The organism is Gramella sp. AN32 (assembly GCF_023718305.1).
GTDB classification, from domain to species: domain Bacteria; phylum Bacteroidota; class Bacteroidia; order Flavobacteriales; family Flavobacteriaceae; genus Christiangramia; species Christiangramia antarctica.
On record NZ_QEYO01000004.1, the window covers coordinates 57672 to 115342 of the forward strand.

General features: G+C 38.8%; 49 protein-coding genes (2 of these 49 cut by a window edge). 26 read left to right on the forward strand and 23 right to left on the reverse strand.

The window, feature by feature from the left end; all coding sequences use genetic code 11:
• The 4 genes from DHD80_RS06310 to DHD80_RS06325 form a co-directional block, all read left to right on the forward strand.
• Window positions 1-86, forward strand: partial view of a RagB/SusD family nutrient uptake outer membrane protein gene (locus tag DHD80_RS06310; protein WP_251740308.1) — the end only. Its footprint begins 1513 nt before the window's first position; 86 of the gene's 1599 nt are visible here — the last part of the coding sequence; its start codon lies beyond the left edge, outside the window; the stop codon is at window positions 84-86.
• A 17-nt stretch (window positions 87-103) separates the two neighbouring features.
• Window positions 104-1192, forward strand: a complete 1089-nt coding sequence (locus DHD80_RS06315; RefSeq protein ID WP_251740309.1) for a SusE domain-containing protein — start codon at window positions 104-106, stop codon at window positions 1190-1192.
• Window positions 1193-1255: 63 nt separating this feature from the next.
• Entirely contained in the window at window positions 1256-2695 is a 1440-nt protein-coding gene (locus DHD80_RS06320) for an alpha-amylase (RefSeq protein ID WP_251740310.1), read from the forward strand.
• Between the two features lie 315 nt (window positions 2696-3010).
• Entirely contained in the window at window positions 3011-5566 is a 2556-nt protein-coding gene (locus DHD80_RS06325) for an adenosylcobalamin-dependent ribonucleoside-diphosphate reductase (RefSeq protein WP_251740311.1), read from the forward strand.
• Window positions 5567-6112: 546 nt separating this feature from the next.
• Here DHD80_RS06325 and DHD80_RS06330 read toward each other — a convergent pair.
• The 3 genes from DHD80_RS06330 to DHD80_RS06340 form a co-directional block, all read right to left on the reverse strand.
• A complete protein-coding gene (locus DHD80_RS06330) occupies window positions 6113-8701 on the reverse strand; it encodes a hypothetical protein (protein WP_251740312.1) in 2589 nt (862 codons plus the stop codon).
• Window positions 8702-8715: 14 nt separating this feature from the next.
• The gene (locus tag DHD80_RS06335) at window positions 8716-9606 is read right to left on the reverse strand and encodes a TIM barrel protein (protein WP_251740313.1); all 891 of its coding nucleotides are present in this window, start codon (window positions 9604-9606) and stop codon (window positions 8716-8718) included.
• An 82-nt stretch (window positions 9607-9688) separates the two neighbouring features.
• On the reverse strand, window positions 9689-10393 hold the full coding sequence (locus tag DHD80_RS06340) for an NUDIX domain-containing protein (RefSeq protein ID WP_251740314.1): 705 nt from the start codon (window positions 10391-10393) through the stop codon (window positions 9689-9691).
• Between the two features lie 107 nt (window positions 10394-10500).
• Between DHD80_RS06340 and galK the strand changes: the two genes are divergently transcribed.
• Genes galK through DHD80_RS06355 form a run of 3 tightly spaced genes read left to right on the forward strand, consistent with a single transcriptional unit; the run spans window position 10501 to window position 13732 of the window.
• The gene (galK, locus tag DHD80_RS06345; protein WP_251740315.1) at window positions 10501-11664 is read left to right on the forward strand and encodes a galactokinase; all 1164 of its coding nucleotides are present in this window, start codon (window positions 10501-10503) and stop codon (window positions 11662-11664) included.
• A 4-nt stretch (window positions 11665-11668) separates the two neighbouring features.
• Window positions 11669-12709, forward strand: a complete 1041-nt coding sequence (locus DHD80_RS06350) for a UDP-glucose--hexose-1-phosphate uridylyltransferase (protein ID WP_251740316.1) — start codon at window positions 11669-11671, stop codon at window positions 12707-12709.
• 9 nt (window positions 12710-12718) lie between these two features.
• Window positions 12719-13732 carry a LacI family DNA-binding transcriptional regulator gene (locus tag DHD80_RS06355; RefSeq protein ID WP_251740317.1) on the forward strand — a complete coding sequence of 338 codons (1014 nt, stop codon included), beginning with the start codon at window positions 12719-12721 and terminating at the stop codon, window positions 13730-13732.
• Window positions 13733-13809: 77 nt separating this feature from the next.
• Here the strand turns inward: DHD80_RS06355 and DHD80_RS06360 are convergent, their stop codons facing one another.
• From DHD80_RS06360 to DHD80_RS06390, 7 genes are all read right to left on the reverse strand, one after another.
• Window positions 13810-15402, reverse strand: coding sequence for a solute:sodium symporter family transporter (locus tag DHD80_RS06360; protein WP_251740318.1), 1593 nt, complete (start codon window positions 15400-15402; stop codon window positions 13810-13812).
• 73 nt (window positions 15403-15475) lie between these two features.
• Entirely contained in the window at window positions 15476-16474 is a 999-nt protein-coding gene (locus DHD80_RS06365) for an aldose epimerase family protein (RefSeq protein ID WP_251740319.1), read from the reverse strand.
• A 1-nt stretch (window position 16475) separates the two neighbouring features.
• Complete coding sequence (locus DHD80_RS06370; protein WP_251740320.1) at window positions 16476-18293, reverse strand: DUF885 domain-containing protein; 1818 nt, start codon at window positions 18291-18293, stop codon at window positions 16476-16478.
• A gap of 2 nt (window positions 18294-18295) precedes the next feature.
• Window positions 18296-20149, reverse strand: a complete 1854-nt coding sequence (locus tag DHD80_RS06375) for a CocE/NonD family hydrolase (protein ID WP_251740321.1) — start codon at window positions 20147-20149, stop codon at window positions 18296-18298.
• 90 nt (window positions 20150-20239) lie between these two features.
• Window positions 20240-21550, reverse strand: a complete 1311-nt coding sequence (gene tilS, locus DHD80_RS06380; protein ID WP_251740322.1) for a tRNA lysidine(34) synthetase TilS — start codon at window positions 21548-21550, stop codon at window positions 20240-20242.
• Between the two features lie 209 nt (window positions 21551-21759).
• Entirely contained in the window at window positions 21760-23055 is a 1296-nt protein-coding gene (pabB, locus tag DHD80_RS06385; RefSeq protein ID WP_251740489.1) for an aminodeoxychorismate synthase component I, read from the reverse strand.
• Window positions 23052-23588: an NADPH-dependent FMN reductase gene (locus tag DHD80_RS06390; RefSeq protein ID WP_251740323.1), complete on the reverse strand. Its 537-nt coding sequence runs from the start codon at window positions 23586-23588 to the stop codon at window positions 23052-23054. Before DHD80_RS06390 ends, pabB begins: the two co-directional genes overlap by 4 nt.
• A 100-nt stretch (window positions 23589-23688) precedes the next feature.
• Here DHD80_RS06390 and DHD80_RS06395 point away from each other — a divergent pair, with 100 nt between their 5' ends.
• Both DHD80_RS06395 and DHD80_RS06400 read left to right on the forward strand, forming a co-directional pair.
• Window positions 23689-24567 carry an aldose 1-epimerase family protein gene (locus DHD80_RS06395; protein WP_251740324.1) on the forward strand — a complete coding sequence of 293 codons (879 nt, stop codon included), beginning with the start codon at window positions 23689-23691 and terminating at the stop codon, window positions 24565-24567.
• A gap of 64 nt (window positions 24568-24631) precedes the next feature.
• The gene (locus DHD80_RS06400; RefSeq protein ID WP_251740325.1) at window positions 24632-25969 is read left to right on the forward strand and encodes a DEAD/DEAH box helicase; all 1338 of its coding nucleotides are present in this window, start codon (window positions 24632-24634) and stop codon (window positions 25967-25969) included.
• Between the two features lie 330 nt (window positions 25970-26299).
• Here the strand turns inward: DHD80_RS06400 and DHD80_RS06405 are convergent, their stop codons facing one another.
• Window positions 26300-26743: a MotA/TolQ/ExbB proton channel family protein gene (locus tag DHD80_RS06405; protein ID WP_251740326.1), complete on the reverse strand. Its 444-nt coding sequence runs from the start codon at window positions 26741-26743 to the stop codon at window positions 26300-26302.
• A 198-nt stretch (window positions 26744-26941) separates the two neighbouring features.
• On the opposite strand from DHD80_RS06405, the gene DHD80_RS06410 reads away from it, so the two are divergent.
• Window positions 26942-28018 carry a histidine kinase gene (locus tag DHD80_RS06410; RefSeq protein ID WP_251740327.1) on the forward strand — a complete coding sequence of 359 codons (1077 nt, stop codon included), beginning with the start codon at window positions 26942-26944 and terminating at the stop codon, window positions 28016-28018.
• Entirely contained in the window at window positions 28011-28724 is a 714-nt protein-coding gene (locus DHD80_RS06415; protein WP_251740328.1) for a LytTR family DNA-binding domain-containing protein, read from the forward strand. Before DHD80_RS06410 ends, DHD80_RS06415 begins: the two co-directional genes overlap by 8 nt.
• 66 nt (window positions 28725-28790) lie before the next feature.
• On the opposite strand, the gene lpdA is transcribed toward DHD80_RS06415, so the two are convergent.
• From lpdA to DHD80_RS06460, 9 genes are all read right to left on the reverse strand, one after another.
• Window positions 28791-30194 carry a dihydrolipoyl dehydrogenase gene (gene lpdA / locus DHD80_RS06420; RefSeq protein ID WP_251740329.1) on the reverse strand — a complete coding sequence of 468 codons (1404 nt, stop codon included), beginning with the start codon at window positions 30192-30194 and terminating at the stop codon, window positions 28791-28793.
• A 343-nt stretch (window positions 30195-30537) separates the two neighbouring features.
• Window positions 30538-31902, reverse strand: coding sequence for an NAD-dependent succinate-semialdehyde dehydrogenase (locus tag DHD80_RS06425; RefSeq protein WP_251740330.1), 1365 nt, complete (start codon window positions 31900-31902; stop codon window positions 30538-30540).
• A gap of 218 nt (window positions 31903-32120) precedes the next feature.
• On the reverse strand, window positions 32121-33380 hold the full coding sequence (locus DHD80_RS06430) for a C45 family peptidase (RefSeq protein ID WP_251740331.1): 1260 nt from the start codon (window positions 33378-33380) through the stop codon (window positions 32121-32123).
• Window positions 33381-33484: 104 nt separating this feature from the next.
• The gene (locus tag DHD80_RS06435) at window positions 33485-35191 is read right to left on the reverse strand and encodes a biotin carboxylase (protein WP_251740332.1); all 1707 of its coding nucleotides are present in this window, start codon (window positions 35189-35191) and stop codon (window positions 33485-33487) included.
• Between the two features lie 10 nt (window positions 35192-35201).
• Window positions 35202-37949 (reverse strand): aminotransferase class I/II-fold pyridoxal phosphate-dependent enzyme, encoded by a 2748-nt coding sequence (locus tag DHD80_RS06440; protein ID WP_251740333.1) that lies wholly within the window; start codon window positions 37947-37949, stop codon window positions 35202-35204.
• A gap of 8 nt (window positions 37950-37957) precedes the next feature.
• Window positions 37958-38362: a VOC family protein gene (locus tag DHD80_RS06445; protein ID WP_251740334.1), complete on the reverse strand. Its 405-nt coding sequence runs from the start codon at window positions 38360-38362 to the stop codon at window positions 37958-37960.
• Window positions 38363-38376: 14 nt separating this feature from the next.
• The gene (locus DHD80_RS06450; protein WP_251740335.1) at window positions 38377-39312 is read right to left on the reverse strand and encodes a carbon-nitrogen hydrolase family protein; all 936 of its coding nucleotides are present in this window, start codon (window positions 39310-39312) and stop codon (window positions 38377-38379) included.
• A gap of 114 nt (window positions 39313-39426) precedes the next feature.
• Window positions 39427-40734: a 4-aminobutyrate--2-oxoglutarate transaminase gene (gabT, locus tag DHD80_RS06455; RefSeq protein ID WP_251740336.1), complete on the reverse strand. Its 1308-nt coding sequence runs from the start codon at window positions 40732-40734 to the stop codon at window positions 39427-39429.
• Window positions 40735-41072: 338 nt separating this feature from the next.
• Window positions 41073-41543, reverse strand: coding sequence for an Lrp/AsnC family transcriptional regulator (locus DHD80_RS06460; protein WP_251740337.1), 471 nt, complete (start codon window positions 41541-41543; stop codon window positions 41073-41075).
• Between the two features lie 159 nt (window positions 41544-41702).
• On the opposite strand from DHD80_RS06460, the gene DHD80_RS06465 reads away from it, so the two are divergent.
• The 12 genes from DHD80_RS06465 (at window position 41703) to ribB (ending at window position 53689) form a co-directional block, all read left to right on the forward strand.
• Window positions 41703-42917 (forward strand): aminotransferase class I/II-fold pyridoxal phosphate-dependent enzyme, encoded by a 1215-nt coding sequence (locus DHD80_RS06465; RefSeq protein ID WP_251740338.1) that lies wholly within the window; start codon window positions 41703-41705, stop codon window positions 42915-42917.
• A gap of 125 nt (window positions 42918-43042) precedes the next feature.
• Entirely contained in the window at window positions 43043-44506 is a 1464-nt protein-coding gene (gene nhaC, locus DHD80_RS06470) for a Na+/H+ antiporter NhaC (protein ID WP_251740339.1), read from the forward strand.
• 196 nt (window positions 44507-44702) lie between these two features.
• Complete coding sequence (locus DHD80_RS06475) at window positions 44703-45341, forward strand: peroxiredoxin (RefSeq protein WP_251740340.1); 639 nt, start codon at window positions 44703-44705, stop codon at window positions 45339-45341.
• A gap of 13 nt (window positions 45342-45354) precedes the next feature.
• Window positions 45355-45669, forward strand: a complete 315-nt coding sequence (locus DHD80_RS06480) for a thioredoxin family protein (RefSeq protein WP_251740341.1) — start codon at window positions 45355-45357, stop codon at window positions 45667-45669.
• On the forward strand, window positions 45650-45898 hold the full coding sequence (locus tag DHD80_RS06485; protein ID WP_251740342.1) for a hypothetical protein: 249 nt from the start codon (window positions 45650-45652) through the stop codon (window positions 45896-45898). Before DHD80_RS06480 ends, DHD80_RS06485 begins: the two co-directional genes overlap by 20 nt.
• A 127-nt stretch (window positions 45899-46025) precedes the next feature.
• Window positions 46026-46526, forward strand: coding sequence for a thiol peroxidase (gene tpx / locus DHD80_RS06490; protein ID WP_251740343.1), 501 nt, complete (start codon window positions 46026-46028; stop codon window positions 46524-46526).
• Window positions 46526-46897, forward strand: coding sequence for a diacylglycerol kinase family protein (locus DHD80_RS06495; RefSeq protein WP_251740344.1), 372 nt, complete (start codon window positions 46526-46528; stop codon window positions 46895-46897). Before tpx ends, DHD80_RS06495 begins: the two co-directional genes overlap by 1 nt.
• Before the next feature lie 27 nt (window positions 46898-46924).
• A complete protein-coding gene (locus tag DHD80_RS06500) occupies window positions 46925-47917 on the forward strand; it encodes an alpha/beta hydrolase (RefSeq protein ID WP_251740345.1) in 993 nt (330 codons plus the stop codon).
• A 114-nt stretch (window positions 47918-48031) separates the two neighbouring features.
• The gene (locus tag DHD80_RS06505) at window positions 48032-50413 is read left to right on the forward strand and encodes a DNA translocase FtsK (RefSeq protein WP_251740346.1); all 2382 of its coding nucleotides are present in this window, start codon (window positions 48032-48034) and stop codon (window positions 50411-50413) included.
• A gap of 9 nt (window positions 50414-50422) precedes the next feature.
• On the forward strand, window positions 50423-51064 hold the full coding sequence (locus DHD80_RS06510; RefSeq protein WP_251740347.1) for an outer membrane lipoprotein carrier protein LolA: 642 nt from the start codon (window positions 50423-50425) through the stop codon (window positions 51062-51064).
• A 1-nt stretch (window position 51065) separates the two neighbouring features.
• The gene (locus DHD80_RS06515) at window positions 51066-52514 is read left to right on the forward strand and encodes an LptF/LptG family permease (RefSeq protein ID WP_251740348.1); all 1449 of its coding nucleotides are present in this window, start codon (window positions 51066-51068) and stop codon (window positions 52512-52514) included.
• A 26-nt stretch (window positions 52515-52540) separates the two neighbouring features.
• Entirely contained in the window at window positions 52541-53689 is a 1149-nt protein-coding gene (gene ribB / locus DHD80_RS06520) for a 3,4-dihydroxy-2-butanone-4-phosphate synthase (protein ID WP_251740349.1), read from the forward strand.
• Here the strand turns inward: ribB and DHD80_RS06525 are convergent.
• Window positions 53686-54318: an NAD(P)H-dependent oxidoreductase gene (locus DHD80_RS06525; RefSeq protein ID WP_251740350.1), complete on the reverse strand. Its 633-nt coding sequence runs from the start codon at window positions 54316-54318 to the stop codon at window positions 53686-53688. The two genes, ribB and DHD80_RS06525, sit on opposite strands and share 4 nt — an antisense overlap.
• 119 nt (window positions 54319-54437) lie before the next feature.
• Between DHD80_RS06525 and DHD80_RS06530 the strand changes: the two genes are divergently transcribed.
• From DHD80_RS06530 to DHD80_RS06540, 3 genes are all read left to right on the forward strand, one after another.
• Window positions 54438-55070, forward strand: a complete 633-nt coding sequence (locus DHD80_RS06530; protein WP_251740351.1) for an ElyC/SanA/YdcF family protein — start codon at window positions 54438-54440, stop codon at window positions 55068-55070.
• A 64-nt stretch (window positions 55071-55134) separates the two neighbouring features.
• Window positions 55135-55494: a phage holin family protein gene (locus tag DHD80_RS06535; protein ID WP_251740352.1), complete on the forward strand. Its 360-nt coding sequence runs from the start codon at window positions 55135-55137 to the stop codon at window positions 55492-55494.
• An 82-nt stretch (window positions 55495-55576) separates the two neighbouring features.
• On the forward strand, window positions 55577-56383 hold the full coding sequence (locus tag DHD80_RS06540; RefSeq protein WP_251740353.1) for an HAD family hydrolase: 807 nt from the start codon (window positions 55577-55579) through the stop codon (window positions 56381-56383).
• On the opposite strand, the gene DHD80_RS06545 is transcribed toward DHD80_RS06540, so the two are convergent.
• Together DHD80_RS06545 and DHD80_RS06550 are read right to left on the reverse strand one after the other, a co-directional pair.
• A complete protein-coding gene (locus DHD80_RS06545; RefSeq protein WP_251740354.1) occupies window positions 56373-57134 on the reverse strand; it encodes a hypothetical protein in 762 nt (253 codons plus the stop codon). The genes DHD80_RS06540 and DHD80_RS06545 overlap by 11 nt on opposite strands.
• Window positions 57135-57172: 38 nt before the next feature.
• A protein-coding gene (locus DHD80_RS06550) for a L,D-transpeptidase (protein WP_251740355.1) crosses the window boundary here: on the reverse strand, window positions 57173-57671 show its 3' portion. 419 nt of this gene lie beyond the right edge of the window; 499 of the gene's 918 nt are visible here — the last part of the coding sequence; the start codon falls outside the window, past its right edge; its stop codon occupies window positions 57173-57175.

The following is a 57671-nucleotide window of genomic DNA, read 5'->3' on the forward strand; positions in this document are numbered from 1 at the left end:
CCACTCCATCGTTTAGGGATCTTTTCCCCATTCCTTCAAATTCACTTGCAGGAAATCCAAATCTTACACAAAATCCAGGTTACTAAAAATAATATATACAAGCATGAAAAATTTTAAAAGTTTACTAGTACTATTCATTGCGAGTTTTGCAATTTCCTGTTCTACAGATGATGTACAGGACAGGCCGGTGATAGAACCAACCGGTTCACCCGTATTACTGGCCCCAGATGAAGGAAATATATACAATCTATCATTTGAGCAAAACTCAGACCTGGTGGAAAGGTTCGTATGGTCTGAAGCTGATTTTGGCGGAGACGTGGAGATTACTTATAATATCCAGATTGATAATGCCGGAAATGAGTTTGCCAATGCGGAATCCTTAGGAAGCATTATTGGTACAACACAATTGGGGGTAACTACAGAAACTCTAAACAACACTGTTTTAGCTTTAGGTGCTGTTCCTTTTGAAGCAGCCCCTTACGAAGTAAGGGTAATGTCCTTAGTGGGAGGAATGGAAATGTACAGTGAGACCAAAACGATCACGGTTTCTCCATTCACTACAGAAGCTCCAAAAATTTACGTTGTTGGAGGTTTTCAGGGTGCGAGCGGTTATGGAAATGACTGGACCCCGGCAGATGCTGTTCCTTTAGCTGCTTCAGGATTTGGAGAAACTGAATTTGAAGGTTTTGTATATTTTGCTGCGGAAGATTCGCAATTTAAGTTTCTTCCCACCAATACTGGTTATGATGGTGATTATGGTGATGCCGGTGAGGCTGATGGCGATTATACCGGAGTGATTGAACAGGAAGGTGAAGTGAATGCCGGTCTTCCGGAAAGCGGAGCTGGTTATTATCAGGTTGTGGTAGATACAGAAGCACTTACTTACACTTTAACCCGAACAGAATGGGCCATCATAGGAGATGCAACACCTAAAGGCTGGGATGAAGATACAGATATGACTTATGATGCAGAGGCAAAAGTTTGGAAAATTACCCTCGAATTAACTGGAGGTAAGCTTATCAAATTTAGAGCAAATGATGCCTGGGATCTAAACCTGGGTGGTGATAGCGATGGTGACGGGTTTATGGAATATGGAGGCCCGGATATTCAGGTGGGTGCAGATGGTAATTACACGGTCACTCTGGATCTAAGCAATCCCAGAATGTACACCTACTCTTTAACAATGAACTAAAAATTGGAAGGGCTATGAAAATAGCCCTTTTTTGATCTTATATTTTTAAATACGAAACGGCTTATGAAATGTGTGAATTTTAAACTTTTGCTATTACTTTTTCTGGCAATAACTTCCTGTTCAAAAGATGGGGACCCGGTAGATCCTACAGATGACACAGGTGGCACGCCCAATCCTCCACCCACTACACCAACCGCAATAGACCTTAACGCTTATGCCAATGGAAGCGGGGTGATGATGCAGGCATTCTACTGGGATGTGGAACCACGTTTTGGATGGTGGGACCTTTTATCAGAAAAAGTGGAAGGTTGGGCAGATGCTGGTGTAGACAGGATTTGGTTACCCGTAGCAAGTAAAGGCAATTCCGGAGGTTATTCTATGGGTTACGATCCTTCAGATTATTTTGATTTTGGAGAATACAACCAGCATGGCACAGTGGAGACCAGATTTGGTTCCCGCGAAGAACTGGAGAATTTAATTGCCAAAGCTCATGAAAATGACCTGGAAGTGATTGCAGATATCGTCCTTAATCATAATTCAGGTGGAGGCCTTGAATACAATCCCTATCGTGAAAAGGAAACTTATACCCTATTTAATGAAGAAAATGGAAATGCTTCTGGCATGTTCAATAGAAATTATGAAGATTTTCATCCTAACAGTACCAGCCAGAGCGATGCTGGGAATTTATTCTTTGCAGAACAAGATGTAGATCATGATGTGCCTTATGTTCAGGATTGGTTATGGAAAAAAGAAAATTCCGTAGCAAAATATTATAAAAATGTAATGGGTTTCGACGGATGGAGATTTGATTATGTAAAAGGTTTTGCACCCTGGGTGGTAAAAGCCTGGAATGACGAAGTTGGCGGATTCTCTGTAGGTGAAAATTACGATGGGAATGCCGCTGTTCTGGAAAAATGGGTGGAAGAATCAGGTTCAGCAGCGTTCGATTTTGCCGCATTCTACAAGATGGAAGAGGCTTTTGACAGATTTCAGGATTTAACTTATTTGGAAAGGGATATGCTGAGAAAAACCTACCCCGAAAAAGCCGTGACTTTCGTGGCCAACCATGATACTGAAAAAGATGAAAATCAGGATAATCGTATTAGCCGCGTACATAAGCTACAATCTTATGCTTATATCATGACGCATGATGGTTATCCAACTGTATTTTATCTGGATTATGAAGATGAACAGTTTAAGGCAAAGATTCAGCAGCTTATCAAAATTCATAATAGTATCGCTACGGGAGATGTAGAGGTACTTTATGTAGATAATGATGAATACATTATGAAAAGAAAGGGTGACGTTTCAAATCCAGGATTAATTCTATATATTAGCAATTCCAACGGAAAAAAAACCAGAGCGGTTACATCTAACTGGACTAATGTTACCCTAATGGATTATAGTGGCAACTCAACATATTACCCTACCTCCGATGGAAATGGAGAGGTGACTATTGAAGCTCCGGCTAACGGATTTTCAATTTGGTCTATCACGAAATAAAAACTTTATTTTGAATTTTCATAGGTGTTAATTCAGTCAGGGCCGGTCTTCTAGACCGGCCTTTTTTTTATGTACTGTTTTAAAATTTCGCAGCTTTTCCAGGATTTTAATAGCTGTAAAGAAATTCCAAGCTTTTATTTACATATTTTCAAAATTTGTTAACTTTTCATTGTTAGTAAATTTTTATATAACTGATTATTAGTCTATTAACAATATTTTCTTGATAACTTTTTCAAAATGATTTGTTAAGGGTTTGAAATCTTTGATTAGATTTATACCACTCCAAATGGAAAATAATCTAATAATCTCAATTCTATGCCTGTACAAGAAAAAGCCGCCGCTTCTAAAAGTTTCTCTCAACAGGAGGCCTTCGAAGCTTCTGTAAAATATTTTAACGGAGACGACCTCGCCGCGAGGGTCTGGGTGAATAAATATGCCCTCAAAGATTCTGATGGGAATATTTATGAAGAAACTCCTAACGATATGCACCATCGTATCGCCAAAGAAATTGCCCGAGTGGAAAAGAAATATGAAAACCCTATGAGTGAGGAAGAGGTTTTCGATCTTATCAAAAATTTTAAATATATCGTACCCCAGGGAAGTCCTATGGCAGGTATTGGGAACCCTTACCAGGTTGGATCGCTTTCCAACTGTTTTGTAATAGGGAATGATGGTAATTCAGATTCTTACGGTGGAATTATGAAGATCGATCAGGAACAGGTACAGCTAATGAAACGTCGTGGCGGTGTTGGGCATGATCTTTCTCATATAAGGCCAAAAGGTTCTGCTGTAAAGAACTCTGCGCTTACCTCAACGGGGATCGTTCCGTTTATGGAACGTTATTCCAATTCTACAAGAGAAGTTGCCCAGGATGGTAGACGCGGCGCTCTAATGTTATCAGTATCCATCAATCATCCCGATGTGGAAGATTTTATCGATGCTAAAATGGAACAGGGCAAGGTTACAGGTGCGAATGTTTCGGTTAGGATCGATGATGAATTTATGAAAGCGGTAAGAAACAATACGAACTATACGCAGAAATATCCGGTTTTCAGTAATAACCCAAAATTCTCCAAAGATATTCAGGCAGATAAACTCTGGAAGAAGATTGTACATAATGCATGGAAATCAGCTGAACCAGGAATCCTTTTCTGGGATACCGTAATCAATGAGTCAGTGCCAGATTGTTATGCAGATCTCGGTTATAAAACAGTTTCCACGAATCCATGTGGCGAGATTCCCCTTTGCCCTTATGATTCCTGCCGTTTATTGGCGATCAATTTATACTCGTATGTAGACAAACCCTTTACAGAAAATGCAAGTTTCAATTTTGATCTTTTTAAAAATCATGTAGGGAAAGCTCAAAGGATCATGGATGATATTATTGATCTGGAATTGGAAAAGATCGATAATATTCTGGCAAAAATAGATGCAGATCCTGAAGATGAGGTGGTAAAAAGAGTTGAAAAAGAACTTTGGTTAAATATTCGCACAAAGGCGTATGAAGGAAGAAGAACCGGAATTGGCATCACTGCGGAAGGTGATATGCTTGCGGGTCTTGGCATTAAATATGGAAGTGAGCAAGGCATAGATTTTTCTACCGATATTCATAAAAAACTGGCGCTTGCCGCCTATAGATCTTCTGTAGATACTGCGAAGGAAAGGGGCGCTTTCTCTATTTTTGATTCTGAAAGGGAAAAAAACAATCCGTTTATTCTTAGACTGAAGGATGCTGATGAGAAGCTATATTATGATATGCTGGAATACGGCAGAAGGAATATCGCTTTATTGACCATTGCCCCTACGGGAACTACCAGTTTAATGACCCAAACTACCTCCGGGATAGAACCAGTTTTTTTACCGGTTTATAAAAGAAGAAGAAAAGTAAATCCAAATGATAAAGATGCCCGAATCGATTTTGTAGATGAAGTTGGCGATAGCTGGGAAGAATATGTGGTATTTCACCATCGCTTTAAAGAATGGATGCGGGCGAATGGTCATGATACCGATAAGAACTATTCCCAGGAAGAGATCGATAAACTGGTAAAAAAATCTCCTTATTACCAGGCCACCTCTAATGATGTAGATTGGATGAGCAAGGTGAAAATGCAGGGAGCGGTCCAAAAATGGGTAGATCATTCCATAAGTGTTACGATCAATTTGCCGAATAATGTAGATGAAGAACTGGTGGGAAGATTGTACCTGGAAGCCTGGGAAGCCGGCTGTAAAGGGGTAACGGTATATCGCGATGGCTCCCGATCTGGAGTGTTGATCTCTAACGAAGAGAAAAAAGAAGATAAAGCAGACCAAAAAGCAGGTTCATTCCCTTTAAAAAGACCACAAACACTATTGGCTGATGTGGTTCGTTTTCAGAATAATAAAGATAAATGGATCGCATTTATTGGGCTGGTAGATGATAAACCTTATGAAATCTTTACCGGATTTGCTGATGATGAAGAAGGAATTATGATTCCGCGTTGGGTAAATGAAGGTTATATTATCAAGAATAGGGATGAAAATGGTCAATCCCGATATGATTTTCAATATGAAAACAAACGCGGATATAAAACTACCATTGAAGGACTTTCCCATAAGTTCAATCCGGAATTCTGGAATTATGCGAAACTTATTTCAAGTACCTTAAGACATGGAATGTCTATAGACAAGGTGGTAGATCTAATTAATAGTCTACAGCTGGACAACGAGTCCATCAATACCTGGAAAAATGGTGTGGTGAGGGCGCTTAAACGTTTTATTGCTGATGGCACTGTGGCCAGCAAGGAAAAATGCAGCAATTGCAATAGCACAAGTTTGATCTATCAGGAAGGTTGTTTAACCTGTAAGGATTGTGGTTCTTCCAAGTGTGGTTAATTTTCTATAAGATTTAATAAAAAGGCTCTCCAAAATGAGAGCCTTTTTTTATTCGTTATTGAGAGGGAACAAAGTGACTGAAGCAATCTCAATTAAAAAACAAATCATTAAGGAGATCGCCACGCTGCGCTCGCGATGACAACTTACCTAAATATAGCTTTAAAGTCATTCCAACCGAAGGGAGAAATCTCATAATCAATTAGCAAGAATCAATTAAAGAAAATCCTGCCACCACATTTCGACTACGCGCAATGTGACAAAGCATTCGTCATTGTGAGGGAACGAAGTGACCGAAGCAATCCCATATAAAGAATAAATCATTAAGGAGATCGCCACGCTGCGCTCGCGACGACAACCCACCTAAATATAGCTTTAAAAGTCATTTCGACCAAAGGGAGAAATCTCATAGGAATGAGCAACTAACAGGAATCCTGTTTCCACATTTCGACTATCTTCATGTGACAACTTTTTCACCCTATAACCTGTTCAAATTTTCAACTTAGTACATTTTTTTACTTTCCAACATTCCAACTTTTAACATACCAACTATTGTAAATAAACCTTCTCAATTCCAATTTCATGCGCTTTTTGAAGATTTTTATCCCCTATCCCGGGACCAATAGAAAATTGAATATTTTCAATCCTCTCAATCTCGAAATCTCCTGAATGGTGATGATCAAAATAATAAGGCAAAAAGCTGGGATAGGGTCTCGGTAAAGTGACCGTTTTTGTGGGTTGTAATTCATAGAGCGGAATTATAATTTCCTGCATTTCAGGTTTTAAGGTAATTATTTTTCCAAAGGCAGCTCCATTGTCCATCACCAGGCTTATCTCCATCTTTTCTTCGGAAGCACTTAAAGATCTGGCATTGATTATAAGTGCATCTTTAGTGGTCAAATTCCCTTTTCTACCTTTTAGGTTTTTCAGAAAATTATATTTAAAAGCATAATTATAGAGAGGCTGCTCATCCATATTTTCCGCATCTTTCTGAAATAAACTATCTATTTTTACCTGGTGTTCAGCTTTTCCCAAACCAATAGGAATTAATTGATTTTTAGGCGACCATGGAATGACCAGTTGATCTGAATCTGTAACTGCTTCAAAAAGAGTAATTGGCGTATCCGCTTTTACGATCGCTGTTTCGAAATAATCTTCTCCGTAAAAATCCCAGTCCGATGGACTACCCGCAACTCCGCCGGGAAATGTAAATTTCCCCTCATTGGTTGAAACGATAATTCTATATTTTAGAAATCCTTCTTGCAAAACTTCTTGCGGGATCTTTGCCGAAAAATCATAAAAATTTTCTGCTGAAAGCTCTACAGATTCATAAGTATTCCCATTCTGAAACCAGGCTTCCACATTTTGAATTTCAGCATTAGAAATTACAGTTGCTTCGATTTTGGTTTCTATATTTTCAGAAGTTATTTCCAATGGTTCATGTAGGAGATAGGTTTTGTCCACAGAAGTTTCTGTAGCTACAAATTCTTCCAGGGAGAAATTCCTCTTAAAATTGAACTTCTTCTTTTTGTTATCCTTTTCGGAATTCTGAATAAGATACGTGCCGGGAGCAATCGTAAATGTGCCATTCTCAGCTTTCCCTGTAAAAGAATTTTCCACATTAATGCCCGATATTTTAAAGTCTGCCCCAAGATCTGGAAGCTCAATTTTCATAGTATTCTCGGCCCAATTAATTATTGCGATCGTTTTATCCAGACTATTTTTTCCGAAGGGGTTTTTGATCATAAAAGGATCGGGCATAACCTCCAGGCGCCAAGCGCCATTTTCCAATTTATCCAGAAAATAAGCTCCTTTTCCATCATATTTTATAATCCCGGAATTCCCATGTCCTGCGATTTCATTTAGGTTTTTTAGATCTTTTGGTTGCAGCGTATTAGAATTGGTATATATAAATTTTTCTGCGGAATTGTAAGTAGCCACATCACCTTCATAACTAATCGTGAAATCCCCAAATTTCAGGTTTTCCGGATAGGTTCCCAAATCTTTGCCCATGGGCACCTCATGAAAAATTTCCGAAGCGATCATTAAACCCAGTGCTTTGTGCGGCACATAATTCAGGTTCATATAATGCGTGTTATATTCCGTATTAACATACGCCAAAAAAGTTGGGTCGTAAGCAAAATGTGTGGCAATTTGTATTCCCGCTTCTCTAAAACTACGTGCCATCGCCGGATACATATAAGATTTATTCACATCGGCCGCATCAAACTCATAAACCAATTTGGCGCCTTTATTTTTACTGATCACAGCATCAAAAGGAATAGAATATTCGTTCACATTGGGCAATAAATTGCCTTCCAGTTCCTCTCCAAACCCAAGACCTGTTGGGTACCATTGAAACGTCCCTCCCTGGATTCCGGAGGTAAAATAGGTTTCCGCTAACTGGATGCTATGGCTCACATTGTAGAAAGTTGGCTTTTTAGTGCCGGTGCTGCGCATAGATTCCAGCATTCCCTGGATGAAATCTTTCACTTCAGCAGGAGTACCGCGATGATGGGGCTCATTACTCACTTCAAAAGCAATGATATTGGGCTCGTTTTTATAAGCTATTCCGGTATATGGATTCACATGATTTAGAAATTGCGCCAGATAATTTTGCTGAGCCTTGATCGCTTCTGGATTGGTAAGACTTTTATCCTTGCCGAATTTATGTGAAAAACCAGGTGTTTCCTCATCAGGCTCCGGCCAGCCATTTCCCCAAAAAGCAATGGGGGTAATCACGAAGTTAAAACCTCGATCCTTCAGTTGCTTGATTAGATAGTCAAAATTTTCAAGATGTTCATTTTCGATTAGGTTTCCCTTTTCATCGCTAATTTCGGTGTCCCATACATGCACACGATACAGGTCAAAATTGAGCCGGGCAAAATGATACACATCCTTATCGATCTCCTTTTTGATATCCAAGCCTTTTTTCCCGGCTGAACGATAGGCGTGGGCAAAAGGCACGGTATAATTCACTCCAAAACCATGAACTTCCTTTTTGGTATCTCCCCAGCGCATGACCCCATTTTCATCTACAAATACATCTCCCTGGTGTTCCTGTCCTATAACCGCATAACTCCACATAAGGGCAAAGGTTATCAGGCTGAAAATTGATTTCAGTTTAAGGTTTTTCATACTTCAATTAAAAATTAAATATCGCAGATGCTGATACCTTCCTGCAAAGCCGCAAGTTTGTCTTCGTAAGTAGGAATAAATTCCTGGGCTAGGAATCCGTCAAAACCTGTATCATAAATAGCCTGTACAATTGCGGGATAATACAATTCCTGAGAATTATTGATCTCATTTCTACCCGGAACCCCGCCGGTATGATAATGATTAATGTATTCGTGATTTTCCCGAATGGTGCGAATTACATCACCTTCCATAATTTGCATATGGTAAATATCATATAAAAGCTTAAAGTTGGGTTTCCCCAGTTTTTTTGCCAAAGCGACACCCCAGGTGGTATGATCGCACATATAATCTTTATGGTTAACTTTACTGTTAAGCAATTCCATGACCAGGTTCACGTTTCTTTCCGCAGCAAAATCGAGTAAAGGCGTAAGCCCGGTAACACAATTATCAATTCCGGTTTGTTCATCCATCCCGTTTCGGTTACCGGAAAAACAAATCACATTTTTGATTTTATGATCTGATGCCTTATGGATCAAGCCTTTATATTTCTCCTGAAGTTCGGCGTGATTTCCGGGCTCATTGAAACCATCAGTAATACTGGCAAACTCATCGGTCGCCATCGAGCATACTAGGCCTTCTTTTTCCACGGTATCCCATTCCGAAGGTTTTAAAAGATCTATCGCCACGATCCCCATTTCTTTACATGCCTTGGCGAATTCATCCAAAGGGATTCCCGCATAACACCAGCGGCATACCGATAATTTTATTTTTGATGGATGATTGATCCTTTTAAAATGGTCCATATTCTCATTTCCAAATACATTGTGCATACCGGCAAGACTTAAAGCACCGGCTCCCAATCCAAGATTTCTTAGAGCCAGCCTGCGATTTATTTTATCAGACATAGAATTAAATTTATTAAAAATAAGAATAAACGTAAATATTACAATTATAAAACACAATTTTACTGTATTCTACCCAAATTTTTTAAGCAATCTCAAAATTATAACCAGATTTCAGAAGTTTTTGATAATTCCCGTTATTAAATTTATACAAAAAAGCGCCACGTTTACTTCCAGACTTATCTTTTTCATCCAGTTTAACCAGCACATTTAAAGCCATTAATTTTTTTCTGAAATTCCTTGAATCCAATTCCTTCTGATAGATCGCTTCATAGAGCATTTGAAGTTGTGGAATAGTGAATTTTTCAGGTAAAAGCTCAAAACCTATTGGTTGAAATCTTGCTTTCTGCCTTATGCGTTCCAAAGCATCCTGTACCATTTCCTGATGATCCAGGATAAGATGGGGCAATTTCATGATATCATGCCAGTGAGCGCCGTGCTCTTCCACCAGTTTTTCATCATGATCTTCCAAACGTATCAAAGCGAACTGTGCAACAGAAATACAACGATAACCGGGATCCCGATCTTTCTTGCCATAACTTTTTAACTGTTCCATATAAACATTTTCCAGTCCTGTGGTATTTTTCAACACCCGCTTTGCGGCTATATCGAGATCTTCGTCCAAACGCACAAAACTACCAATGAGTGACCACTCGCCCACCAAAGGTGCCAATTCCCGTTTAAAAAGTAAAAGCTTTAATCTCCCTGCATCAAATCCAAAGATGATACAATCAGTTGCAACATACATTTTTTCTTTTACCTGATATAGATCAGGAGGGGACTGGGACATGGACTAAAGTTTGGGTTAAAGATAAATAATTCAAAAATTTAATGAATAAAAAATGAACGTATTTTTTACATTTATTATATTTGAAGGATTTTATAAAACATTTAGCCTTGCAAAATTCAATAAAACCAGATAACTTTTTTAAAGATCCTAAAAATTTCAAAGCTGAAATTACGGTTGAATCTCCCGGAAGAATAAACTTAATTGGGGAACATACAGATTATAATGAAGGCTTTGTAATGCCCACTGCGATCGATAAAAAAATCTTTCTGAAATTCAAAAAAAATAATTCCGAAAATTTATGCAGAATCTATAGTGCTACCTTTAAAAATGGTTTTGACTTTAATCTGGATGAAGAATTTCAGAAAGGATCGAACTGGAAACATTATGTTTTAGGCGTTGTAAAGGAAATTCAGGATTTGGGCAAAAAGATTTCGGGATTTGATTGTTTGGTAGAAAGCAAATTACCTGTTGGAGCAGGAATTAGTTCTTCGGCCGCCCTGGAATGTGGCGTGGCTAGCGGAATAAACGCCCTGTTCGATCTCAATTTAACCAAACTTGAGATCGTTAAACTTTCCCAGCGTGCAGAAAATAATTTTGTGGGCAATAACTGCGGAATCATGGATCAGTATTCTTCGGTTTTAAGCAGAAAGGGCCACATCATTAAACTGGACTGCAGAAGCCTGGAAGCTGAATTTATTCCTGCCGATTTCAAAAACTGTAAATTACTTTTACTGAATACGAATGTTTCCCACAAGCTGGCAGAAAGTGAATACAATACGCGACGCCGCGAATGTGAAGATGCGGTAAGGATTATTCAGAAAAAATATCCTGAAGTCCAATCGGTTCGGGATCTCAACTTTACTATTTTAAAAGACGTTGAAGCGGAGCTTTCAGGAAAAATGTACAGGAGGTGCCTTTACGTGATCCATGAAAATCAACGTGTGCTGAATGCGGCTGATGCATTAAAGAAGTTTGATCTTAAGAAGTTTGGTGAATTAATGTATGCCTCACACGATGGATTACAACACGATTATGAGGTGAGTTGTGAAGAATTAGACTTTCTGGTTAATTATTCCAAAAACAAGGATTTTATTTACGGTTCAAGAATGATGGGCGGCGGCTTTGGCGGTTGCACCATCAACCTTATTGAAAATGATAAGATAGAAGATTATATAAAAGATGTTTCACTGGCTTACAAAAAACAATTCGATATTGAATTGGATGCCATTAGCGTATCGCCGGATAGCGGAACTCGAATAACCAAAAATTAAAAATATGGATCAGCAACTAAATAATGTTCCGCACAGGAGATATAATATTCTAACCGGGGAATGGATCCTGGTTTCACCACATCGTACCAACAGACCGTGGCAGGGAAAAACTGAAGATAAACACCTGGAAAAAAAAGCAACATACGATCCCGGTTGTTATTTGTGCCCGGGAAATACGCGTGCAAGCGGAGAAACAAATCCAGATTATAAGGAGCCTTATACGTTTATAAATGATTTTTCTTCTTTACTTCCAGAGACCAATGCTATTAGCCTAAATAAAGGATTATTACAGGCAGCTTCTGAAAAAGGTATTTGTAAAGTTGTATGTTTTTCACCAGATCATTCACTTACCCTTCCGTTGATGGATATTGAAGATATTACCAAAGTAGTGAAAATGTGGAAAAAAGAATATGCTGAATTGGGGGCCAAAGAAGACATAAATTATATCCAGATCTTTGAAAATAAAGGGTCGATCATGGGATGTAGCAATCCGCATCCTCACGGGCAAATATGGTCCCAGTCTTCGATCCCTACAGAAATCAATAAAAAATCCTTATATTTTAAACAATATTGGGATGAGAATAAATCCAGCTTACTGGGTGATTATCTTGATCAGGAATTAGAATTAAAGGAAAGGATACTGGAAGAAAATAAACATTTTGTAGCTCTAATCCCATATTGGGCAATTTGGCCATTCGAGGCGATGATCATCCCGAAACGCCACATTCAGCATATTGGTCAGCTAACATCTGAAGAGGATGTAGCTTATGCTGAAATTATCAAAAAACTAACCATTAAATACGATAACCTTTTTGAGACTTCATTTCCGTATTCTTCAGGAATTCACCAAAGCCCCACAGATGGGAAAAAGTATCCTGAATGGCATTTTCATATGAGCTTTTACCCACCTTTGCTCCGTTCAGCAACGGTGAAGAAATTTATGGTAGGCTATGAAATGTTTGCGGGACCTCAACGTGATATTACTGCAGAGCAGGCGGCAGAAAGGTTAAATGAGTTACCAGAAATTCATTACTTAAAACAGTAGGATATAATTATGCAAGGTAAAACCACACTCAAAACATTAGCTGAAATTTTGGAAATTTCACCAAGTACTGTTTCCAAAGCCTTGCATGACAGCCCTGAAATTAGCGAAAAATTAAAAGTAAAAATCAGGGAACTGGCTAAAAAGGAGCATTATATCCCGAATGCCATGGGAAGAAACCTCAAATCCAGAGAGACCAAAACTATTGGGGTCATAATTCCAGATATCCTGCCACATTTTTTTGCGAAAGCGCTTTATGGCATGGAGGCAATGGCAGGAGAAATGGGCTATCAAATTGTAATTTGTATTTCTAATGAATCCCTAAAAAAGGAAATTAAAAGTATCCATACGATGATTTCCAGTGGCGTAGACGGGGTCGTGATGTCTTTATCCCAGGAAACGCAGGCCAAAATGCAAATTGAACATTTACTGCAGTTAAAAAAATATGGGATAGAATTGGTACTTTTTGACCGCGTATTATCTATTATTAATTGTGATAAGGTTAGTATCAACGATGCTTTACAAGCAGAACAGGCCACAGTCGAATTGATCAAATCTGGCTGTAAAAAAGTTGGTTATTTAACTAATATTCTCAACACAAGTGTAGACGATCAGCGAAAGCAGGGATATCAGGATGCTATGAAAAGGTATAAACTCAGGAACCGGGTTATTGGATTTAATCCCAAAGATGAGTTTCCCGCTAAACAAATAAATACACTAATTGCTGAAGGTAAATTAGATGCTATTCTGGCAGCGAACGAGCTTTCAGCAATTATGACAATTAAAAGTGTTCTTGATTCTGGTTATGAAATTCCCAAAGATGTCTCAGTCATTGGCTTTACTAACGGAGTTATCTCAGCAAATTTCCGACCTTCCTTAAGCTCTATTGATCAGCATGAAGAAGAACAGGGAAGGCTGGCCATGGAAACGATTATCGAAAGGTTGCAGGGAAAACTTCCGAAAGAACCTCTGGATTATAAATTAAGGACCTCGATCATTCATCGCGAAACTACACGACACGAGTAATACATTTTTAAGCGAAGTAGATATACACACCAATTACAATTACCACAATGCCTGTTCATACCAACCTTTCTACCCCCCTAATACTGTGCGAAATAGATATATATCCCAATAACGAGAGCGCAAATGCCAAGTCCTATCGGTAAGACATACTTCCAGGGACTTATATCTACCTGTTTGGTATAATCTAAAACAAAATCTTCTTTTCTTGGTTTTACTTTACCAATAATAAACATAATGAGAATATTTAAAACAAAAAGGATGGCCATTACATGAAGGTAGTGTGGCAAATCGCCTTCGCCAACCACGAAGTATTTAAGGCCCAGATAAACCAAATACAATCCCACCCCGCTAAAAAGCGCAACTTTGGCCGCAATAGCCGGGATGGATTTGGAAAGGTACCCCACCACCACAATTGTTAAAATAGGAATACTATAAGCGCCGTTTACTTCCTGCAAATAGCCAAACAAGCCCTGCGGGGCATTGGCGATCAAGGGCGCGATGAACATGGAAGCGATCGCGATAAAAACCCCAAAGGTCTTACCTTTTTTTACCACTTCCTTTTCCGAAGCGTTAGGATTAAAATGGTGCTTATAAATATCTATTCCGAAGAGGGTAACCGAACTGTTTAAAGCGGAGTTAAACGAACTTAAGATAGCGCCAAACAATACGGCCGCGAAAAACCCGATAAGCACCGGCGGAAGGACTGCATTTACCAATGCGGGATACGCCTGATCTGCATTGTCCAGGTCGCCCTGAAACATGTGCCAGGCGATAATCCCCGGAAGCACCACGATAATAGGCCCCAATATCTTTATAAAAGCGGCCAACATCAAGCCTTTTTGCCCTTCCCGTAAGTTTTTTGCAGCCAGGGCGCGTTGAATGATCGCTTGGTTGGTGCCCCAATAGAAAAGCTGCACCAACATCATCCCGGTAAATATGGTGGAAAAAGGTACAGAAGCATCCGGCCCTCCTATGGAATCGAATTTTTTAGGATTGGAATCTACCAGCGTGGTCAATCCGGTCATCATATCACCGTCGCCAATGGCAATAAGCCCAAAAACGGGGATCATTAATCCGCCAATTAAAAGACCAATAGCGTTGATGGTATCTGATACGGCAACAGCCTTCAAGCCTCCAAAGATGGCATAAATAGAGCCAATTATCCCAATTCCCCATACGCAAATCCAAAGGGCGGTGGTACTACTTACCCCCAACATTTCCGGAACATCGAACATGGTACTTATCGCCAAACTACCTGAATACAACACAATTGGCAACAAAATGATCATATAGCCGGACAGGAACAATCCCGATACGATGGATTTCGTCGTCCTGTCAAATCGTTTTTCCAGGAATTGCGGAACCGTGGTGAGCCCACCTTTTAAATATCTGGGCAACAGGAAAAGCGCGGTGACCACAATAGCTATAGCGGCCAGGGTTTCCCAAGCCATGACCAAAATCCCTTCGGTATATGCCTGGCCATTTAAACCCACAATTTGTTCCGTAGAAAGATTGGTAAGTAAAACCGATCCTGCGATGACACCAGCAGTTAAACTCCTACCTCCTAAAAAATAACCATCACTGGTTGTTTCATCAGTTTTTCTGGTGGCCAGATAGGCTATTATGGCGACTAATGCGGTAAAGCCCACAAATGAAAGAATTCCAATCATAATTATTTCTTAATTTCGTTAAATATAAAATTATAATTTAATAAGTGTAAAATTTACGGGCATAAAATGGGATCTATTTTACAGAAAATATAAAATTGATGTTATTTTTATAGGTTTCGCCCGGTTCCAGGAGACTCGATGGAAAATTTCGAAAATTGGGAGCATCCGGAAAATTTTGAGCTTCTATAGCCATCGCGGGATAACTCTCATCAAGATCTAAGGTGTATTTAAAGGTTTTTGGTAAAGTTTCAGGAGAATAGATGACCAAAACCGGCTGATTGCTTTTTACCCGAAGTTTAATTCCGGTTAAAGGAGAAAATAATTGTGCCTGGATTTCATCTTCAGCAATATCAGTGATATAAACATCATCCAGGTCCCGATCCCCCACCAGCTTGCTTTCTTTATAATCTTTGGGATTATCCTTCAATTTGATAAGATTTCCTGTGGGAAGATTGTCTGGCCCCAATTCCAAAATCTTCGAGGCATTTACCTGCAAAAAGTGATCTCCTACCCCGCCTTCCCCGTTAAGATTAAAATAGGAATGATTGGTTAGGTTTACCACCGTGGTTTTATCTGTAGTTGCCGAATATCTGATCTTTATCATGTTATCTTCTGTTAACGTATATTTTGCCCGTACAGATAAATTCCCGGGATAACCTTCTTCCATATCTTTACTTAGATAGGATAATGTTACTGAAGGATTTTCACCTTCGCTCACTTCTTCAACCTGCCATAATTTATAGTGAAATCCATACTCTCCGCCGTGCAGGTGAACGCCTTCTTCAATTTCATTAAGAGCATACTCTTCATCTTCAATTTCAAATTTCCCTTTACTTATCCTTCCGGCAAACCTTCCAATTGTCCCTCCAAACCCCTTGTTGGCAGAATGATATTCAGGGGTGATGTAATCTTCAGGATTTTCAGGGCCTACAACAACCTGCTTTAATTCATTTTTATGATCAGGAATTTCAAAGCTGAAAAGGGTAGCTCCAAAATTTAAAATTTTGAGTCGGCTGTTTTTTGAATTCTTTAATTCGATTAACCGAAGGTCTGAAGGTTGGATTTCACTCAATTTAGTTTTGTTTTTCAGTTATATAATTTTCCACCTGTTGTTCTAATATATTTAAAGGTACCGCTCCATTGGTTAAAACCACATCATGGAATTCACGAATATCAAACTTTTCCCCAAGTTTTGCTTTCGCATTTTCACGTAACTCCAGGATTTTATTCATCCCAATCTTATATGCAGTCGCCTGGCCCGGCATCACAATATGCCTCTCCACCATTTTTACACAGGCACTTTCGGCGGCAGCTGTGTTTTGTTTATAATAATCTATTCCCTGTTGTCTGGTCCATTTCTTGGCATGAATGCCGGTATCTACCACCAGTCTGCAGGATCTCCAAAGTTCTGCGGAAAGTCTTCCGAAATCTGAATACGGATCTTTATAGAAACCTATTTCCTTAGGTAGTAATTCACTGTACAATCCCCAACCCTCGATATAGGCCGTAAAAAATATGAATTTTCTAAATTCAGGCACACTGTCTAATTCCTGAGCGATGGCGATTTGCATATGATGCCCGGGAATCCCTTCGTGATACGCAAGCGCTTCCAGCTCATACTTAGGCATTGCCGCCATATCATAAAGATTGGCATAATAGGTTCCCGGCCTGGAACCATCGATCGCAGGTTCGTTGTAAAAAGCTTTTCCGGCTGTTTTCTCACGGAATGGCTCTACGGCTTTTACCCTAATTTCAGCTTTTGGCAAGGTTTGGAACAATTCCGGCAACCTGCCCTTCATCGTGTTGATCACCTTTTTCGCTTCAGCTAAATAAGCCTCTTTACCGGCTTCAGTATTTGGATAATAAAACTGCTCATCACTTCTCATGAATGCGAAGAAATCCTGTAATGAACCTTCAAAACCCACTGTGTCTATAATTCTTTCCATTTCGCCGTGAATTCTGGCAACCTCACTAAGACCCAACTCATGAATTTCATTTGCGGTCATATTCGTAGTTGTCACCCGCTTTAGTGCATTGTTATAGAATTCTTCACCTTTCGCGAATTTCCAAACCCCATCATCTTCCGTGGCACGCTGCTGCTGATTTTCCAGGAAATCGATCAACCTAGCATAAGCTGGTTGCACGTGGTCTATCAAAGCAGTTTCCGCTTCACCAATCAATCCTGTTTTATGCGCTTCGGAAATTTCTAAAGCATCAATTTTAGATTTAAAATCTTCCAATAACGTACTCGCTTCCGCAGATTTTGTAAACGGTTTTCCTTTGATCACATTTCGGGAAGCATCCAGAGTTCTATCAAAGACAAATTTTGGCGGAATAATTCCATTCTTCTCACGAATTTGAAGGTTTTCAATAATATCGGTGATCGCCTTTTCCAAACCAACAAGCCTTGAAATATAGGCCTTCGCATCTGCTATGGAATCTATACTGTGCTGATTGATCAAAAATGCCGGCAATTCTACCTGATAACCATGCATCTGGTTGATGGGATAATCATAAAAACGATATTTATAATCATCAACTTCATTTTGATTGTCCTGATAATAAATTTCATAACTCAGCCTATCCTGTTCATCCAGGGCATTTTTATCAATCCCTTTTAGAAACTCAATCCTTTTTTTTGCTTTTTCCAGGTCTTCGGCATATTTCAAATTTGAAAAATCATCCCATTTACCATAATCTGTCCTCATTCCCATTTGGGTTTGAAGCATAGGAGATTCGTTGATATCCTTCTGAAATTCCCTCTCAAAAAAATCGTTTAGTTCTTTCGAAATTTCTGCTTTTTCCTCATCGGTATAATCCTTCTTTTCTGAATTTTTTCCGCAGGAAACCATAACTATCAATACAATTATGTATACATATTTAATGCTCATTCTTAGTCTTCTAAAATGGTAAATTTAATGGCCGAATCCCCGTAAACTGTATGCGTTTGTTTTTTGAAATCCTCTTCTTCAGCCTTAAAAATATTAGCTACGTAGGTCTGCGGATTTAAATCGATCAACGGGAACCAGGTGCTCTGGATTTGAATTTGAACCTTGTGACCTTTCTGAAAAGTATGGTTCACACCCTGCAAAGTTAAATTCACCTCGGTTTTTGTATTGGGTTCAAAAGGTTGCGGGTTGGTAAAACTATTTCTGAAACGACCACGCATGATCTCACTTCTTACCATCATATGATAATTGCCCATTTTAAGGTGCGGCATGGTTTCTTCATAATTTTCCGCATCGTTGGGATATACATCAACTACTTTCACCACCCAGTCGGCAGCAGTTCCGGTAGTGGCCACTATCAACATGGCTTCGATCTCGCCCACCATCTTTAGGTCGTTTTCCAAAACGTCAGTTTCAAAAACCAGTACATCAGGCCGTCTCGCGGCAAAACGCTGATCGCCACTCATATATTCCCGGGGTGTAAAAACCACTTTAATTTCATCATTATAAGGGACTGGTTTTTTAGGATCGCTGATAAATTCCTGTTTGGTATCACTGGCAGTTTCAGCCAATTTTTGATCATCTCCTAAATACCAGGTTTTTTCTACGGTAGTTTTTGGGGGCCATTGCGCATAATCGTTCCAGGAACGGGTTCCCGTGTCATAAACATGCGCTTCCGGCAACCTGATCATATCTTTAGTTTTCTTTTTTAGGAAATGGTTAAAAAATTCTGTTTCATAATCCTTCTGAAATGCCGTAGATAAACTATCCCCAAAATACACATTCCCTACAGAATGTCTTCCTGTCTCGCGAGCCCAGTCACCATGACTCCAGGGACCATACACCAGCATATTATAATTATCACTATTCTCTTCAATCTTTTTATAAATATTGAAAGGCCCGTAAAGATCTTCCGCATCAAAAAGCCCACCTACAATCATTACCGCAGGTTTGATATCTTTTAAATGCTGAATAATTCCGCGGGATTGCCAGAATTCATCATAGTTTGGATGATCTTTCAGCTGTTGCCAAAACTCATTGTCTTTTTTATAAAAAGTATCCAGTTTGGTCAAAGGTGTATTGTCTAAAAAGAACTGATACTGGTCTTCCGTTTTCAAATCTGGAAAAGAATACCAGGAACTATCGGTAGGTTTATCTTTTTGATATCCAAATACTGAAGTTGCCCTCCAGTAACTCAATAAATAAGCTCCGTTATGGTGAAAATCATCAAAAAAGAAATCGCTGATGCTCGCCTGTGGTGAAGCAGCTTTTAAAGCGGGATGGCCGCTTAACAAAGAATACGTAGCATAAAAACCGGGATAACTTATGCCCCATGTCCCCACGCGCTCATTGTTATTTTTAACGTTTTTAACCAGCCATTCAATAGTGTCATACGTATCACTGGCTTCATCGATCTGTTTTCCTTTTTTATTCGGGATAAATGCCCGCATATTGTCATATTTTCCTTCACTCATCCATCTACCCCGTACATCCTGGTACACGATAATATTTCCCTCTTTCATCATCGTTTCATTAGGGCCAATTTTAGAACGGAATTCCGTTTTACCATACGGTCTTGAACTGTATGGGGTTCTTTGCATCAAAATTGGATATTTTTGTGAGGTATCTTTTGGAGAATAAATAGTGGTGTGCAGTTTTACACCGTCCCGCATTTCAATATCCACTTCCATTTTATCATAATGGGCCTTTACGTCATATTCGGTTTCAGATTGGGAAAAAACCGGCATGGAAACAAATAAAAGCAGGATACAATACAGGCTAAATTGAAATATTTTCATCTATTGGGATTTTTTAAGCTCCTAAAGATAGAAATTCGGCTTGGAAAGCTAAAGAGATTTGAATGAATTCGGGTAGATAGAGAAATTTGTCTAGGTAACACATAATTTTAAAATGGCTGAATCTTCTTCTGAAACCGCAAAACGATTGTCCATTCTATGATTAATTACCCAGACGATTTCTTCGCCGGAAGCAAGGATCCAGGTATTTTCTTTCTCCGGAAGCGAGAATTTTTCATCTTTAAAGAAGCGGCTTAACTTCTTTTTTCCGCTCATTCCAAAAGGATAAAAGAAATCACCTTTTTGCCATTTCCGGATACAAATAGGGAATTGAAGTTTAGACTTGGGCACGAAAATGCAGTTTTTCGCCGGTGTGCCCAGTTTACTAACTTTAGAAATAGCCAGCGTTCCCATGGGCAAAATCACATAATTCTCATTTTTTTCTACGGAATAATGCTTTTGTTTATCTCCAGACTGATTGTGGGTTAAAAGCAACTGGTCCCGATCTTTTATAAGCCTGTGTGTTTCTGAAAAAACAACTTTCCCGGATTGTGCGTTGATCAGATTGTAAATATCATTCCATTCCGTAAAACCGAAAGATTTCAAAAGCTGATACAAAATTTCCTTTTGATTGGGTAATTTTTTCAGATATGTCAACTCAATAGCATATCCAAAATCCTTTTTCTGAATCAATTTTGGATACAGCAGGCTCATATAATCATCTACCAGATCAAGATTGGATCTTAGATAACGTTGGGTTTTGGCAAAGCTTTCCAACAACTGCGGATTGATCTCCTCCATTAAAGGCACCATAGAATGTCTAATTTTATTGCGCAGATATTTTTCTGAAGCATTGCTACTGTCTTCCCTCCACTTATATTTTTGCTTTCTGGCAAAACTTTCAATTTCCTTTCTGCTGAAATGCAGCAAAGGGCGAATCACGTTATTATTTTCAGCTTTTATTCCGGTAAGGCCTTCCGGACCGGTACCGCGAATAAGATTGATCAAAAAAGTTTCCAGATTGTCATTGGCATGGTGCGCCGTTAGAATGTAATCGTAATGCAAATTGCTAGCTAATTCCTTAAACCAGGTATAACGCAGTTCCCTGGCTGCCATTTGTATCGAAATCCCTTTATCTGAGGCAAATTTTTCGGTATCAAAATTCTCTGTAAAAATCTCCACATTTAGTGAATCGGCAAGATCTACTACAAAATTTTCATCTCCATCACTTTCCTCGTCCCTTAAATTAAAATTGCAATGCGCCATCGAAAAGTCCAGCTTAGACGAAGCGCATAAATGAGCCAGCACAACGCTATCCACCCCTCCGCTTATTGCCAGCAAAATTTTATTGGTGCAGAGATACGGAAACCTGGTTTTGATAAGATTTTTGAAGTCTTTTTCCATCTTTCTCAAAGATACCCTATTGGTTAGGAATGAAAGAATGATTGCTTTGAAAAAAGTTCAATGTTCAAAGTTCAAAGTTGATAAGATATCAGATTTCAAATTTTTATTTTGAGTCTTTAGTCTTTAGTCTTTAGTCCAAAATTATTTTCAAATTTTCAAATTGTTACATTCTCAAATTGATACATTGTTACATTAGCGCATTTTCACATCTATACATTTTCAAGCACTTCCCGCATCGCTTTTGCTTTTAGCAAACACTCTTCGTATTCCTTTTCCGGTTGGGATCTGGCTGTGATTGCCCCTCCTACGGAGAATGACAAATACTTATTTTTAGCATTGTAAAGAATACTGCGAATCACCACATTAAAATCGAAATCGCCTTCGGGAGTAAAATAACCCACCGCCCCGCTATAAAGTCCGCGTTTGGTTTCTTCCAGTTTTTCAATGATTTTCATTGCCGAAATTTTTGGCGCGCCGGTCATACTTCCCATAGGAAAGCTAATTCGCAAAGCTTCCACCGGCGGAATCCCCTCCTCGATTTTCGCGGTTACGGTTGAAACTAATTGATGCACCTGTTTAAAACTATACACCTTGCAAAGTTCTTCAACCTGCACACTCCCTTTTTTGGCAATTCTGGAAAGATCATTTCTCACCAGGTCAACAATCATCACGTTTTCTGAAGTTTCTTTTAGATCATTGGCCAAATCTTCTGCTATTTTTTGATCTGTTTGGGAATCCGGAGATCTCCTCGCCGTTCCTTTGATAGGCTGGGAAAAAAGATCATCGCCTTTCTTTTTTAAGTAACGTTCGGGAGAAGCCGAAATTAGATTAAACTCTTCCAGCTTCAAAAAAACGGCGAAAGGTGGAGTTGAAATTTGATTTAGTGACCGGTAAATATTTAAAGGTTCAATTTGCACATTTTCAGCATAAAATTCCTGACAAAAATTAGCTTCATAGATATCTCCCCGATGAATATGATCCATCATCACTTCCACCTTTTCCAAATATTCGGTTTTAGAGATCCTGGATTTTACATCAATTTTTTCTTTCTGCTGAAATTCCTGCAATTCAAGTTTCTGAATTTCTTCAAAATCAGCATCAACTTCATCATCGACCATTTTTAAATATTGAAATTCAACCGAATCACCTTTGATCATAATTAATTTCTGAGGCTGGAAAAAGTAGAGATCAGGAAAACCAAGTCCGTCAAAATTGGAAGAACTCAGGTGTTCCACATCATTTTTAAGGTCGTAGGTGAGGTAACCAAAAATCCAGTCTGCCGTTGTTTCCTGATATTCCTTCAGCTTGTCGAAAGCATTTCGATAATCGGTTTTTACAGCGGTAAAAGCTTCCACAGCGAGAATTGCTTCAAATTCACCTTTCGAAGATTCGTAACTATTGCTATCTAACCAGGTTACTTCAGCAAAATTTTTGCTCCACTGCAATAATAGCTGTTTAAACAGTCCTGTGTTTTTAAGCTTAAAACTTCTGGAAGTACGCACTATGCTTCAATTTGATGGGCAAAGGTAGTGACCACATCTTCAATTCCCATATCCAGCACTTCGTTAATCACTTTCCCATCCTGAAAATTATCGTTAAAAGAAGGAAAACTAAAGCTTTCCAAGACCTTTCCACCAAATCTTCCGAAGATATTCTGGGTATAATCCAGTGAAGATTTTGCACCCCTGGCTCCGGGGGAAGTGCTTATCAATAAAATTTCTTTTTCGCTTAAGAAATTACGGTCCAAACGGGAAAGCCAGTCAATCGTATTTTTAAAAAATGCAGAAGGTGCCCCATTATGTTCATTCACGGCAATAACCAGGGCATCGCTGACAGAAATTTTGTCAAGAAGTATTTTTAGGTGCATAGGAAAACCTTCGACCTTTTCTTTGTCCACACTATAAATTGGCAAAGGATAATCGGTAAGTTTAAGATGCTGAACTTCGTGACCGGCTAAACGTTCTGTAATATTATTCAGCAGTTGTTGGTTAATGGAAGTACTGCTATTCGAGCCTGCAAAAGCCAGGATTTTTTTCATGTTTATTTAATTTATGCTAAAATTACCTAAAATATTGCAAGTTGAATCATGAACCTGTACCGCACGTGAAGAAGATTTGTAACTTTAGAAAAAAACTGCTTTGAAAAAATATAGCATTGAGAATGAATCTTTGAAAGTAAGCGTTTTAAAGACAGGCGCAGAACTTTGCAGCATCTATAATAAAAGAAATGATAAAGAGTATTTGTGGCAGGGAAATCCAGACATCTGGGGCAGCCACGCGCCCAATCTTTTTCCAATTATTGGTACGCTTAAAGATGGGAAATATACTTTTGAAGGTAAAGAATATACGATGCCCAAACATGGGCTTATTCGGAATAATAAAAACCTGCTTTTTAAAGAGACTACGGAAAATGAACTGATTTTTGAATTAGAATCTTCTGAAGATACGCTGAAAATGTATCCATTTAAATTCCTTTATAAAATCACTTATATCTTAAGAAAAAACCAGCTTCAGGTGATCCAGGAAGTGACCAATCTTGATGATAAATCAATGTATTTTAATTTGGGGGGCCATCCTGCCTTCAACATTCAACTGTACGATAAGGAAAATTTAAGCGATTATTCCCTCGAGTTTAATGAAGATCTAGATTTGGAAACTTATTTATTAGATGAAGACGGACTGGTTAGCAACAAAACTGAAGAAATTTTAAAAAACGCGCGAAGATTCCAGCTTACTGATGATATTTTTAAAAAAGATGCGCTTATTTTTAAGAATATTGAGGCTAAGAAAATCTCTATTTTGAGCAAAGAAAATGGAAGGCTGCTTTCCGTTTGGTATCCCGATTTTGAAGATCTGGGAATTTGGTCAAAACCCGGTGCGCCCTTTGTTTGCATAGAACCCTGGCTGGGAACTGCAGAACATTCTAATTCAGATCAAAAATTAGAAAACAAATATGGAATTATCAAACTGGATCCTGAAAAGAATTTCTCTGCAGATTATTTGATCACTATCACTTAGCTACCTGTAATTTCGATATAAATTTTTGGAAGACTTACCTTTGCTGAAATTTTAAAACAACGATTTGAGTTTCCAGCACCTTAATTTAAACACTCCTTTACGCAACGCCATAGACGACCTTGGTTTTGAAACACCTACTCCAATTCAGGAACAGGCGTTTTCTTCCATAATGTCTGGCCGCGATGTGGTTGGCATCGCCCAAACCGGAACCGGAAAAACTTTTGCCTATCTGCTACCCATTTTGCGAATGCTCAAATTTTCTGAACAAAATAATCCCAGGGTACTCATTTTGGTTCCTACCAGGGAACTTGTGGTTCAGGTTTCCGAAGAAATTGAAAAACTTGCTAAATATATTAATTTGCGGGTCACTTCGGTATATGGAGGAGTGAATATTAATACCCAACATCAGGAATTACTAAAAGGTCAGGATATTTTGGTTGCAACGCCAAGACGCTTGTATGATCTTGTTTTGAGAAGGGCCGTACAACTCAAATCCATTCAGAAATTTGTGATTGACGAAGTGGATGTTATGCTGGATCTTGGATTTAAGTTTCAGGTTCGAAACCTATTGGAACTTTTACCGGAAAACAGGCAGAGTATCATGTTTTCTGCAACCATGACCGAGACGGTAGAAGAATTGATCGATGCAAACTTTAAAGCTCCGGAGAAAATCTCCGTAGCGGTAAGTGGAACTCCCCTTGAAAATATTGAGCAGCAACTTTATAAAGTGCCAAATTTTAATACTAAGGCCAATTTATTAGTACAACTGCTGAGCCAGGAAGAATTTACAAAGGTGCTTATTTTCTTTAGTGATAAGCGTTTGGCCGACCGTTTATATGATATTATGCTGAATGAATTTCCGCAGGAAACCAGTTTGGTGCACACTGGAAAAACCCAAAATTACCGGCTCAAAAGTGTGAGTGATTTTGATGCAGGCCTAACCCGAATTTTGATCGCGACCGACGTGATGGCGCGTGGCCTGGACATTGAAGCCGTTTCCCACGTGATCAATTTTGATACTCCCCATTACCCGGAAAATTACATGCATAGGATTGGTAGAACGGGCCGTGCGGAAAAGAAAGGACATTCTATCCTGTTAACCACAGAAAACGAACAGGAAGATCTGGAGGCGATTGAAGATCTTATGCAAAAAAAGATCGATCTTTTTGAAATTCCTTCAACTGTTGAAATAAGTACTGTTTTAATTCCGGAGGAGAAACCCAGAGCGATCGAAATAAATAATCCCAACAATCCTGAAGAATCTGGTCCCGCATTTCATGAGAAAAAGGATAAGAACAAAAAGGAAAACCTGGGAGGCAAATATCGCCGGGAAATTGCCAAAAAATATAAGAAACCTAAAACCCGGGGTGATAAAAATGCAAATCAAAGAAAGAAAAAATAAAAAAAGGAACGCACAGGCGCTCCTTTTTGTTTACTATCATCCTCATTAATTGGATCCGGTCAAGCTGAACTTGTTTCAGCTTCTCCTGTTTAAAAATCTACTTCTCCAGAGATCCTGAAATAAATTCAGGATGACGCTAACCTAAATTTTAATTTAAACCAATTTAACTTCTATTCTTTTTCTTAGCTGCCTTTGCAGCTCTCTTTTCTTTCAAACTCAAAACCGGCTCCTTTTTAGCCGAATTCTTTGATGGTGACTTTTCTTTTCCCATAGTTTCTAATGTTTAGAATTAACTTTTAAATGTAGTAAAAGTTTCCAACGCCTGAAACTTTAATTTGTATGCTGAATTTGTGGGTTATTCACCTCTTCCTTTCGAAGCCAGTTTAGAATAAAAGTTGAAGAACGGCCTATGATAAATGTAAATCCTCCAAAAACCGGTGGCAATAAGGTAAGTTTTAATCCACCCCCAAGCATGGCCGGGTTGATATTGTCTAAGGATTCAAACGCATCGAATACACCAATAAGTCCTATTAGCTGACTAAACAATCCTATTACAAGTGCGAGTAATGCCACCTGATTAACAAGGGAAATAGCCTTTTTAAAAATATGAGAAGATGCTTTTAATTTCATCACAGCGCTCACTATAAAAAAGATCATTAATAAGAACAGGAGAATAATGAGTGTCATTGAAAAAGCTCCTCCTTCCTGAATTCGTGCATACAAAGTTTCGAAAAATCCACGTTGGCGTGCCAGGTAAAAAAATAATAGGATCATAAATATGTTTTTGGTTACACCCCAAAATTACATTCAGGAACCATCTTTATTTGAATTTTGCGATGAACTACAAATTAAGCACCGCTTTTTACTAATTCGATTTAAGAATTTACAAATTATGCTATCTGTCTTTCTAAACCAGCAATCTGCCGCAAAAAACTTTCCAGCCTTAAATTTTAGTTGCATTTTTATGGTTTAATGAAGCTGCGAAAATTTTTTACCCTCTTTGGCAAACGTGTTTTAATCCATGTATTCTTCTGGATTTGTATCTTATTGCTTTTCAGTTTCTTTTTTGGGATGGAAGGTTCAACATTATGGAATCAGATAGCTTTTTCAGCGTTCTTTTTACCGGTAACTATCGCAACCACCTACACTTTTATCTATTATCTCATTCCTAATTACCTGCTACCCAAACGCTATCTTGAATTTGGCCTTTACAGCCTTTATACCTTCATCATTTCATCGGTATTTATCATTTTTTCGGCATTTTATGGACTTGTAATTATCCTGAATTTAGATTGGGAGGACAATTTCCCCCTTTCCAAAAGTCTTTTTTTCATCATGATCACTATTTACCTGGTGGGAGTGATTGGTTCAGCGTTTAGTTTGTTGAAATACAACTATTCTTCAGCAGCTAAAAATGATGAATTGAAAAACCGTATTTTGGAAGCCCAATTAAAACTGAAGGAACAGGAACTTCAGTATCTAAAAATGCAAATCCATCCCCATTTTCTTTTTAATACACTGAATACTATTTACGGTTTAAGCATCATGCAAAGTGAGAAAACACCGGAGATGATCCTTCAGCTTTCAGATTTGCTGGATTATATTTTGTATCAAACCAAAAAGCCTTTGGTGAAATTGGAGGATGAGATCAACCACATAAAAAACTATATCAACCTTGAAAAAAAACGTTTTCAGGATGCTTTAGACATTGAATTTAACTGTGATCCAATTCCAGAAAGTACAATGCTTGCACCTATGCTTCTTTTACCTTTTGTTGAAAATAGTTTCAAGCACGGTAAAAGCATTGACGGAAAACTCAGCATTGCAATCAATCTAAAATTAGATGCTGAAATGCTTTCTTTCCACATTGAAAATTCCATTCAGGACAATTCTGAAATTAATACAGCTGAGGGAATTGGTCTTGAAAATATAAAGCGAAGACTGGACATTCTTTATGCCGATAAATATGAATTGAAAGTTGAAGATACTGAAGATCTATTCAAAGTTTTTCTGAAATTAAATACCGCAAAAATCCCAACCGATGCCTGATAAAATTAAATGTTTAATTGTAGATGATGAACCGGTTGCTTTGGATATTCTGGAAAATCATCTATCAAAAATTGAAAAAATAGAAATTGTGGGCAGATGTAGAAATGCCACCGAAGCTTTTAATAATATAACCCGTTCCAAAATTGATTTGATTTTTTTAGATATCAACATGCCAGGGATTACAGGCATCTCTTTTGCGAAATCAATCAGCAAGAAAATAAAAATTATTTTCACCACAGCTTATCGGGAATATGCCATTGAAGGTTTCGATCTTCATGCCGTAGATTATCTTTTAAAACCTATTTCCTTTGAAAGATTACTTGATGCCGTAAATAATTTCTACCAAAACCATGTTGAAATAAAATCTGATGCTAAATTACCAGATTCTCCTTCAGAATTTATCTTTGTAAAGATCGACCGGAAAATGCATAAAATCGATTTCGATAAAATCCTTTGGATTGAAAGCCTGAGTGATTACCTGAAAATTGAAAACCTCGACGGTACAAAAGTAACCAGAGAAACCATTTCCTCTATTGAAACAAAACTTCCATCCACAAAATTTCTAAGAATTCATCGCTCATTTATCATCGCTATAGATCGAATTGAATCCTATTCCAGTGAAGAAGTGATCATTCAAAATAAATCTATTCCCATTAGCCGAAGTTTTAAAGAAGAGGTTCTAAAAAGGCTGGAAAAATTTCAATAAAAAACAGCCTGAATTTAATTTTCAGGCTGTGACTTCAACTTTCTAACTTTAGAACTTTCAAACTTATTAAATATGCAAAGCCCTATTCTCTGTAGCCGCTAAGGCAGCTTCTTTAACCGCCTCGGCATAGGTGGGATGCGCATGGCTCATTCTCGCGATATCCTCGGCAGATGCTCTAAATTCCATGGCGGTAACTGCTTCAGCAATAAGATCGGCAGTACGGGCGCCAATCATATGTACTCCAAGCACCTCATCGGTCTTCTCATCAGCAAGAATCTTAATTAAACCATCAATATCTCCGCTGGCTCTGGATCGACCCAAGGCGCGCATCGGGAACTTTCCTTCCTTATACTTTACCCCTTCTTCCTTCAATTGCTCTTCAGTTTTTCCAACCGCGGCAACTTCAGGCCAGGTGTAAACGACTCCCGGAATTAAATTATAATTGATATGTGGCTTTTGTCCGGCCATGGTTTCGGCTACAAAAGTACCTTCTTCTTCAGCTTTATGCGCTAACATAGCTCCGCGAATTACGTCTCCAATAGCATAAATGTTATCGATATTGGTTTGAAGATGCTCGTTTACTTTCACCATCCCCCTTTCATCAATTTCTACTCCGGCGGCATCTGCATTCAATCCATCAGTATAAGGACGACGACCAACCGAAACAAGGCAGTAATCACCTTTAAGTTCGATCTCCTTATCTTTTTTATCATCAGCTTTTACGATGATCTCATCTCCGTTTCTTTCAACCGACTTCACTTTAGTGCTGGTATGGAACTTAATTCCCTGTTTCTTCAATACTTTCTGAAGTTCTTTTGAAAGCGCGCTATCCATTGTTGGGATAATTCTATCAAGGAATTCCACTACAGTCACTTCAGCGCCAAGACGACGATAAACCTGCCCTAGTTCAAGACCAATAACCCCCCCACCAATAACGATCATATGTTTAGGCACTTCTTTAAGTTTTAAAGCTTCAGTAGAAGTGATCACTCTTTCCTTATCAAGATCAATAAAAGGAAGATTTGCAGGTTTAGAACCTGTAGCGATAATAGTTTTTTTAGCTTCGATGGTTTGAGTTTTCCCATCTTTCTCGATGTTGATGTGGGTTTTATCCTTAAAAGATCCAACACCCTCGATCACATCTATTTTATTTTTGTCCATCAGGAACTTCACTCCGTCGCAAGTCTGGCTTACCACTGAAGATTTACGTTCCATCATTTTTTCAAGATTCAACTTCACCTCTCCGGGAATTTCAATTCCATGTTCTTCGAAATGCCTGATCGCGTCATCATAGTGATGGGAAGAATCTAAAAGTGCCTTACTTGGTATACATCCAACATTAAGGCAGGTTCCACCCAGCGTGGAATATTTCTCTATGATTGCAGTTTTCATTCCCAGCTGGGCGCAACGAATGGCGGCTACATATCCACCGGGTCCAGATCCTATAACTGCAACATCATATGTACTCATAATTGTTTCTTTTTTAATTTTTCAAAAATTGGTCGTAAAAGTACGACTATTCTCTACAATGACCAATTATCAGTGAGCAGTCGCAGTCGCAGTTGGCAGTTCGCAGTTCAGAGTTGGGAGTTGAGAGTTGTTTTCACTTTTCACTTATTAAACGTTCATTGCGAGCGGAGTGCAACGAAGCGAAGCAATCTCATGCTTAAAAACTATGAAAAAAGAGACTGTCACGCATTACTGCATACGCTCGCAGTGACATCAACTTTGAAATTTCCAGCTTCCAACCTCTAGCTTCCTCCTCACTTTTCACTTTTTTACTTTGAACTTCTCAATTCTCACATCTAACATCTCAATTCTCAGCTTTCACATAAACCACCTTTTTATTCACAAATTCCATCATTCCATCTTTAGCCAATTCCCTGCCGTAACCAGATCGTTTGTTCCCCCCAAAAGGCAATCTGGGATCAGATTTTACTAATTCATTAACAAAGTAGGCACCATCAGTAACCCATGAGGCATATTTCACAGCTTTCGCCGTGTCCTTAGTGAAAATACTAACCCCAAGTCCATATTTTGAATTTTCAGATAAGGCAAAGGCTTCATCAACATCTTTAGCTTTAATAATTGCTGCTAAAGGACCAAAAGTTTCTTCATCAAAAGCAGTCATTCCAGGTCTAACATTTCCCAGGATCGTAGGTTCATGAAAACAATTATTCTGATTACCCCCAATAAGTAAAGTCGCTCCCTGGGAAATTGAATCTTTTACCTGTCTATTTAGCTGATCAGCTAGATCTTTCCTTGCCAAAGGTCCTACCTGAGTAGCATCATCTTTTGTATCTCCAGATTTTAATTTGCTTACGGCCTCTGTAAATTTTGACACGAATTCATCGTGAATAGATTCCAGCAAAATAAAACGTTTTGCCGCGATACAGCTCTGTCCACAATTCAACATTCTTGCGGAAACGGCAGTTTTCACAGCCTGATCTACATCGGCATCCTCCAAAACAATGAAAGAATTATTTCCTCCGAGTTCCAGTAAGCTTTTTTTGATATATTTTCCAGCTATTTGTGCCACAGCAGAGCCTGCCATTTCACTTCCGGTGAGAGTTATTGCCTTTACGGCATCATGAGCTATGATCTTTTCTGTTTGATCGTGGTGAACAATCAAATTTTGAAATACGCCCTCGGGAAACCCGGCTTTGGTAAATACTTCTTCAATTTGTTTTGCGCATCCAAAAACATTCGGAGCATGTTTTAATAGGCCTGTATTCCCAGCAGTTAAAGTGGGAGCCGCAAATCTAAAGACCTGCCAGAATGGAAAATTCCAAGGCATAATGGCATACACAGTTCCAATTGGATCGTGTCTCACAAAACTCTGCGAAGCATCGGTTTTTACTTCTTTGGGAGCAAGAAAAGCTTCGGCATTTTCAGCATAATAATCACAAACCCAGGCACATTTATTTACTTCGGCCCTGGATTCTGAAATTGGTTTTCCCATTTCAGAAGTGATCATCTGCGCATACTCTTCAACATTATCCCGAAGCACCTGACCAGCTTTTTTAATCAATCCTGTACGATACGAGAGCGGTTTTCTGCTCCAGGATTTAAAAGCCTCTTGCGATTTATTCAATTTTTCATCCAGTTCATCACTGGTAATTGCCTGGTATTTGCCTACCTGCTCTCCATTGTATGGATTAACGCTATAAAATTCCATTTGTTTATTTGATATATAAAAGATTGCCACGCATCATTTTGAATACTTGGAATTAAATCTCATTTAGGCTTAAGTCATGCTGAACTTGTTTCAGCATCTTATCCTGATACAAGAAATAGATTAATTTGATGAGACCCTGAAACTAGTTCAGGGTGACGTCAATTAGGTTGCGTTAAGGAGATTCAGTCAAAATTTAGACTACCTTAATTGTAAACTATTTAATTATTCCACGTAGTTCCGTAGCCGGTTCCCATTTTAGACCAGAAATCGGCCAGCACTTCCCAGGAAACTTCTCCCCGGTGCATTAATTCTCCACGTAGTTGTTCCAGTTGTTCTTTATCTGCAGAAGGATTTGCGTGTGCCATTGCATTTATTAGGGTATCAGAAAGGGTTTCCTGCCATTTTACAGAAGCTGAATTTTCTTTTTGCCCCCATTTTTCTGCGGAAGGGTTATTTTCAACCACACTTTTGTCCTGTTTGAATAATTCCGCAAGCATGGCTGAATCCTGCTCAAAATTGATCAATTTGTACTGCTCTTCAAAAGCTTCAAAAGTCTGACTCACTTTTTCATTGGGCCAGCGCATTTCCACGATACCTTCTACCGGCCGATAAACCGCTGTAAACAAGGTTCCAAAGCCTTCTTTAAATAATGTATTGTAAAGTGGTTTTTTAAGGAAAGAATCGGCGATTTTAGCAGCATTCATATCTTTTTTAGCCAGCATTTTCTCTAAAAAAGCAGAACGTTTCAGCGTTTGATTAAAAGCAGCATTCTCTGGCCAGTCAATAGTTCCCTGATAATTGGTGGTAAAAGCAGCATCGGTAACTACAGGTTCTTTATCTGGCGCAAGCTGCACGGTTTTAAAAGCTCCCGTTTTGTCTACAACAGTAACATTGTAAGACATGTGGGAAGGAATACGGATTAAAGCGGCCACGGCTTCTTCCACATTACTGCAAAATTCAAGCACATACCTTAGGATAAATGGAATCCCAAAACCTTCACCAACCTCTTTCCTTCCGCCAAATGTCAGGGAAATAGCGAGCCCATCTTCATTCATTCCATCAACTAACCCTACAAGGCAATCACTGGTACCGATCACTTTCTTTCCATTCCATGCACTTAATAGTTGTGTGCCTTCCATAAGATTAGGGTGATAGTCATAATTTCTCACCAATTGAATCTCCTCGCCAGAAAGTACCGCATTAGAACAGGCACTTATATAAGCCGGCGGCTGAAAACCGGCTAAAAAACGTGCAGCTACCTCATCTGCATTTGCCAGTTTACAGAGACGTTTGTAGGTGGGCCACATTTCGGGCATATATTTTTTGAGTGCTGCCTGTGAGGTTTTTAAATCAGGCTCATAAGCTTTCCCTTTTGAATTGAGCCAGGCTTTATAAGCTTCCCAATGGGTATTATATAGTTTTTGCCATTTCTTTCCTGGAACGCTGGGTTCGGAAACTGCATTAAAATGTAGTTGCATAAATTGTTCTTATTAATCTTTCATAGCTCTTTTTCCCACCTGTCATAAAAAACAGGTGGGGCAAAGTAGTTCCAATTTTCAGTGTGGGCTGTTAAAATAAAAATTTATTTCGTTAAAGTTCCCGACAGGTTTGGCTTCTTCTTATCTTCAACCATTTCAGATTTATATTGTGAACGGATGGCCTTGATCCAGTGCTTGGATCTATTGTTAAGTTCAAAATCATCTGTCATCATACGGCCTCTGGTTACCAGGATACCCATATCTGCTCCCTCATATAAATAATCCCCTTTTTTAGAGATCCTTAAAAAAAAAGCTTCATTTTCATTTTCTACAGCCCTACGATGTGTGTCCATTCTATCAAACTGAATGTGGCCGGTATCGTACATTCTCCAGATTCCCGATTTTGGCGCCTGAGTGACATATTCTACGGTATCGTCGGTATGTTTAATAATTAGCTGGCTCCAGCCATCCAGATTTTCCTGTTTTGACCAGCGCTGGTTAATCGCCTCTATGTCTAATTCATACTCAATATTCATCCATTCAAGGATATGGAAAACAAATAAAGGTGCATCTGCAAGCGCAAAGACAGCATGGTTTGTAATAGAACTGGCTCCTGTCACCCGTGGATTCAATTCTCCCAGATAAATTTCGCCATTATCCTGATCTATAAGAAAATCCAGTTCAAAATATCCTTTGTAACCTTCTTCTCTTAACTGATTTCCAAAAAGCTGGGTATTCTCGATTGCTTTCTGCCTTAATTCCGGCGTAAAGGCATCTGGATAGATCTCGTTCCCACACCAACCACCTTCATACGGGGTTAGTTCTTTAAAACCTACCAGTTCTGTCATCAGTGGGGCGACGATTGTTCCATGACGGGTAACACAAGCTTCAATTGCAGATCCCCTGCAGCGAATACGCTTCATAATTTTCACCTCATCTTCAGCCTCAATCTCTTCAGCGTATTTCTTATATTCTTTCTCATTGGAAATAAAAAAGGTAGTATGGCCAGAATCGCCAAACGGAGTTTGAATTACCAGTTCCTTCCCTAGTTTTTTGGAAACTTCTGAAAGGTGTTTATAATCCTTCACTTTTGAAAGAACATAAGGAACACAAGCGACTCCTGCCCTTTCCGCAATTCTATTTGTGTTTACCTTATTATCCAGGAAAGTCCTCATTTCAGCACTGGGGAACATGATCTCAAGGCCTAATTTTTCGGCCAGTCTTTCTGTTTCTTCATTAAACATGAGGAACATGGCTTTTCCCGGCCTGCCATCTACAGATCTTGTTTTAAGGTAATCCTGTACTTCAGGATGTTGCAACAGGTAATTATTAATATCTTCAATTCCTTCAAAGTCATCATGCGGAATTTCCTGTTTTGGAGAGAATACATTTGGATGCAATCCGTCAAAACATTCAATATACGTGATGAATTTAAAACCCTTGATCCATTCATCTGCTCCCAAAAGATTAAAATTGGTAGCGCTAATAAAATATAAGGGTTCCTCATTTTTATGAAAAGACCTGCGGATATCTGAAACTCCTTTTAATTCAGGAGAAGAAGTTTTTCCGGCTTTTCGTTGGCCTTTAGCCTTATTTGAAGCCGCCGAAGGTTTAGCCTTTGCTACAGTTTTTTTTGCAGCAGGTTTTGATTTGGTTTTTTCTGCTTTATTTGAGGTGGTCTGTTTTTTGCCTTTTTCTGCCTTTCCCCTAATTGGAACTTTCGTTCTGTCTGTCCCTGTTTTTATTGGAGATTTAGCTTTTTTATCTTGTGTCCCTTTAGATTTAGGGTTTTTTGGTTTTTTAGAATCCATAATGCTGGTTTTATTTAGTTAATTTCTTTTTTTTATTAGTTCCCATCGCACCCATAGAGGTGACGGTTTTTTGCCTGTTTAGAACGTTATCTTTAAAAATTCGTAATCCAAGATCAGCCCGGTAACCGTGGATTTCTGAAACATCCAATACGGTTAAAAACTCAATGATTTCTTTACTGACTACCTGCCCGGGAACAAGAACCGGAAATCCCGGTGGATAAGGAATGATAAAGGATGATGCCACCAGGATCCTTTCGTTTTCCATAGAAGGCAAACATTCTGTTAATGGCATATACTCATAATTCTCCTCGTTATAGGCTAGGAAAAATGCCTCCCGGATATTTCCTCCCGGCACTCCCGGCACTGCCTGGAAAGAATGGTGGAAATAACTAAAATCAGGTAATGGGGGAAAATCCTTGGTTAAAGAACAAATCCTGTCCTGGTGGAGCTTGGTTTCTTTAGAACTAAGGGAACGTTGTTCCTTATCCAGTTCATCTGCAATCTTAAGCAAGGCATTGGTGAGATAGGTGACGCTTCCCCTGGTAGTACCAATATTGGTCATAAATAAGACCGTATTTCTGGAGGTTTTATTTATCTGGATATTAAATTTATCCATCAGGTATTTATTTTTGAAGGTATCCCCATCAACACCGGTACGGCCTACATGCAGCGTAATTTTAGTAGGATCCAGTACAAATTCATCTTTTTCCCAGGCTGTTTCCATTCTTTTCCAGCCTTCTTTCGGATTATAATATTCTGAAAGTCCCGATTTTCTATGTTTCTTCGGAATAAAATCACTCACCGTCAATACATCAAAATATTTATTGAGCCTTGGATGATCATTTATTTTTGCCCGAAGCACCATGGCCATTTCTATACTTTTTTCCACTAGCTCATAGCCTTCAAACTGCACCTGTCTCCTGCCGGCATCCAACGAAGCCAGCATTTGGTAGTTTGGTGAGGTGGAAGTATGCGTCATATAGGCTTCCATAAATGTATTTTCGCTCTTTCTTCGGAAATCTTCGTCCCAAATATGTATCATGGAACCCTGACGGAAGCTGCTTAGCGTTTTATGGGTGCTCTGGGTAGAATACACCCTTATTCTCACTTTATCTGGATCTGGAAGGCTTGGTATTTCGCCTTTCTTAAGATTTTTGATATGCGCATCATACTCTTCCTTATAAGCATTGCTTCGGTATTTTTCATACAACTTTTGAGCTACGAACATTCCCGTTCTTTGCTTATAATTATAGGTGAATCCTGCAAACGCAAACCATGCCTCATCCCACAAAAAGACCATATCTGGCTTTATAGCGAGAATTTCCTGCATAACTTTTTCCACATTGTAAACCAGTCCGTCAAAAGTACAATTGGTAAGTAGCAGCATTTTTACAAGATCTAATCTTCCTGCCTCTTTCAAATGAAGTAACTTTTCTTTTATCTGTTCCAGCGGAACTGCGCCGTACATGGAATATTCTTCTATAGGATAGGAGTCCAGATAAACGGGATAAGCTCCTGCCAAAACCAATCCGTAGTGATGTGACTTATGGCAATCCCTATCAATCAGGATCACATCCCCGGGTTTTACCAGGGCCTGTACAACAATTTTGTTAGCTGTTGAAGTTCCATTGGTTACAAAAAATGTATTCTGGGAGCCATAGGCATCGCTGGCCATCTTCTGTGCTTTTTTTAAAGATCCTGTAGGCTGAAGCAAGGAATCCAAACCACCGGTGGTGGAAGAAGTTTCTGCCAAAAACATATTTCTTCCGTAGAAATTACCAAAATCATTGATCCATCTTGATTTAAAAATCGAATTACCCCTGGAAATAGGCATCGCATGAAAAATACCGGTAGGTTTTTTACTATATTCTTTCAAGGCTGAAAAAAACGGGGTTTCATAACGCTCACTAATTCCCCTTAAAATAGTAAGGTGTAATTCCTGAAGATCTTCAGTCCTGTAAAAGATTCTTCTAAAACTTTTTAAGGTACTATCCTTCAGCTTTCCAAGTGCCGTATCTGTAACATAATAAGTATCAAGTTCAGGCCTGAACTTTTTTACAAGATTCCCTAAAATAGGACCCAATTCAGTTTGAGGTGTGGAGGCCAGATCAAGTTTTAAAACATTCTGAATAAATGGTTTTAAAGTAGGGGTTATTTTTTTTGAATGATAAGGAGGGGCATAGCGCACCACCACCGCCTGAATATTATAATTGAAATGCAAAGCAATCAAGGCATCTTCAAAAGATCGCTGCACCACAATCCCATAATTGAACTGTTCATTGGCTCCCCTAAGATCCTTCAGATCGTTACGGAGTTTGCATTCCTCCTGAAATGAAATATCCTCTACAAATAATACTTCGAAATAATTCTTCTTAACACCCTCGGGAAGCTCTCCCCTTTCTGAAGTTTCAACACCCTGATCGTCATCTTCCATTAAATCAGGGTTGCTTCTATACCTGTCACTTACCAGATGTTTAGTGATTTCAGCTATTTTATTGGTCAATGCAGTATGTTCCTGCCTGTCCAGCATTTCGTTAAGTGATCGTAAACGCAATATCCCGGGGAATGCAAAATAGCTTTCTATAACTTCAATATCTTTTAATAAACTACGAAGGTTTTTCTGAAGGTATTTTTCTTCTGAAGACCCTCTTTTATAGTTTTCAAGTTTTGCGGACTCACTCTTTAAAGTATTCCAGGACTCCAACCGAAGCTGGGCAACATTATAATGATATGAACTAACCGATTTATTCTCTGTCATAAATTATTTTATTTATTTGAGTGCAATGCGAGTTTATTTCCTTCAGAATCGATGAAAATGGCAAAATACCCTGACTCTTTATTGATGAAGGTTTTAGGCATTACGATTCTTCCCCCAGCCGGTTCCACCTTTTCCAGGATATGGTTTAAATCTTTACCGCCATTGAGGTACAACAAAGGACCCGTGTCGCTGGGTGTGGAACCAGGACCTTTAACTATGGCCCCGCCTATCCCATCATTTACCGGGAAAAATGCCATGGCATAATTATCATCAAAATTTTTTTCCATCTCCATATTGAAAATCTCGTTATAGAAATCAACCGATTGCTGAAAATTGATCGCCGGGATCTCAAACCAGCTGATAAAGTCTTTGATGGTTTCTTTCTTTTTTTTCTTCGATGTTGTTCCGCCCATAGTTTTTCTTCTTTTTATAGTTCATTAAATCCTTTATAACCTGTAGGATTTACAGGTGGCTCATATTCGTTTTCCTGCATTTTCAATTTCGCCAGCGTATCCAGTTTGGTTGGTTTTATAAGGGGCCCCAAGGAATTAAGATACGGCAACTGCGCCCCGTGTTGATATATCCCAAACTGACCTATATGATCCCTGAAACTCTTTAAAGGTTGTCCAAGTCTAAGCACTCCAAGCTCCCTGCTTCTTCTCACCCTGTCTATATTCAATTCCAGTGGAAAAATTTCTTCATTTCCCTGTGCCTGATAGATCACCCGCCCATCTGGACCACAAACAATAGACCTTCCGCTTCCTCCAGATTCTAATCCATTTACATCAAAAAAGTAGCATTGATTTACCGCAGCCATCGCTCTTACTATAGAGAGTTCTATTTCCCTGTCTATAGTACCGGTCATCGTTGGATGCAAAATCACTTCGGCCCCCATTACCGTTAGGGTACGTACGGTTTCAGGAAACCACATATCGTAGCATATGGACAAGCCAAATTTAGCCACACCGGGCACATCGAAAACACAAAATTCAGATCCTGGGGTAACCCCAACTTCATAGGGATAAAAAGGAAACATTTTTCTATAACGTGTTACTACTTCCCCTTCAGGATTTATGACTGTGGCCGTGTTATAAATTTTACCTTCGCTTTTTTCAAATATTGAACCCGGAAGCAACCAGATATTATGCTTTTTGGCCATTTTTTGCATTTCCTGTTCAAATTCCCCAGGAATTTCCTGCGCGGTATGGGTTAATGGACCATAGCCACACAACTCGCTAAACACCACCATATCTACCCATGGATAAAGGCTCATTGTAATATTTAGTTTCAACTTCATCATCTCCACGTTGGGAGCGACCGCTGACACTTTCATTTGTATTCCTGCTATTGCGAATGGATTCATTATTTCTATTGTTTATTACTTATGCTGTTTACTATAATTAGGTTCGAATTTCGGCCACGGGAAATTTCACGACTATCCCCTCCAGAACCCTCGCAACTTCTTTTAGCTAAATTTTTAAGTGTTTTTTTTGATCTGATTTACAAGAATGTCAAGCCCTTTATTTAATTGCTCATCTGTGATTACCAGGGGCGAGAGGATCCTTATCACATTTTTAAAAGTTCCCGCACTTAAGAGGATAAGACCATCTTCTGCACATCCTTTTACAATTTTAGCACAAAGTTCGGTGTTTGGTTTCCCGGGGTCATTATCCTTCACAAATTCAATTCCTATCATCGCACCTATCCCGCGTACATCTCCAATCCCAGAGTTTTCTTTCTGAAGTTTTCTCATGCGGTCAGTAACTATTTCACCAATCTGCACTGCCCGTTCATTCAGGTTGATATCTTTCATGTACTGAATAGTTGCCAACGCAGCCGCGCAACAAACGGGACTACCTATATAGGTGCCTCCAATTGTCCCGGGACCCGCCGCATCCATTATTTCTGCCCTGCCAAGAACAGCTGCTATAGGTAAACCAGATCCCAAGGATTTCGCATAGGTGCTTATATCTGGCTGCACCTTATAATGCTGCCAGCTGGCCCAATGGCCGGTACGGCAAAAACCACTCTGGATTTCATCCATGATCAGCAAAACACCGTTTTCATCACAAAAGGAACGCAATCCTTCCAGATATCTTTGCGGAACGGGATTAAATCCGCCCTCTCCCTGGATGGGTTCAATGATGATAGCGGCCACGCTATTTATATCCACCATGCTGTGGGCGCTTTCCCGGAGACGGTTGAGCTCAGTATCTACAAAATCCTCCATCTCCTGTGTCCCGCTGTATTTATAGAAATTAGGAAAAGGGATACGGTAAACTTCTGGCGCGAAAGGGCCCGAAGAAAATTTGTAATTCACCTTACTGGTGAGACTCATCGCCATTAGGGTGCGCCCATGATAAGCTTCTGTGAAACATATTACAGCAGGTCTTTTTGTAGCCTGCCTGGCGATCTTTATCGCATTTTCCACCGCTTCTGCCCCGGTACTTATAAGCATAGCTTTTGTCTTTTCGCCATGCGGAAGGATCTCGGCCAACTCTTCACAAAGTTTTATATAAGGTTCATAGGTCACCACATTAAAACTGGTGTGCAGATATTTACCGGCCTGTTCACGAATAGCTTCAACCACCGGCTCAGGGCAATGCCCTGCATTGACTACTCCTATTCCTCCGGCAAAATCTATAAGTTCACGGCCATCTACATCGGTTATAATGGCACCTTTAGCTTCTTTGACTGTGGCTGTATTGAAAACACCAACCCCGTTGGCTACAATATTTTTTCTCCTCTCCAGGAGTTCTTGTGATTGGCTTTTTTGTTCAATCATATTAATCATCAAGTTGTTAAAATTTAAATGTTTTATGGAATTAAAAGGCGGGAAGCTGGATATCATATGTGCCGGCCTTTCACGTACTATATAATTACCTTATTAATATACAGCTTTTTATGACATACCCTATTTAATTTTATTTTACTTAACATTAAAAGCATTCCTTAGTCCAGAAAATCGGATCCTCTGTTTGAATTTTGAATTTCAAAAAGGATCAAATACTACCCATTATAAGAAAGCGAAGCAATCCTATGTTTAGAATTCGGAGACTACTTCATTGGCTTTGCTCCTTCGCAGGAACCTTACTTATAAATTTTTATCTATTCTTCCAGCTTCTAGCTGCCAGCTTCCAGTATAATTTGGGTGGACTGTTTCACTTTATTAATTGTAAAAATGCTTTTGGTACTGCCAATATGATCAAGCGTAGTCAGTTTTGTGACCATAAATTCACGGAATGCATCCATGTCTTTTACCAGGACTTTTAAAATGTAATCGTAATCGCCACTTACGTGAAAGCATTCGATCACTTCCGGCAAACTTTTTACCTCTTTTTCAAATCGGGTAAGAAACTCTTTTTTATGTTGCACCAGTTTGATCTGGCAAAAAACCATAAAATCCTTTTCTACCATTTCGGTATTTAAAAGGGCAACATATTTTAAAATAATACCCTGCCTTTCCATTTTCCGAATCCTTTCATAGACCGCGGTAACCGAAAGTCCCAAATGATTGGAAATCTCTTTATTTGTCTTTTTACTATCTACTTGTAAATGAGATAGGATTTCTTTGTCCAGTTTATCAATTTTCATCTTAAAATATATCTACAAAAACAGTTTCAAATTTAATAAAATAGATTTAAAATCTAATTATAAGATTAATATCTGATTTATTTTCTAAATATTTCCTTATACCTTGATTTTTAATCTAAAAAATCTAAATTTTGATATCAAACCTTAAAATTGATTTTCATGAAAAATAAACCGGCAGATAGAATTCAGGATCTTCAATATTTTGGAGAATTTGGGGGTGTAAACCCATCCATTTCCGATTCCTCAACCTATACTTTTCTTTCCGCAAAAACAATGTTCGACACTTTTGAAGGAAATGCTGAAGGTTGTTATTTGTATTCTCGTCACTCTTCACCTTCAAATTTATATTTGGGAGAAGCGCTTGCAGCTATGGAAGGAACCGAAGCAGCAAATGTTTTCGCCTCAGGAATGGGGGCGATTACGGCAACTTTATTGCAATTGTGCAAAGCCGGCGACCATATCGTTTGCAGCCGAACTATTTATGGTGGCACCTATGCATTTCTGAAAAATTTTGCGGTTCAATTCGGGATCCAAACAAGCTTTGTAGATATCACCAATTTGGAAGCAGTGGAAATTGCTATTCAGAAAAACACAAAAACGATCTATTGTGAAAGTCTTAGCAATCCTTTACTGGAAGTTGCAGATCTCAAATCGCTTGCAAGAATTTCAAAAAAACAACATCTTAAACTGGTAGTCGACAATACTTTTTCACCATTGTCTATTAGTCCGATAAAATTGGGGGCCGATATAGTGATTCACAGCCTGACCAAATTTATCAATGGAAGTAGTGATACCGTTGGAGGTGTGGTTTGTGGTAGTCATGATTTCATCAATGCCCTTAGGAATGTTAATGATGGTGCAGCCATGCTTTTAGGTTCTACGATGGATAGTTTAAGAGCTGCTTCGGTTTTAAAGAATTTGAGAACGCTTCATATTCGCATGAAGCAACACAGCTATAACGCGCTATTTCTAGCGCATAAATTTCAGGAAGATGGATTTAGAACGGTATATCCGGGATTAAAAAATCATCAGGGAAATGAATTATTTTCAGAAATGATGAATGAAGATTATGGTTATGGCGGCATGTTGACGATTGATGTAGGCAGTTTGAATAAAGCTAACGAACTGATGGAATTAATGCAGAAGAAAAACCTTGGATATCTTGCGGTTAGCCTAGGATTTTATAAAACCCTGTTCAGTGCACCCGGAAGTTCTACTTCCTCTGAAATTCCGGAGGAAGAACAAAAATTAATGGGTCTAAGCAATGGCCTCATTCGTTTTTCTATAGGTTTGGATAATGATATCGCGAGAACTTACCAAATCATAAAAGAATGTATGGTTGAAGTTGGGGTTCTCAATACGGAAATGGCCTAATTTTTTGCAGGTTCAATCCTAAAGTCGTAAAATTACATGACTTAAATGAAAAAAATAAAGTTTCTAAAATAAACAGACCTCACAGATTTTAAAAACCTGTGAGGTCTTAATTTTTAATAGGTTTTATGAAAAACGCTACTTCACCGCACCCCGAAAATGAACATATTGTTGAGAACAGGGAATTAAGTATCTGGGAAGCTTTAATTCCTGTAGTGATACTTATGGGAATGCTCGCCTACAATATATTCTTTAAAGATGGCGAATGGTTTGGAGAATATAGCAATCAGTTGATTCTTTTAATGGGCGGGCTTGTAGCAATGATTGTTGGCTTAAGCAATAAAACTACCATTACCACCATGGCTGAAGAGGTCTGGGAAAATTTAAAAAGTGTTTTTGTACCCATTTTAATCCTATTATTAGTAGGCGCGCTTGCAGGTTCCTGGCTAATTAGCGGGGTGATACCTGCGATGGTTTATTACGGTTTACAGGTTTTGAGTCCGGAGATATTTTTACCAGCTTCAGTAGTGATTTCTGCCATAATTTCCATAGCCACCGGTAGTTCCTGGACAACATCAGCAACTGTTGGGATTGCATTGGTAGGTATTGGAAGTGCTATTGGAGTTCCAGGCGGAATGGTTGCCGGGGCAGTAATCTCCGGAGCATATTTTGGGGATAAAATGTCTCCTTTAAGTGATACCACCAACCTGGCACCGGCCATGGCTGGAACCGATCTTTTTACCCATATAAAATATATGGCCCTCACCACCGTACCATCAATTACTATAACGCTCATCGTTTTTGCAATTTTAAGTTTCACCACAGACGTAGCTGGAAAGACTGATATCGCAGGGTTTTTAAACACAATTGAAACTACTTTTCATATTACCCCATGGTTATTCATTGTGCCGGTAATTGTAATTGCTTTGATCCTTCTGAAAACAAAACCTCTAATAGCCCTCTCTGCGGGTGTAATTTCAGCCATTATTTGTGCTTTGATTTTTCAACCGGAAATTGTTGCATTAATTGGTGATTCTACTGCGGGTTCTATTGCGCAGGCTATTTTTTCTGAGGTTAGTATTGAAACGGATAATGCCAGTATTAATGATCTATTTTCTTCAGGAGGAATGCTGGGCATGCTTTGGACCATACTTTTAATTATATCAGCAATGATTTTTGGGGGAATTATGGATGGCATCGGCGCTCTTGCCAGGATCACCAAAGAATTATTGAAACTTGCTAAATCCATCTTCGGCTTATTTACCAGTACCGTAGTGAGTTGTATTGGGTTGAACATCGTTGCTTCAGATCAATATCTGGCCATTGTAATTCCCGGGAAAATGTTCAAAAAGGCCTACGAAGATCGCGGCCTGGCCCCGGAAAATCTTTCCAGAACCCTGGAAGATAGCGGGACGGTAACTTCAGTTTTAATTCCCTGGAACACCTGTGGAGCATATCAAAGTGGGGTTTTAGGAGTAAGTGTTTCTGAATACTTCGCCTACGCTGTATTTAATTATGTGAGCCCCTTAATGACTCTTCTCTTTGCCGCCATCGGCATAAAAATTCGCATGTTGGCAGATTCCGAAAAATAAGAATTCTACACTATTCTGATTAAATTATTAGCAGACAGGCAACTATAAGATAGATTTATTATTAATCTGTTTCCTAATAAAAGAAAACTATTGCAGCATAAAGTTTTAAAATTTTACTTTATTGCTGAAAGCCCTTGTTATAATTAGCTTTGTACTTAATTTAGAACTGATTTAAAATAATAAAAACTTTAAAAATATGGCTTTAGTAGGAAAAAAATTTCCAAATCTTAGCGTAAATGCGATGAATGAAATGGGTGATACTTTTCAAATGAATATTTTGGAAGAAGCTCAGGAAAACAATAAAAAAGTATTGTTGTTCTGGTATCCAAAAGACTTCACATTTGTTTGCCCCACTGAACTTCACGCTTTTCAATCTGCCCTTGAAGAGTTTGAAAAAAGAAACGTGATGGTTGTAGGTGCTTCCTGTGACACTCCGGAAGTGCATTTTGCTTGGTTAAACACTCCCAAAGATAATGGCGGAATTGAAGGAGTAACCTATCCGATTCTTGCCGATAGCAACAGAAATCTTAGTTCAAGACTTGATATCCTCGATATCATGAACGAATCTTATGATGATGAGACCGGAGCAATAACTGTAGAGGGTGATAATGTGACTTACCGTGCTACCTATTTAATCGATGAAGAAGGAACAGTTTTCCATGAAGGGATCAACCATATGCCGCTTGGAAGAAATGTAAAAGAATTTTTGAGATTGATCGATGCTTATACACACGTTCAGGAAAAAGGTGAAGTGTGTCCTGCAAACTGGGAAGAAGGAAAAGAAGGTATGGAGGCAAACCGCGACGGTGTTGCATCGTACCTAAGCTTAAACTAAAATAAGAATTGCTATGATTAAGGAATTAGAACAGGACAACCTGAGTGAAATTGTAAATAGCAACGACACCGTGGTAGTTCAATATATGGCCGGATGGTGCGGAAACTGTCGTTTGATGAAACCAAAATTTAAAAAACTGGCTTTAGAAAATGAAAACGCAAAGTTCATTTTAGTGGACGCTGAAAAATATCCGGAATCAAGAAAAATGGCAACTGTTGATAATTTACCAACCTTCGCCACTTTTAAAAACGGAAGTTTTAAAAACCAGGTGCAAACCAATAAGTTTGAACACTTAAAGAATTTAGTAGATGAAGTTACCAGTAATTAGACATCTTCAGAAAAATAATGATATCCAAAAACTGGAGCATACGATTGAAGTTTTGGAGAGTTTTACGGAACACCGTTCAGTTTCAGAAGATGAAATGGATGTGATTGGCGAACTTTTAACCAATATTTGCGGTGCTGTGGAAGTTCATAAAATGGTGGAAAATGGAATGCCGGAAAGGGATGCCGCCAATACGTTCGTACAAAAAGTTTTGGGGTCTATAGATAAATAAGAAACTTATTTGAAAAAGAAAGCTAAGCGCCGATTTCTTGTGAAATCGGCGCTTCTGTTTTATGATAATTTTAGTAATAAGACGCCATCAATCTTATAAATTTATGATCTCTTAAAAAAGATTGGATATGGCAAAAATTGACCTTGGAGGTAACCAGGTAACTACGTATGGCGAACTTCCGGCAATGGAGGAAAAAGCACCTCATTTCGAATTGATAAAGTCTGATCTTTCAGTCGCGACTCTTGAAGAATTTAAAGGGAAAAGAGTGATCATGAATATTTTCCCCAGTATAGACACCGGAGTATGTGCTACCTCGGTACGCAACTTTAATGAAAAGGCATCAACACTGGATAATACGGTGGTTTTATGTATTTCCAGAGATCTTCCATTTGCGCAAAGACGCTTCGTTAATGACGAAGGACTGGAAAACGTGATAAATCTTTCAGATTTTCGTGATCGTAATTTTGGAAAAGATTACGGTGTGGAAATGATGGATGGCGCTTTTGAAGGCCTATTATCCAGAGCGGTGATAGTCCTTGATGAAAATGGTCATGTAATTCACTCCCAACAGGTTCCGAAAATTCAGGATGAACCTGATTATCTTGCCGCTTTGAAAACCCTTTTATAATGAGAGATAGTTTCCTCGGAAAAAGAATTAGAGGAGGAGGCTATGCATTAAAGGGTGCGTGGCTTTTATTAAAAAATGAAGCCAGTATCCAGGTACAGTTTGTGATCTCTATTATCATGACGATCGTGGGTATTTATTTTGAAATTACCGGAACTGAATGGATTTTACAGCTTTTGGCCATTGGCCTGGTAATGAGTGCTGAAGGCCTGAACTCGGCCATCGAAGCCATGGCAGATTTTATCCATCCAGACTTTCACAGTAAAATTGGCCATATTAAAGACATCGCTGCGGGTGGGGTTTGTTTTGCCGCAATTATCGCCTTTATCATAGGCTGCATCATCTATTATCCTTATATCTTCCCGGGTATTTAAAAATCCTTAAGCAAAAAAACATATCTCATGAAAAAACTAAGCTTATTATTGTTCCTGGTATTTGGAATCCAAATAAATGCGCAGGACCAACCTAAAAACCTGAATATTTGCTTAGAAAATTATGAATACCCATTTACGGTTCGCTTCATAAATCTTAATGAACAAAAACAAGAACTGGAAATGGCTTATATGTATATTCAGCCTGAAAATTCTAACGGAAAAACTGTTTTGCTCCTTCACGGTAAAAACTTTAATGGGGCATATTGGGAAACAACAATCAATGCACTAAAAGATGAAGGTTTTGCTGTTTTAGTTCCAGATCAAATTGGATTTGGTAAATCATCAAAACCAGCCCATTTTCAATACAGTTTTCAGCAATTAGCCTTAAACACGAAAAAGCTGATTGACACTTTAGGTATAGAAAAAATAAACGTTCTGGGTCATTCCATGGGTGGAATGCTCGCAACGCGTTTTGTACTTATGTATCCCGAAATTACTGAAAATCTTATTCTGGAAAATCCCATTGGCCTTGAAGACTGGAAACTAAAAATACCATACGTAAGCATCCATGACTGGTATACACAGGAATTGCAAAAGGATTTTGAGGGAATCAAAAAATATCAGCAGGAAAGCTATTATGATGGTGAATGGAATGAAGAATACGCGAAATGGGCAAAATTATTGGCCGGATGGACGCTAAATGAAGAATATCCAAAAATTGCCTGGAATGCCGCACTCACCTATGATATGATCTTGACGCAACCCGTGCTTTATGAATTTAATAAAGTAGAGGCCCCTACTTTGCTCATTATTGGAACCCGCGATAGGACAGCTCTGGGTAAAAATCTGGTGTCTGAAGAAATTAAAGCAGGCATGGGATTATATGCTCAATTAGGAAAAGAGACCGCTGCAAAAATCCCGAATTCTCAATTAGTTGAAATTCCAGATACAGGGCATCTACCACATATAGAATCTTTTCAGCAATTTATCTCACCGCTAATTGCATTTTTAAAGAAATAATTACAGGTATCCGTTGGATAATCAAGAGTTTTAAAGGTTTCTGAAATTCAGGATTTTTTTCCTTAAATTGAAACTCCCTTATTTGTACTTTTGCCAAAATCGCTGAACCCTCTTATGGCTAAGAAAAAAGCTAAAACAAAAAAACCTACTAAAAAACCTACCAAGTTATCTTTTAAGCTCAACCGGCAGCAAAAAGTAGTTTTCGGAAGTTTTTTGATGCTATTTGGCCTGGCGATTATTGTTTCTTTTATTTCTTTCCTTTTCACCTGGCAGGCAGATCAAAGCACCTTGTTTGATGTTGGCAACCGCGATCTGGAAACCAAGAACTGGTTGAGTAAATTCGGAGTGGTAATCAGCAATTTTTTTATTACTGATGGCTTTGGGATAGCAGCCTTTATTGTGGCATTTCTGGTCTTTTTGAGCGGGGTTTATATGTTCTTTGGATATAAATCATCAAACCTCAGAAAATTTTGGTTTTGGGGAGCCCTGGTCATGATCTGGCTTTCCATCTTTTTTGGGTTCTTTGCTGAAGAAAACGCGCTTTTAGGAGGAAAGATTGGTTACGAAACAAACGATTATCTCCAGGATTACCTCGGCTTCTTCGGGACAGTTCTCCTCTTAACGTTCCTCTTTATCATCTACCTGGTGATCCGGTTGAAAGTGACCCCTGAAATGATTGGGGATTATTTCAGAAAAAGTAAAGCAGAACTTGATGCTGCGCGGGCAAAGCGGGAAGAAGAGATTCAAATTTCAGAAACCGATGAAGAACTGGACTGGAAAAAAGAAACAGTTTCAGCAAAAGCTACGGAAGAAAAATTTGTAGAAACATCTTTTGAAAGCACCCCGAAATCGGAAAAACCAACTCCTTCCCCTACTCCAACAATTATTTCAAACGAAGAGGAAGATGATGTTTCCATGGAAGTTGAAGCTGCCCTGGAAGAAGAAGAGGAAGATCATTTAAGTAAAAAACTGGTCAAGGATTTTGGAGAATTCGATCCAACCCTGGAACTTAAAAAATACAAATTTCCCACTATCGACCTTTTAAAGGATTACGGTGGTACGATTACCATCGACCAGGCGGAACTTGAAGAAAACAAGAACCGGATCGTAAATACCCTGAAAAATTATAAGATCGAAATTGCCCAAATTAAGGCGACTGTTGGGCCAACTGTAACCCTTTACGAAATTGTGCCGGAAGCGGGGATCAGGATCTCAAAAATTAAAAATCTGGAAGATGATATCGCTTTATCCCTTTCAGCTTTGGGCATTCGGATTATCGCACCAATTCCTGGCAAAGGAACCATTGGTATTGAAGTTCCCAACAAAAACGCTTCCATCGTATCCATGCGCTCGGTAATCGCTTCCCCTAAATTCCAAAATGCTGAAATGGAACTTCCCCTGGCGCTGGGGAAAACAATCAGCAATGAAACTTTTGTGGTAGATCTCGCGAAAATGCCGCATATGCTTATGGCCGGGGCTACCGGTCAGGGGAAATCTGTAGGTTTAAATGCTATCCTTACTTCGCTTTTATACTGCAAACACCCGGCGGAAGTGAAATTTGTCCTGGTAGATCCAAAAAAGGTGGAGCTTACACTGTTCAACAAAATTGAAAGGCATTATCTGGCCAAACTTCCGGATACGGAAGAAGCGATTATTACCGATAATAACAAGGTGATCAATACGCTAAATTCCCTTTGTATTGAAATGGATGACCGTTACGACCTGTTGAAAAATGCTATGTGTCGTAACATTAAGGAATACAATGTAAAATTCAAGGCACGAAAACTGAATCCCAATGACGGGCATAAATTTCTGCCTTATATCGTACTTGTGGTAGACGAATTTGCAGATTTGATCATGACCGCCGGGAAAGAGGTGGAAACGCCCATTGCCAGGTTGGCGCAATTAGCCCGGGCTATTGGAATCCATTTGATCATCGCTACGCAAAGGCCTTCGGTGAACGTCATTACAGGTATCATTAAAGCTAACTTCCCCGCTCGTGTGGCCTTCAGGGTAACCTCTAAAATAGATTCCAGGACCATATTGGATAATCAGGGGGCCGATCAGCTCATTGGTCGTGGGGATATGTTATTCACCCAGGGAAATGAATTGAAACGACTGCAGTGTGCATTTGTGGATACTCCTGAAGTGGATAAGATTACCGAATTTATTGGTTCGCAAAAGGCTTATCCCGATGCGTATCTTTTACCGGAATATGAAGGAGAGGAAGGTAGTGGCACAGGACTTGATATAGATGTGAGCGAGCGGGACAAGTTGTTCCGTGAAGCTGCTGAAGTTATTGTGATCGCACAACAAGGTTCTGCATCACTGCTTCAACGTAAATTGAAACTGGGATATAACCGTGCAGGAAGGATTATCGACCAGTTAGAAGCCGCAGGCATTGTTGGCCAATTTGAAGGAAGCAAGGCAAGACAGGTTTTAATAAGCGACATGGCAGCTTTAGATCAACTTTTAAATGAAGCACCAAACAACTAAAATCTTAAAATGAAAAAATTAGTACTAATATTTTTAGCAACTTTTTCACTGAATATGCCGGCTCAGAATTCCCAAAAAGCCAAGCAATTGCTGAATGAGGTATCTTCCAAAGTGAAGACCTACGATAATATGATGATAGAGTTTAAATATTCCCTGGAAAATGTAGCGGAAGCTGTAAGTCAGGAAACTCGTGGGGATGTTACTATTCAGGGAAACAAATATGTGCTGAACCTTATGGGTACCACGCAAATGTTTGATGGTAAAAAGATCTACACTATAATTCCTGAAGACGAAGAGATCAATATTTCTAATTATGTGGAAGAAGATGCAAACAGCATCACCCCTTCAAAAATGTTCAGTTTCTATGAAGAAGGTTATAACTATGTAATGGATATTACGCAAAATGTAAAGGGTCGTGAAATCCAATACGTGAAATTGACCCCGATTGATAGCAACGCTGAGATTAAAAATATTCTTCTGGGAATCGATAAACAAACCAAGCATATTTATAACCTCATCCAGACTCAGGATAATGGTACAAAAATTACCATTACCGTAAAAAGTTTTAAAACCGATCAACCTCTTGCGAAAAACATGTTTACCTTTAACGAAGATCGTTACAGCGACTATTACATCAATAGATTAGATTAACTTGAAAATACTTGACCGGTACATACTAACCAGTTTTTTAAAAACATTTTTTTCGGTCTTTATCATCCTCATGTTCATCTTTGTGCTCCAAACCATTTGGTTGTATATAGGTGAACTTGCCGGTAAAGATCTGGATGCCGAAGTAATTTTTAAATTTTTGCTTTACTTCTCCCCCAAGTTAGTTCCTCTGGTTTTACCACTCACTATCCTGCTTACCTCTATCATGGTTTTCGGCTCCTTGGCTGAAAATTATGAATTTGCGGCCATGAAGTCCTCTGGGATTTCATTGCAACGTGCCATGGGCGGGCTCACTATTTTTATTGTATTTGTAAGCCTTGTAGCCTTTTTCTTTGCCAATAATGTGATTCCCGCAGCGGAATTTAAATCTATAAACCTTCGGAAGAATATAGCCCAGTTGAAACCCGCTATGGCCATCACTGAAGGGACCTTTAATGATATTGGTGAATTCAACATAAAAGTTGATAAAAAATCTGGTGAAAATGATCAATACCTTGATAATGTAATTATTCATCAGAAGACAGCAAATGGTGGAAATACTACGGTAATTAAAGCCGAAGAAGGTGAACTGGTGGGAAGCACAGATTCTGAAGTGCTTTCTTTAATCCTAAAAAAAGGTAATTATTACGATGAAATCCAGCCGAGTGATTATCGGAAAAGAAAAAGAAAACCTTTTACCAAAAGTTATTTTGATGAATATGTGATCAATATAGACCTTTCAGAATTTAATAATGTAGATCTCGAGGAAGAGTCATATAGTTCCGCACACGGGATGCTTCGAATTGGCGAGTTAAGCAAAAGCATCGATTCATTTTCCAGGAATTATAATACCCAAATGCATATTTTTAAAGATAACATGGTAGCTCGTTCCGGAATTCCTGCGCTTACTTTGGATTCAAACCCAAGAGATACGGTTATGGAAAAACAGGAAAGTATCATCGATTATTTTAATGCGAGCGATGCCGCCCAGATCGCAAGCAGGGCCATGGGCTCTGTGAACACCGTTAAAGCGCAGCTGGATATGAAAACCCAGGAATTTAGGTTAAATATTAAGCAGATCAATAAATTTGAAATTGCCTTACACGAAAAGTATGTTTTATCTATTGCCTGTATTGTGCTGTTTTTTGTGGGAGCCCCCCTGGGGGCAATTATTAGAAAAGGTGGTTTGGGTCTTCCCATTGTTGTTGCTATCTTAATATTCCTTACCTATCATTTCATTGGGATCTTCGCCAAAAACTCTGCGGAAGACGGTAGTATAAGCCCGTTTATCGCCACCTGGATTTCCACCTGGATCATGTTACCTTTAGGAGTCTTTTTAACCTACAGGGCCACTACAGACCAGGGGTTATTTATATTCGACAGTATTCTCGATCCCATTAGGAACCTATTTAAAAAAGGAGCCGGGAAGCTCCGTAAAAGTGGTTCAGAATAAATACCTTTGCAGCCCAAACTAATAGTATGGCTCAGGTAAAAGAAAGCGATCCAATATTTCAGTTAAATACCATTCAGGAAGCAATAGATGATATTCGTGCCGGGAAGGTAATAATTGTTGTAGATGATTTTGATCGTGAAAATGAAGGCGATTTTTTAGCAGCTGCGGAAAAAGTTACCCCGGAAATGATCAATTTTATGGCCACTCACGGCCGCGGACTCATTTGCGCACCTTTAACCGAGGCTCGTTGCAAAGAGTTGAAACTTGAGATGATGGTAGGTAATAATACCGATCCTATGGAGACCGCATTCACTATTTCTGTCGATCTTCGGGGTAATGGGGTCACTACAGGAATTTCAGCGAGTGACAGGGCAAAAACCGTAAAATCTTTAATAGATCCTTCTACCAAACCACATGATCTTTATCGTCCCGGACATATCTTTCCGCTGAAAGCGAAAGAAGGCGGAGTTTTAAGGAGAACCGGACATACGGAAGCTGCTATCGATTTCGCAAGACTTGCCGGTTACGAACCTGCAGGTGTAATTGTAGAGATCATGAATGAAGATGGAACAATGGCCAGGCTACCTCAGCTTATGAAGGTTGCTAAAAAGTTTGACCTCAAGATCGTTTCTATTGAAGATCTGGTGGCATATAGAATGCAACATGATTCTTTAATCCAGAAAAAAGAAGATTTCGAACTTGAAACAAGGTTTGGAAGGTTTAGGTTGAGGGCTTACGAGCAAACAACCAATAAACAGGTGCATATAGCCTTAACCAAAGGCTCCTGGAAAAAGGATGAAGAGGTTTTGGTACGTGTAAATTCCACGTTGGTCAATAATGATATTTTAGGCACGCTAACCAATAATCCAGACGGCAAGCTGAATAATATGTTTAAAACAGTGAGTGATGAAGGTCGCGGCGCGATTGTATTTATAAATCCTGCAAACCAGTCTTTAAATCTTATTAACCGTTTAAGCGAATTGAAAATAAGTCAGAAAAAAGGAGAGGTTAAAGCACCGCCCATCAATATGGATCATAAAGACTTTGGTATTGGTGCACAAATTTTACATGACCTGGAAATTCATAAAATTAGGTTGCTCTCCAACAGCCAGCAAACGAAACGTGTGGGAATGATTGGCTACGGACTGGAAATCACGGAATACGTAAATTATTAATCGATTTGGATAATCACCTCTTCCAAAGGTCTGCGCACTTTTTTAAATTCTGAAAATATATCATCTCCTGCCCGGTAACCTACTGGTAACACTAACACTGGCTTGAGATTTTTCGCTTGTAAATTTAATTCTGCCTCATATTTTTCAGGTTCAAAACCTTCCATGGGACAGGAGTCAATTTCTTCAGTAGCACAAACCGTAAGCAGGGTTCCCAGGGCAAGATATGCCTGATTTATGGCCCAGGCTTCAATTTCAATCTTAGCCTTTGTTCTAAAATCCTCTACTAAATATTCCTGAAATGGTTTTATAATCTCTTCTGGTGTTTCGCGGATATGTTTTACCCTTTCAAAATAATTCCGAATAAAAATTTCATCCACATCCTTTTCAATACAAATAATCAATAAATGGGAGGCGCTGTCTACCTGTTGCTGATCCATACTATGTTTCCGCAATTTCGCCTGAAGTTCTTTATTGGAAATCACAAGCATTTTAAGAGGCTGCAATCCATAAGAAGTTGCCGTTAAATTGAAAGATTCTTTCAGGATATTTAGCTTTTCATCAGACAGGATCTTTTCCCGGTCGAATTTTTTAGCGGCATAGCGCCAGTTCAGAGCTTTTAGATTATTCATACTGAAATTGGTATGTTGCAAAGGTAGAGAATGTTCATGTTTCGCCCGTCTTTCCTGTATAAAATAATATTATAGGTCAATAAAAATAGTTATATTCGATTTGAAATTCGTCAATCTTAATGAAGCGGCTTAAAAAATTTCTTTTTGCTTCTATTCTGGGATTAATCCTCTTAGTGGTTCTGGTACTCTACATTGAATCGGTTTTTAAAACCGAAACCAAACCTTACATCTATAGCGAAATAAGCGAACTTCCCAATACCGAAACTGTGATCATACTTGGCGCGAGTGTCCATTCAGACGGGAAACTTTCCCCCATTCTTAAAGACCGTATGGACACTGCAATAAAACTTTTCAAAAACAATAAGGTGAAAAGGTTTCTGGTTACCGGTGATCATAGAACTGATAATTATAATGAAGTGGCGGCCATGGTTAATTACCTTGAAGAAAACGGTATTGAGAAGTCCAAAATAAAAAAAGATCACGCCGGGTTAGACACCTATGATTCCATGTATCGAGCGGGAAGGGTATTTAATATTAAAGATGCGGTAGTGGTAACCCAGGAATTCCATTTACCCAGGGCTGTATTCATAGCCCGAAAATTAGATATGGATTATAAAGGCTTTGTAGCTAAGGGGAGCAAATATACCACGGAAAACAAGCTAAGGCACCGGGAAAAACTTGCCAATGTAAAAGCTTTGTGGGAAGTTTGGATGAATCGTAAACCCAGCTCCATGCAGGCAAGAAGGCAATAATTTTTTCTGAAATATTGAATTCTTTGTTTATCTTAGAATAGACTAACACCAAAAATTTAAAGTTATGATGCAGTGGATTATCCATATTCTTGTTGATGCAGTTGTCCTTCTTGTAGCTGCTAAATTCATGAGTAGCGTAGAATTGAAAGGGTTTAAAACAGCCATTATTGTTGCCCTTATTATTGGAGTTTTAAGCTTTCTATTAAGCTGGCTTTTAACCGCGATTCTAAATATTGCTACCCTGGGAATTTTCTATTTTTTAGGCGTGGGGTTCATTACCAGGACCATAGCTTATGCAATCGTTATTGAGATTGCAGATAAAATGAGTAAGGATTTTAAAACTCACGGTTTCTGGCCTTCAGTAGTTTTGGCAATTATCATTGCGATCGTGGGAGGAATTGTAGATGCAATTATTTTTACATAATTATAAAAAATTCAAAAATTTGGTCATTATTTAAGGTTAAGGATTCCCTTAACCTTTATTTTTGCATCCTCAAATTATAATTATGATCAAGTTACTGGTAACCGATATGGATGGAACATTGTTGAACGACCAACATGAACTTCATCCGGATTTTTGGAAAATCGAGGAATATCTTACTTCAAAAGGAATTTTATTCGCTGTGGCCAGTGGAAGACAATTTTATAATCTGGAGAAGAAATTTGATCGTATTAAAGACCGAACCATGTTTTTTGCCGAAAATGGCACCTATGTCTATTATAAAGGCAAGGAACTTTATGTTAATCCTCTGGATAAAGAAGACGCTATCCGGTTTTTGGAAATGGGCAGAAAACTGGAAGATACCTTTTTAGTGCTCTGCGGAAAAAATTCCGCTTATATCGAAACTAAGGATCAGCGTTTTGTTGCCGAGATCAAACAATTCTACGAGCGATTGGAAGTAGTTGAAGATCTTACGAAAGTTGAGGACACCTATCTTAAAGTAACCCTTTGTAATTTTAATGGGGTTGAAGATCATACCTTTCCTCATTTTGTAAATTATACTGATAGGTTTAAGGTTGCCATAGCTGCAAAGATCTTTATAGATATTACCAGCCAAACAGCAAACAAAGGAAATGCGATTGAGGGCGTTCAGAAAAAAATGAATATTTCTCCGGAAGAAACTATGGTTTTTGGTGATTATTTAAACGATCTGGAAATGATGAAAGTGGCAAAATACAGTTATGCCATGAAAAATGCGCATTCTGAAATTTTGGAAGTGGCAAATTATATTACAGAATTCGATAACAACGAAAATGGTGTTTTACAAAGCCTTGAAGCAAATGGTCTGCTTAGCGGAAAGCTTAATCTATAGAAATTATTTTTTTATCCACTCCTGAATTTCCAGTCTCAGGATCAAACGCATACATTAAAAGCTCATAATTCCCTTTTTCTAAAGTTGATTTTGCGGAAAATCTGTTGGTTTCTCCGTTAGGTTTTAGAATCAGTTCCTGTTCGTTTTGTGTATCCAGATTAGTGATTTGTGCGTTTACTTCATATTGATCTGCATTCCACATGCCGCCGGAAGTGACAGGGCAACCACACATCATAATTACATTAGCTTCAAACGTAAATTCAGAAATTGTTGATGAAGTAACTGCTTCCGGAGAAATGATCTCCACAACAAATCCAGAGATGGGCAAAATAATCCCATCACCTAAAATATCTTTTCCCGGAATTAACCAGGTTTGAGTACTGGCTTTCGCGATTGAGTGTTTCTTATCCAACGGCCCATATGCTTCAATGGTAACTAACCTGGGTTCTGTCAGTTTTATACTGGCCAGAAATCCCGCGGTCCCTTCTGTAGAAATTTTTGCATTGCGCGCAATGGGCTTATTCATGATCAATTCGGTATCACCCGTACCGCCTTCAGTTAAACCCTGAGCTAAAATCTCACCGGAAAGAACATCTTTTATCACAATTCTCGCGCTTCCCATGGAAGTACCTATAAATTTGGCATCTTTTGCCTGTGCCCGCACCATGACCTTCGTTTCCTTAGCTGGAATTTGAGAAAATGTTAACCCGGAAAATAAAAATATCAGACCTAAGAATAGATTTTTAAGCATGTTGAAGTTGGTGATTTAAAAATCAAATTTAAGGTTTTCTAGTTTGAGGCAAGAGCGGTTTCGTTATCATTGAAGTTTCGAGGGTCAGACTGATATTTCAGCATATAATTTTCCAAGGTTGCGATTTCTTCAACAGATAAAATATTCACATTTTCGTTCTCATGCATGGTTAACCATGGTTTTTCTGAAGCATAATCATATTCGCCAAAAACCATAAATGGAGTTCCATTCTTTTCAATTTTTCCACTTTCCAATTCCCACATGGTTGCCCAGTCAAAAATATATTTGGCATCATCCATATATAATCTCACACAGCCATGGCTAGCGGGATATCCCGGTAGTTCATACTGGTGCACTCCCACTCCCTCATAATTCATGAAATTAAAATAATAGGGCAGGATCCAGGATTCATCTACAGAACTAATTTTTCTTACTGCTTTATAATTCCCATAATTTAAACCGTTCGGTGTTTTAGTAGATTTCTTGCCACTGCTAATTGGGCCCCATTTAATAAGTTCACCATTTTCATATAGTCCA

What these genes read in the sequence shown, in the direction of transcription:
- DHD80_RS06330 (WP_251740312.1), bottom strand. Translation starts at nt 8,701, where the DNA reads ATGAAAAACCTTAAACTGAAATCAATTTTCAGCCTGATAACCTTTGCC.
- DHD80_RS06500 (WP_251740345.1), top strand. Translation starts at nt 46,925, where the DNA reads ATGAAAAAACTAAGCTTATTATTGTTCCTGGTATTTGGAATCCAAATA.
- DHD80_RS06540 (WP_251740353.1), top strand. Translation starts at nt 55,577, where the DNA reads ATGATCAAGTTACTGGTAACCGATATGGATGGAACATTGTTGAACGAC.
- DHD80_RS06410 (WP_251740327.1), top strand. Translation starts at nt 26,942, where the DNA reads ATGAAGCTGCGAAAATTTTTTACCCTCTTTGGCAAACGTGTTTTAATC.
- DHD80_RS06525 (WP_251740350.1), bottom strand. Translation starts at nt 54,318, where the DNA reads ATGAATAATCTAAAAGCTCTGAACTGGCGCTATGCCGCTAAAAAATTC.
- DHD80_RS06360 (WP_251740318.1), bottom strand. Translation starts at nt 15,402, where the DNA reads ATGATTGGAATTCTTTCATTTGTGGGCTTTACCGCATTAGTCGCCATA.
- DHD80_RS06335 (WP_251740313.1), bottom strand. Translation starts at nt 9,606, where the DNA reads ATGTCTGATAAAATAAATCGCAGGCTGGCTCTAAGAAATCTTGGATTG.
- DHD80_RS06355 (WP_251740317.1), top strand. Translation starts at nt 12,719, where the DNA reads ATGCAAGGTAAAACCACACTCAAAACATTAGCTGAAATTTTGGAAATT.
- DHD80_RS06415 (WP_251740328.1), top strand. Translation starts at nt 28,011, where the DNA reads ATGCCTGATAAAATTAAATGTTTAATTGTAGATGATGAACCGGTTGCT.
- DHD80_RS06485 (WP_251740342.1), top strand. Translation starts at nt 45,650, where the DNA reads ATGAAGTTACCAGTAATTAGACATCTTCAGAAAAATAATGATATCCAA.
- DHD80_RS06320 (WP_251740310.1), top strand. Translation starts at nt 1,256, where the DNA reads ATGAAATGTGTGAATTTTAAACTTTTGCTATTACTTTTTCTGGCAATA.
- DHD80_RS06445 (WP_251740334.1), bottom strand. Translation starts at nt 38,362, where the DNA reads ATGGGCGGAACAACATCGAAGAAAAAAAAGAAAGAAACCATCAAAGAC.
- DHD80_RS06530 (WP_251740351.1), top strand. Translation starts at nt 54,438, where the DNA reads ATGAAGCGGCTTAAAAAATTTCTTTTTGCTTCTATTCTGGGATTAATC.
- DHD80_RS06505 (WP_251740346.1), top strand. Translation starts at nt 48,032, where the DNA reads ATGGCTAAGAAAAAAGCTAAAACAAAAAAACCTACTAAAAAACCTACC.
- ribB (WP_251740349.1), top strand. Translation starts at nt 52,541, where the DNA reads ATGGCTCAGGTAAAAGAAAGCGATCCAATATTTCAGTTAAATACCATT.
- DHD80_RS06425 (WP_251740330.1), bottom strand. Translation starts at nt 31,902, where the DNA reads ATGGAATTTTATAGCGTTAATCCATACAATGGAGAGCAGGTAGGCAAA.
- gabT (WP_251740336.1), bottom strand. Translation starts at nt 40,734, where the DNA reads ATGATTGAACAAAAAAGCCAATCACAAGAACTCCTGGAGAGGAGAAAA.
- tpx (WP_251740343.1), top strand. Translation starts at nt 46,026, where the DNA reads ATGGCAAAAATTGACCTTGGAGGTAACCAGGTAACTACGTATGGCGAA.
- DHD80_RS06495 (WP_251740344.1), top strand. Translation starts at nt 46,526, where the DNA reads ATGAGAGATAGTTTCCTCGGAAAAAGAATTAGAGGAGGAGGCTATGCA.
- DHD80_RS06375 (WP_251740321.1), bottom strand. Translation starts at nt 20,149, where the DNA reads ATGAAAATATTTCAATTTAGCCTGTATTGTATCCTGCTTTTATTTGTT.
- lpdA (WP_251740329.1), bottom strand. Translation starts at nt 30,194, where the DNA reads ATGAGTACATATGATGTTGCAGTTATAGGATCTGGACCCGGTGGATAT.
- DHD80_RS06405 (WP_251740326.1), bottom strand. Translation starts at nt 26,743, where the DNA reads ATGATCCTATTATTTTTTTACCTGGCACGCCAACGTGGATTTTTCGAA.
- DHD80_RS06435 (WP_251740332.1), bottom strand. Translation starts at nt 35,191, where the DNA reads ATGGATTCTAAAAAACCAAAAAACCCTAAATCTAAAGGGACACAAGAT.
- DHD80_RS06370 (WP_251740320.1), bottom strand. Translation starts at nt 18,293, where the DNA reads ATGAGCATTAAATATGTATACATAATTGTATTGATAGTTATGGTTTCC.
- DHD80_RS06475 (WP_251740340.1), top strand. Translation starts at nt 44,703, where the DNA reads ATGGCTTTAGTAGGAAAAAAATTTCCAAATCTTAGCGTAAATGCGATG.
- DHD80_RS06450 (WP_251740335.1), bottom strand. Translation starts at nt 39,312, where the DNA reads ATGAATCCATTCGCAATAGCAGGAATACAAATGAAAGTGTCAGCGGTC.
- DHD80_RS06465 (WP_251740338.1), top strand. Translation starts at nt 41,703, where the DNA reads ATGAAAAATAAACCGGCAGATAGAATTCAGGATCTTCAATATTTTGGA.
- DHD80_RS06460 (WP_251740337.1), bottom strand. Translation starts at nt 41,543, where the DNA reads ATGAAAATTGATAAACTGGACAAAGAAATCCTATCTCATTTACAAGTA.
- DHD80_RS06510 (WP_251740347.1), top strand. Translation starts at nt 50,423, where the DNA reads ATGAAAAAATTAGTACTAATATTTTTAGCAACTTTTTCACTGAATATG.
- DHD80_RS06430 (WP_251740331.1), bottom strand. Translation starts at nt 33,380, where the DNA reads ATGCAACTACATTTTAATGCAGTTTCCGAACCCAGCGTTCCAGGAAAG.
- DHD80_RS06325 (WP_251740311.1), top strand. Translation starts at nt 3,011, where the DNA reads ATGCCTGTACAAGAAAAAGCCGCCGCTTCTAAAAGTTTCTCTCAACAG.
- DHD80_RS06545 (WP_251740354.1), bottom strand. Translation starts at nt 57,134, where the DNA reads ATGCTTAAAAATCTATTCTTAGGTCTGATATTTTTATTTTCCGGGTTA.
- nhaC (WP_251740339.1), top strand. Translation starts at nt 43,043, where the DNA reads ATGAAAAACGCTACTTCACCGCACCCCGAAAATGAACATATTGTTGAG.
- DHD80_RS06315 (WP_251740309.1), top strand. Translation starts at nt 104, where the DNA reads ATGAAAAATTTTAAAAGTTTACTAGTACTATTCATTGCGAGTTTTGCA.
- DHD80_RS06440 (WP_251740333.1), bottom strand. Translation starts at nt 37,949, where the DNA reads ATGACAGAGAATAAATCGGTTAGTTCATATCATTATAATGTTGCCCAG.
- DHD80_RS06390 (WP_251740323.1), bottom strand. Translation starts at nt 23,588, where the DNA reads ATGAAAAAAATCCTGGCTTTTGCAGGCTCGAATAGCAGTACTTCCATT.
- DHD80_RS06480 (WP_251740341.1), top strand. Translation starts at nt 45,355, where the DNA reads ATGATTAAGGAATTAGAACAGGACAACCTGAGTGAAATTGTAAATAGC.
- DHD80_RS06350 (WP_251740316.1), top strand. Translation starts at nt 11,669, where the DNA reads ATGGATCAGCAACTAAATAATGTTCCGCACAGGAGATATAATATTCTA.
- tilS (WP_251740322.1), bottom strand. Translation starts at nt 21,550, where the DNA reads ATGGAAAAAGACTTCAAAAATCTTATCAAAACCAGGTTTCCGTATCTC.
- DHD80_RS06340 (WP_251740314.1), bottom strand. Translation starts at nt 10,393, where the DNA reads ATGTCCCAGTCCCCTCCTGATCTATATCAGGTAAAAGAAAAAATGTAT.
- DHD80_RS06535 (WP_251740352.1), top strand. Translation starts at nt 55,135, where the DNA reads ATGATGCAGTGGATTATCCATATTCTTGTTGATGCAGTTGTCCTTCTT.